Genomic DNA, 57526 nt, shown 5'->3' on the forward strand with positions numbered 1-57526 from the left:
TAACCGATAGACGAAGGGCGCATGCGGTTGCTGGGCGCCCTTATAATCAGGCAGATGAATTGCCGCAAGCGCAAATCAGCGAATTCTTCAAAAAAAAGACACAAGAGAGGCGCCGGTCGCGGCGCCTCAATAAGTATTTGTTTTTTCCGCCTAAAATCCGTGCGCGCACGGTCAGCGGAAAAGCGGGCTTACCAGCTTCCGGTGTTCTGCATCGAAGCCCAGGGTTCCTGCGGCGGCAGCGCATCGCCTTCCTGCAGGATTTCAACCGAAATGCCGTCGGGCGAGCGCACGAACGCCATATGGCCGTCGCGCGGCGGGCGGTTGATGGTGACGCCGCCATCCGCCATCTTCTGGCAGAAATCGTAGATATTCTCGACCCGGTAGGCGAGGTGGCCGAAATTGCGGCCGCCGGAATATTCTTCCGGATCCCAGTTATAGGTCAGCTCCAGCTTCGGCACGTGATCGTTGTCGCCCTTTTCGAGATCGGCGGGCGCGGCGAGGAAAATCAGGGTGAACCGGCCCTTTTCGTTCTCGATCCGGCGCACTTCTTTCAGGCCCATCAACTCGCAGTAGAAGCGCAGCGAGGCGTCGATATCCGTTATGCGGACCATGGTGTGGAGATAATGCATAGGTCACTTTCCTGTGGGCTAGTCTGAAAATTTCTGCGGCGTTGGCCCGCAATTCCCGATTTCATGCGTTTGGGTATTGCAGGAATCAGATGGATGAATGTTATTCTTGCATGAAGAATCAGTTAATTCGCGGCCTGGGTTTTTCAAGGAGCGGGGGCAACATGGCCGAGAGGTCTCAAGCGGGAAGATATTCTGCCGCAGAGGATGCGGGCCTTGAAGCCGGCGAACTGCTCGAGGTGACCGGCTTCGTGAAATGGTTCGATGTCGGCAAGGGTTTTGGTTTCGTGGTGCCGGATAACGGCATGGACGATATTCTCCTCCACGTCACGTGCCTGCGCAAGGACGGCTACCAGACCATTCTGGAAGGCACCCGCGTCGTGGCGCTCGTGCAAAAGCGCGAGCGCGGCTATCAGGCGTTCCGCATCCTGTCCATGGACCAGTCCACTGCCGTCCATCCCTCGCAGATGCCGCCGGTGAAGACCCATGTCCATGTCGAGGCGACCAGCGGGCTGGAGCGGGTGATCGTCAAATGGTTCAACCGCGAAAAGGGCTTCGGCTTCCTGACCCGCGGCGAGGGCACCGAGGACATCTTCATCCACATGGAGACGCTGCGCCGTTACGGCCTCACCGAACTGGTCCAGGGCCAGAGCGTGCTGGTGCGCTTCGGCGACGGGCCCAAGGGCTTGATGGCCGCCGAGGTTCATCCCGACATTCCGAACCCGATGCACCGCACCAACTGAGGCGTCGCGCGCTCTTCAGCGTTGGGTCTGACGTTTCGACGCTTCCACAGCCTCCGGCCTGCCGGCTCCACCTCAGGGCAGCGCATTCACATTGAGTTTTGCAGCGACGCTGCATAAGGTCGGCCACGGCGGCGAAACCGCCAGGCTTCGATGTGAGGACCCCATGAAACGCACATTCGGTAACTGGAAAATGCTGGCGGCCGCTTTCCTGCTGCTGTTCAGCGGGTTCGCGCTCGCCCAGACCGAAATCACCTTCGACACATCGCAACTGACGCTGCACACCGCGACAGGCGACCATGAGATCGTGGTCGAGCTGGCTCTCACCGAACAGCAGCGCCAGCGCGGCCTGATGTATCGCACCGAGCTTGCCCCCGATCACGGCATGATCTTCGATCTCGGCCCGCCGCGTACGGCCTCGATGTGGATGGCGAACACGCTGATCCCGCTCGACATGGTGTTTATTCGCGAGGATGGTTCGGTAGCCGGCTTCTACGAACAGGCCGAGCCCGGCTCCAAACGCGTGATCGCCTCGCGCGAACCGGTGAAATACGTGCTGGAACTCGCCGGCGGTCAGGCGCAGGCCTATGGCCTGAAGCCCGGCGACACCGTCACCGGCCCGGCGCTCAAGCAATAACGCCCGCGCACCGCTTTAAGTATTGCGATCGGCCCGCGAACCGTGTATCCGACCCGCATCGGCGGAGTGTAGCGCAGCCTGGTAGCGCATCTGGTTTGGGACCAGAGGGTCGGGAGTTCGAATCTCTCCACTCCGACCATTTTTCCGCACTGAAATCGCTAGAGATACTGATTTCATTGGGTTTGTGCGCGAATAACTCTTGTTTCCATTTTATCGCTGGTATCGATAGACGATGTCCGCAGGATCAGGCGCCTTGGCATGTTCATCCAACACGCCACCCAGCCGCTTCGCGATGGCGATCGATCGCACATTTTCCGGCGCGAAATAACTGACCAGCGTCTCCAGTTTGCGCACGCCGAAAGCCCATTGGCGCAATGCCATAGCTGCCTCTGTGGCGTAGCCGTGGCCTTCGAACCCGTCGAATAGGAACCAGCCCAGCTCATCCTCGGTAAACAGCGGGCCGCTATTGATGCTGACCATACCGATAGCCTGCCCGGTCCCGGCCAATTCCACCATCAACCCGCCGTGACCGAACATGCCCCAGGATCCGATGCAATGGCAGAACATGCCCCAGGTCTCGCGATCATCGAGAGGTCCGCCCATGTAAACCGCACGCTCGGACTGCATTATGGCGGCGTAATCTTGGTAGTCAGAAAAACGCGGTGGCCGCAGGCACAAACGATGGGTCTCCAGAGTTGGAGCGGTCTCGGTCAATTGGCTCTCCTGTGATATCGATTAAGTCGTTGTCCTGAATAAAGGCATCTCCGGACCCCCATCCTTCAAAACGCGATCGGTTCCTGCACCAGTTCCACGCCGAAACGCGCCCGCACCTTGCCGCGGATATGATCGGCCAGGGCGGCGATGTCGGTGCTTGTGGCGCCGCCGTGGTTGACGAGGACGAGGGCGTGGCGGGCGTAGGTGCCGGCGGGGCCGAGACGGAAGCCCTTGAGGCCGCATTGCTCGATCAGCCAGCCGGCGGAGAGCTTTACCGTGCCGTCGGGCTGCGGATAGCGCGGCGCTCCGGCGATTTCGGCGGCCTTTTGGGCGCTGACGACCGGATTGTGGAAGAATGAGCCGGCATTGCCCAGCGTTCGCCAGTCCGGAAGCTTCGAGGCGCGCAGCGCGACCACGTGGTCCAGCATCTCCTGCGCGGAGGCCTGCTCGGGTAACAGGTCGAGACCGGCGTAATCGCGTTTCGGTTGCCATGCGGCGGGCAGGGCGAGCGTCACCGACAGGATGACATGGCGACCGGGCTCGGCCTTGAAATGGCTCTGGCGATAGGCAAAGCGGCAAGCTGCGGCATCGAAGGTGCGGACAACGTCGCCCTTGAGATCATAGGCCTCGAGCGACAGGAAGAAATCGGAAAGCTGCGCGCCATAGGCGCCGATATTCTGGATCGGCGCGGCGCCGACCGTGCCGGGAATGCCGGCGAGGTTTTCCAGCCCCGGAATGCCTTGCGCGACGGTCCAGGACACGAAATCATGCCAGTTTTCGCCGGCCCCCGCCGTGATAATGGCGTGCGTGTCGGTCCGGCGCACGACCTGCCGACCGCCGATCCGCATGAGCGCCACGATGGCCTCAAGCTGCTCGTCCAGAACCACATTGCTGCCGCCGCCGAGAATGCGCAGCGGCAGGCCGGAGGTGGCGCTTTCGCGGGCAAGGGCTGGCAGCATGGCGGGATCATTGACGATCACGGCGCGGCGCGCGGAAGATTTCAGGCCGAACGTGTTGCTGCCGGTCAGGTCGAAATCGGAAATCATGTCCATCGGAGCGGTTCACCTTCTTGGCGTCCTGCCAAACCCGGCGGGCGCTGATGGTCAGTCAGATAGCGGAAAGCGCCGACACGGCGCAAGGCCGGCCGACGCTCAGGGGGGCAAAGCTTTTTTCTTTCGGAGTCAGGTCCGGCCGTAGATCAGGTCGCGCGCTATATCGGTCGGCTGACCGAGGCGGGCCTTGTAGATCTCGTAGTTTTCCATCACCCGCTGCACGTAATTGCGGGTTTCCGGATAGGGGATCGATTCGATCCAGTCGATCACGAAATCGAGGTTCTTGCCGCGCGGATCGCCGAAGCGCTCGATCCATTGGGGAACGCGCGCCGGCCCGGCATTATAGGCGATGAAGGTCAGGATATAGGAACCGCCGAAACGGTCGATCTGCTCGCCGAGATAATGCGCGCCAAGCGTGGCGTTATAGGCGGGGTCGCTGGTCAGCCGACTTGGCGAATAGGAAAGGCCGTGCCGGCTCGCCACGCGCTGCGCGGTGGTCGGCAGAAGCTGCAGCAGCCCGCGCGCGTTGGCCGGCGAGACCGCGCCGGGATTGAATTCGGTTTCCTGCCGGGCGATCGCATAGGCAAGCGCCATGCCCGAGCCGGAAATATTGGCGTTGGTCGGGATCACGCCGATCGGGAAAGCGAGTGCCGCGACATCCAGCCCGCGGCCATAGGCGATCTTGCCGATCTGGAGCGACAGCATGTGGCTGCGATCCTTTTCCGCCTGATAGGCGAGCAGCGCCAGTTCGCCGGGGCTGGTAAGCTGATAGGCAAGGGCGCGATAGAGCGAATCGGCGCGCCAGCCATGGCCGACCGATTCGAGCCGGTCGATCGCCTGAACGGCGGGATTGCGCTGGTAGTTGGTGCGATCGCTCGCCGTCGGGCTCGGATAGGGCGCATCGAGCCGCGTCTGGCCAAGCTTCTGCAGCGCAAGTTGGCCGTAGAAGGTGGTCTCGTATTGTCCGGCCTTGCGGTAGAAGTCGCGCGCATTGCCTGGGCCGCCCGCTTCGGCGGCGCGACCCTGCCAGTAATAGGAACGGGATGCCGAGATCGGGGTCGTTGAAATCGCGACGATATCGGCGAAATGCTTCGAGGCGGTCCGGCCGTCATTGAGGCCCCGCAGCGCGATCCAGCCGGCGTGGAAGGCCGCGTCGAGACGATCGAGACGATCCTCCGGCATGGCGGCCGCGACCACCTGATAGGCTTCGCGTGGATGGCCGTCCTCATAGAACTGCCGTCCGATGATGCGGCTTTCATCCCACCACTGGTCCGGGTTGACGAGCGCGGCCTGGTTGCGCGGCATCTTCTTCAGAAGGGCTGCCGCGGTGTCATACTGATTGGTCTGACGGGCATTGCGGATCTGGATGTAGAGGAAGGCCGGATCGCTGCGCCAGGACGAGTGCACGGCATTGATCAGGCTGCCGGCATTGTCCTGCCGGCGAATGACGGCGGCCCATGCATTGTAGAAGGACTGGGCATTGCCCATTTCGGAGAACCGCTTGGCCTGGGTCGCGCGGTCGCGATACATCAGGTAGATCATCCGGTTCTTGTGGTCGGTCTGGCTGAGGATCGAACCGAATTCGCTGAGGATCTCGTTTTCCGAGCTGGTGTCGAGCGCCCATCCGGTCCAGGCGCGGTCGATGATGGCATGCGCCTTCTGCTTCTGCCCGGTCGCCATATAGGCGCGCGCAAGCAGGATCGTGCCGTCCGAAGTCTCGGGCAGCGTATTGCCGAAGGCGGCCAGCACATTGTTGGGCGAAGGGTTTTCGCGCGCGAAGGCCCGTTCGGAATTGGCGCGCAGCGAGGAAAGCCCCGGCCAGCCGCGAAGTTCCTGCTGGGCCTTGGCGATTTCGGAGGAGGGAACGCCGGGCTCGCCGGAAACGGCGATCGCCCAGCTCAGGATCTGATGATCGAGGCTGTTGTCGGGCAGCCGGGCCCGAGCCTGCATCGCGCCGGGTACGTTGCTGTCCTTCAGCGCATCGAGACCCTGTTTTAGGATCGTGCTCGAAGCCGGATTGGCGATCGGCTGGCTGATCGCGCCGGTCACCTCAAGGGACGGCGGAAACGCCGAACGGTCCGGGCGGGCATAGGGGATTGGCGCCGCGGAGGGGAAATCCTGCGCAGCAAGTGATGTCATCTCCGCTGCCGTCATCACGGCGGCGAGCGAAAGCATGGAAAGTGTTTTCTTCATTCGATCATCCAGGGGTCGAATTCAGTCGGGCTCCGTCAGTCTCGTTTATCGCGGTTAATATGGCCTTAAGCTATCACAGAATCGAGCGGTTTGCTGCTTCGAATGCTAATGCTTGCAGTACCTGATGTCCGGCATTATGGTGCGCGCGATTTAACAACAAGAATGCGGCTTTATAACGAGGGCCGTCAGGAGAATCTGCATGTTCAAGGGGTCCATACCCGCCCTTGTTACGCCCTTTACAGCCGACGGCGCGGTCGACGAGCAGGCATTCGCCGCGCATGTCGACTGGCAGATCGGCGAGGGCAGCCATGGCGTGTCGCCCGTCGGCACCACCGGCGAAAGCCCGACGCTGAGCCATGACGAGCACAAGCGGGTGGTCGACCTCTGCGTGGAAGTGGTCGCGGGACGGGTTCCGGTGATCGCCGGCGCCGGCTCCAACAATACCCGCGAGGCGATCGAACTGGCGCTCCATGCCGAAAAGGCGGGAGCCGATGCGCTGCTCGTGGTCACGCCCTATTACAACAAGCCGACGCAGAAAGGTCTGTTCGCGCATTTCTCGGCGATCGCCGAGGCAACAAAGCTGCCGATCTTCATCTACAACATCCCCCCGCGCTCGGTCATCGACCTGATGCCGGAGACGATGGGCGCGCTGGTGAAGGCGCATTCCAACATCGTCGGCGTCAAGGATGCGACGGCCAAGCTCGACCGGGTTTCCGAGCAGCGCATGACCTGCGGCAAGGAATTCATCCAGCTCTCGGGCGAGGATGCCACAGCGCTCGGCTTTGCCGCGCAGGGCGGGGTGGGGGCGATTTCGGTTACCGCCAATGTCGCACCGAAGCTTTGCGCCGAATTCCAGAACGCGCTTCTTGCCGGCGATTTCGTCAAGGCGCTGGAATATCAGGACAGGCTGATGCCGCTCCACCGGGCGCTGTTTCTTGAACCGGGCGTTTGCGGCACTAAATACGCGCTGAACCGGATCGGCCGGATGGAGGGCGCGGTCCGTCTGCCGCTGACGCCGGTGGATGACAGAACGGCCGCCGAAATTGACGCGGCGCTGAAACATGCCGGATTGCTGAACTGATCGCGGCCGGCAGATAGCAGACTGGAAGACTTTCATGGCTCCGAAAGGCAGCAAGGGTGGTCGGCTGAATATCGTGGCCGAAAACCGCAAGGCACGGTTCAATTACGAAATCCTCGACACGCTCGAGGCGGGCCTTGTGTTGACCGGAACCGAGGTCAAATCGCTGCGTGAGGGCAAGGCCAATATCGCCGAATCCTACGCCTCCGACGAGGATGGCGAGATGTGGCTTATCAATTCCTATCTGCCGGAATATCTGCAGGGCAACCGCTTCAATCACGAACCGCGCCGCCGCCGCAAGCTGCTTCTGGGAAAGCGCGAAATCCATCGCCTGCGCTCCGCCGTCAACCGCGATGGCATGACGCTGATCCCGTTGAAGCTCTACTTCAACGATCGTGGAAGGGCGAAGCTCGAGCTTGCGCTGGGCAAGGGCAAGAAGCTGCACGACAAGCGCGAAACAGCCAAGAAACGCGACTGGAACCGGGAAAAGAGCCGGCTTCTCAAGAACCTCGGCTGACGGCAACAGCGACTGCTGCCCTGAAGGGCTTCAGTCGTCGAAGTCGGAGCTCACCACTTCGGGCGTGCGCTGGGGTCGTTCCGATGGTTCGCGACCGATTTCCTGCTTCAGCGAAACCAGATCGATAAAGTGATCGGCCTGCCGGCGCAGGTCGTCGGCGATCATCGGCGGCTGGGTCGCCATGGTGGAGACCACCGAAACCTTGCGGCCCTTGCGCTGCAGCGCTTCCACCAGCGTGGTGAAATCGCCATCGCCGGAGAAGATCACGAGATGATCGACCGTCGCCGATTGCTCCATCGCGTCGATCGCCAGCTCGATATCCATATTGCCCTTGATCTTCCGCCGACCCATGGAATCGGTGAATTCCTTGGCGGGCTTGGTCACGACCTTGTAGCCGTTGTAATCCAGCCAGTCGATCAGCGGACGGATCGAGGAATATTCCTGGTCTTCGATCAGCGCCGTGTAGTAATAGGCGCGCAGCAGATAGGCCTTGCCCTGAAACACCTTCAGAAGTCTGCGATAATCAATGTCGAAACCGAGGCCCTTGGAGGCGGCGTAAAGGTTCGCGCCATCGATGAAGAGCGCAATTTTCTCGCGCGGATCAAACATAAAACATGTCCTCAAATAAAATTTGGATTTGCCACCGTCTGCAATTTAGTGCGGCCGCCCTATACGGGTAAACGACGACAGATCAAATTTGTGCCAAAAAATATACAATTCATTCAGGATTTAAGCATCTGACTGAAGAATTCAACATAAAGTTTTGCGGCGCAACGTAACGCGGATCGCATCATGGCGGTTCGCGCGCTTCGGCATTGAATTGCGCCCTTGAATTCCGGGCTCGGCTCCTTTATGAGGTGCCATTCCACAGAAATCTCCTAAAAGGACAGTCAATGGCTCGTGTCACAGTTGAAGACTGTATCGACAAAGTCGACAACCGGTTCGATCTCGTTCTGCTCGCAGGACATCGTGCGCGTCTCATCTCCCAGGGCGCCCAGATCACCGTCGACCGCGACAATGATAAGAACCCGGTCGTGGCCCTTCGCGAGATCGCCGACGAAACCCTTTCGCCCGACGATCTGAAGGAAGACCTGATCCATTCGCTTCAGCGTCACGTCGAGGTCGACGAACCCGAGGCCGACAGTTCGGCCAGCGCTTCGGCCGACGAGGACGCCGCCGAGCCCGCGGAGCGCCCGGACATGCCGGATGCCATCCCCTTCGACCAGATGTCGGAAGAAGAGCTTCGTTCCGGTATCGAAGGCCTGGTTCCGCCGGAAAAAGGCGACGATTACTGATATTGCCGGCTGCGGGTTCACCCCGCGGCCGCTTTCCATTTCAGCGGACTTGAGGTCCGCATTGCGCCCGTAACGGGCCGGTCACTGAGCCATGATGCGGCAATACGAACTCGTTGAGCGGGTACAGAAATATAAGCCTGACGCCGATATCGCGCTGCTCAACAAGGCCTATGTCTACGCCATGCAGAAGCATGGACGTCAAAAGCGCGCCAGCGGCGATCCCTACATCTCGCATCCGCTTGAAGTCGCGGCGATCCTGACCGACCTGCACATGGACGAGTCGACGATCGCGGTTGCGCTCCTGCACGACACGATCGAGGATACCTCGGCGACGCGCGACGAGATCGACCAGTTCTTCGGCGATGAGATCGGCGCGCTGGTCGAGGGGCTCACAAAGATCAAGCGGCTCGACCTCGTCTCCCGCAAGGCGCAGCAGGCCGAAAACCTGCGCAAGCTGTTTCTTGCCGTGGCCGATGATGTGCGCGTGCTTCTGGTCAAGCTCGCCGACCGGCTGCACAACATGCGCACGCTCTATTACATGCGCGCCGACAAGCGCCGGCGGATTTCCGAGGAGACGATGGAAATCTATGCGCCGCTCGCCGGCCGCATGGGCATGCAGGACATGCGCGAGGAACTCGAGGACCTGTCCTTCCAGTACATCAATCCGGAAGCCTATCAGACGATCCGCGACAAGCTGCAGGATCTCGCTGGCCAGAACCAGGCTATGGTCAAGAGCATCGAGGACGAGCTCAAGGCTCTCCTGACCGAGCATGGTCTCGTTGACGTGAAGGTGAAGGGCCGGCTGAAGAAGCCGTTTTCGATCTTCAACAAGATGCAGTCGAAATCACTGTCATTCGAGCAGATGTCCGATCTTTACGGCTTCCGGATCATCGTCGACGAGCTTGAAAGCTGCTACCGGGCTCTTGGCTTCGTGCATACCCGCTGGCGCATGGTGCCGGAACGCTTCAAGGATTACATCTCCAATCCGAAGCAGAACGGCTACCAGTCGCTGCATACGACGATTGTCGGGCCGCTCAGGCAGCGCATCGAGCTGCAGATCCGCACCCGCGCGATGCATGATATCGCGGAATACGGCATCGCCGCCCACTCCCTCTACAAGGAAGGCAAGGTAGCTGGCGCCGCGCACGACGAAACCAACGTGTTCTCCTGGTTCCGCAAGACCATCGAGGCGCTGGCCGAAGGCGACAGCCCCGAGGAGTTTCTCGAGCACACCAAGCTGGAGCTGTTTCAGGACCAGGTGTTTTGCTTCACCCCCAAGGGGCAGTTGATCGCGCTGCCGAAGGACGCGACGCCGATCGACTTCGCCTACGCGGTCCACACCAATATCGGCGATACCTGCGTCGGCGCCAAGGTCAACGGGCGGATGATGCCGCTGGTGACCCGGCTCAACAATGGCGACGAGGTTGAAATCATCCGCTCCGGCGTGCAGGTGCCGCCGCCGGCCTGGGAAGGCATCGTCGTCACCGGCAAGGCGCGCGCGGCAATCCGCAGGGCAACGCGGGCGGCGATCCGCAAGCAGTATAGCGGTCTCGGCTACCGGATTCTGGAGCGCACCTTCGCGCGTTCGGGCAAGACCTTTTCGCGCGAGGTGCTGGCCTCGGTGCTGCACCGTCTCGGCCAGAACGATGTCGAGGACGTGATCGCCGCCGTCGGACGCAACGAGCTCTCCTCCGTCGATGTGCTGAAAGCCGTGTTCCCGGATCACAAGGATGAGCGCGTCACTATCAAGCCAAACGTCGAGGATGGCTGGGTGAGCCTGCCGAAAGGCGAGGGCATGGCGTTTCGTCTGCCGGACGCCGAGAGCGAGGCGGGCGTGCCGCTGCGCGGCCTCAACGGCGCGGCGATCGTGCGGTTTTCGCCGTCGGGCGCAGTGCCCGGCGACCGCATCGTCGGCATCACCGAGGATGACGGAAGCATCACGGTCTACCCCATCCAGTCGCCGGGCCTTCAGCAATACGAGGACCAGCCGGACCGATGGGTCGACATCCGATGGGATATCGATTCCACCAATGACAAGCGGTTCCGCGCGCGCATCGACATCAACGTGCTGAACGAGCCCGGCACGCTTGCCCGCATCACCTCGACCATCGCGACGCTCGACGTCAATATCCGCTCGATTCGGATGGATGTGATTGCCGAGGATTTCGCCGAGGTTGGCATGGATATGGAGGTCTGGGACCTTCGCCAGTTGACGCAGACGATCAATCAGATCAAGGCGCTCGATTGCGTGGCCACGGTGAAACGCGAGTTCGTCTGAAGCGGCGTGCGCGCCATCGGTTGATGACGGACAATGGCCACGGCCGCGATGGAACATTATGGTTCAAGTTTGCGTCTAACAGTCATCAACCGACGAAAGGCAGGAACGCCATGTGGGATGGTTTGCGCGACTTCTTCAAACGCTTCACGCACCCCAAGGTCAGCGAGAGCGAGGCCGAGGGCGTTAAGCACGTCTTCGACAATATCGACCAGAATTTCGACCCCGGCCGTCCGAAGCCCGAGGATCTGCGGGAGAGCGACGATGAAGAGGTGCGCCGCCGCATGAAGTCGGACTAGATATCGGTCAAAACGCGCTTGCATTCATTGTCCCAGCTGTCAAAACTAGACCATGCTTTTCAAGAGACGTTCTCCGGCAAGTTTTTGGCAGCGATTGCGCGGCGCGGTCTGGCCCAGAAAGGGTTTCTGGCGCGTCCCGGTCTATATCTATCACCGCACCGTGCGGCTGCGGGCCACGCCGCACGCGATCGCCATGGGCATCGCGGCAGGGGTGTTCGTGTCGTGGACGCCTTTCATCGGACTGCATTTCGTGTCCGCCTTTGCGATCGCTTTCGTTTTGGGCGGCAATCTTTTCGCCTCGGCCCTTGGCACGGCCTTCGGCAATCCGCTGACCTTTCCCTTCATCTGGCTCTCCACCTGGAAATTCGGCAGCTTCCTGCTGGGTCGCAGCGCCGAAGGGCGCCAGCACATCGACCTTGTCGACCTCGTAAAGAAATTCGAGCTTTCCGATCTCTGGAAGCCGCTGCTGGAACCGATGATCGTCGGCTCGATCATTCCAGCGCTCGTCTGTGGCGGTCTGTTCTATATTGCCACCTATTACGCGGTGCAGTCGTTCCAGACTCGCCGCCAGGCGATGATCGCGGCGCGCCAGGCCGAGCTGCAGAACGGCGCCATCAATGGTTCGAAGAATTGAAACTACCGGGAGAAATGCGATGATCGTCGGCCTCGGCAGCGACCTGATCGATATCAGGCGCGTGGAAAAGACCATTGAACGCTTCGGCGAGCGCTTCACGGCCCGCTGCTTCACCGATATCGAACAGGCGAAGTCCGACCGGCGGCGAAACCGCGCCGCCTCCTACGCCAAGCGCTTCGCAGCAAAGGAGGCCTGTTCCAAGGCGCTCGGCACCGGCATTGCACAGGGCGTGTTCTGGAAGGATATGGGTGTGGTCAACCTGCCGGGCGGCAAGCCGACCATGAACCTCACCGGCGGCGCCGGAACAGCGCTCGCGCGCCTGATTCCCGCCGGCCACGAGGCTCGCATCCACATCACGATCACCGATGACTATCCGCTCGCGCAGGCCTTCGTCATCATCGAGGCGGTGGAGCAGGCCGCAAAACCGGCTTAAAAACATTGCCCGATTTTGCCGAAGGGGCTAAAGCTCATGGCGAAACCGGTGAGCAAAAGGAAGCACTGCGTGTCTGAAAAAGAAGAAAAACAGGAAAGCTCGCTGTGGAGCAATGTGAAGGTCATTGTCCAGGCGCTGCTTCTGGCGGTGGTCATCAAGACTTTCCTGTTTCAGCCTTTCACGATTCCCTCCGGATCGATGATGCCGACGCTTCTGGTCGGCGACTATCTGTTCGTGAACAAGTTCTCCTACGGTTATTCCCGATACTCGCTTCCTTTCTCGCCGAACCTGTTTTCAGGCCGCATCTTCGGCAGCTCGCCCGACCGCGGCGATGTCGTGGTGTTCCGCTATCCGCCGGACCCGAGCATTGATTACATCAAGCGCGTGATCGGCCTGCCGGGCGACCGGGTGCAGGTCAGAAACGGGATTCTCTATCTGAACGACGAGCCGGTGCCGCGCACCGCCGACGGCACTTTCACCTCCGATTATCGTCGTGATCCCGGCCGCGATATCCCGGTCTTCCGTGAGACGCTGCCCGACGGCGTGAGCTACGACACGCTGGACGAACTGCGCAACGGACCGGGCGACAATACCCGCGAGTTCATCGTGCCCGAGGACCATTATTTCATGATGGGCGACAATCGCGACAACTCGCTCGACAGCCGTTTCGATGTCGGTTACGTGCCGGCGGAAAACCTCATCGGCCGCGCCAGCCTGATCTTCTTCTCGCTCGGCAACGACACCTCTTTCGCCCAGATATGGAAGTGGCCGTTCAACATGCGCTGGGACCGCATGTTCAAGGTTATCGGTGGCTGAATGACGGAAAGGCACGGCGCTGATGTCGACGCATTTGCCAAGCTGATCGGCTTCGATTTTACCGATCGCAAGCGCCTCGCGCTGGCGCTGACCCATGCCAGCGCGCGCAGCGGCAAGGACGACAATTACGAACGGCTGGAGTTTCTCGGCGACCGGGTGCTGGGGCTGGTGATTGCCGAGAACCTGTTCCGGCTGTTTCCGGGTGCAAGCGAAGGCGAGCTCTCGGTGCGGCTGAACCAGCTTGTCAGCGCCGAGGCCTGCGCGCGGGTTGCCGACGATCTCGGCTTGCACCGGTTCATCAAGACCGGGCAGGACGTGAAGAAGCTCACCGGTAAGCGCGTTTTGTCGATCCGTGCCGATGTCGTCGAAAGCGTGATCGCGGCGCTCTATCTGGAAGGCGGGCTGAAGCCTGCGCGCGATTTCATCGAAACCTGGTGGAAGCCGCTGTTTGCCGATGGCGTGACGCTGCGACGCGATGCCAAGACGGAACTGCAGGAATGGGCGCATGCCCGCTTTGGCCAGACGCCGGTCTACAAGGTCGAGGACCGTTCCGGTCCCGATCACGAGCCGCGCTTCACGGTGACGGTCACCGTCAGCGGCGTTGCCCCTGAAACCGGCATCGATCGCTCCAAGCGCGCCGCCGAACAGGTGGCGGCCACCCGGCTTCTGGAGCGCGAGGGCGTATGGACGGCCGAAGGCTGAGCCTGACTTTTTTATCTGTTATAGTGCGGGCCGCCATGATGCGGAAAGCCGCAGGAGTTGCCATTCATGACCGAGACTGAAACCATGCCGGAGGGCACCGACACCCGATCGGGCTTTGTCGCCCTCATCGGCCCGACCAATGCCGGCAAATCAACGCTGGTGAACCGGCTGGTGGGCGCCAAGGTGACGATTGTCAGCCACAAGGTGCAGACGACGCGCGCCACGCTGCGCGGCATCGCCATCCACGACAGGACGCAGATCGTGTTCATGGACACGCCCGGCATCTTCAAGCCGCGCCGCAGGCTCGATCGCGCCATGGTGATGGCCGCCTGGAGCGGCGCGCGCGATGCCGACCTCATCGTGCTGCTGATCGACAGCGAGCGCGGCCTGAAGGGCGATGCGGAGGCGATCCTGGAAGGCCTGAAAGAGGTGCGCCACCCGAAGATCCTGGTCCTGAACAAGATCGACCGCGTGCGGCCGGAAGACCTGCTGAAGCTTGCTGCGGCCGCCAATGAGGCGATCGATTTCGAGGAGACCTTCATGATTTCCGCCGCCACCGGTTCGGGCTGCGACGATCTGATGGATTTTCTGGCGAAGCGGCTTCCCGAGGGGCCGTGGTACTATCCGGAAGACCAGATTTCCGATCTGCCGATGCGCCAGCTCGCCGCCGAGATCACGCGTGAAAAGCTGTTCCTGCGGCTGCATCAGGAACTGCCCTATTCCTCCCATGTCGAAACGGAAAAATGGGAGGAGCGCAAGGATGGTTCGGTGCGCATCGAACAGGTGATCTATGTCGAGCGCGACAGCCAGAAGAAGATCGCGCTTGGCAAGAACGGCGAGGCGATCAAGGCGATTTCGATGAGTGCGCGCAAGGAGTTGTCGGAAATTCTTGATCAGCCGGTTCACCTCTTCCTTTTCGTCAAGGTGCGGGAGAACTGGGGCGACGATCCCGCGCGCTATCGCGAAATCGGGCTCGATTATTCGGACTGATCCGCCGGGAGACGCCGCGCTGTGGAATGGAACGACGAAGGCATTGTTCTGGGCAGCCGCCGCCACGGCGAGACCAGCGTGATCGCCGAGGTGATGACGGTGGATCATGGTCGCCATCTCGGCATGGTGCGCGGCGGCCGGTCGCGGACGATGCGGCCGGTGCTGCAGCCCGGCAACCGGGTTTCGCTCCACTGGCGCGCGCGGCTTTCCGAACATCTCGGCGAATTCCGTGTCGAGCCGATCGAACAGCGCGCAGCGTTTCTGATGCTGTCTGCGCCGGCGCTTCACGGCGTCCAGGCGATGGCTTCACTGCTGCGGCTCTTGCCGGAGCGTGACCCACACCGCCATCTCTGCGCGGCGATGGAAGTGATCATTTCCCATCTCGACGATGCCAGCGCCGCCGGCGAACTGTTCGTGCGCTTTGAACTGGCGCTGCTCAACGAACTCGGTTTCGGGCTTGATCTCGCCCAGTGCGCTGCGAGCGGCGTGACGACGGACCTTGCCTATGTGTCGCCGAAGACCGGCCGTGCGGTCTCCGAGGCGGCGGGCACGCCCTATGCCGACCGTATGCTGTTGCTGCCGATGTTCCTGCGACCGGACATGAACGAGGCTGCCGACCGGGCCGATCTGGAAGCCGGCTTCCGGCTGACCGGATTCTTTCTCAACCGCCACGTCTACGAGCCGCGCGGCCTGAAGCCGGACATGGCGCGCGAAAGCTTCATCCAGGCCACGCTGAAGGCCCTCGACGCCGCTTCGTCCTGAGTTGGATGTGAACTACAGGTTCTCGGCGAGCGCGCAGAATTCCGCGATGCTGAGCGTCTCGGCGCGGCGCGTCGGGTCGATGCCGGCCTTGGCGAGCAGTGCTTCACCGCCCAGACTCTTGAGGCTCTGGCGCAGCATCTTGCGGCGCTGGCCGAAGGCGGCCTGGGTCACGCGTTCGAGCGCCGCGGCGGCAACCGGGGTCGGTTCGGCGCGGGGCGTGAGATGCACCACGCTGGAGGTGACCTTGGGCGGCGGGGTGAAGGCCTGCGGCGGCACGTCGAAGGCGATCCGCGCCTCCGTCCGCCATCCGGAAAGCACGCCGAGCCTGCCATAGTGATTGTCGCCGGCTTCCGCGACGATGCGCTGGGCGACTTCCTTCTGGAACATCAGCGTCAGCGATTGCCAGTAGGGCGGCCATTGGCGCGGCAGCAGCCAGTTCACCAGAAGCTGGGTGCCGACATTATAGGGAAGATTGGAGATGATCCTGACAGGACGATCGCCGGCGAGGGCTGCAAAATCCGTCTTCAGCGCATCGCCGCTGATGATCTCCAGCTTGCCCGGATAGTGAGAGGCGATTTCCTCAAGCGCCGGCAGGCAGCGTTCGTCGCGCTCGATCACAGTAAGCTTCTCCGCGCCGAGCGAGAGGATCGCCCGCGTCAGCCCGCCGGGACCGGGGCCGACCTCGATTACATGGGCGCCTTCAAGATCGCCGGCGGTGCGGGCGATCTTCTGGGTGAGGTTCAGATCGAGCAGAAAATTCTGGCCGAGCGCCTTCTTCGCGTCGAGTTCGTGGGCGGCCAGCACTTCACGCAGAGGCGGCAGGTCGTCGATCTGGCTCATGCTGCGTTTTCCGAAAGCCGCGCCGCGAGCTTCAGCGCCTCTTCAAGGCTGGTCGGGTCGGCAACGCCCTTGTCGGCGATGTTGAAGGCCGTGCCGTGGTCCGGCGAGGTGCGCACGAAGGGCAGGCCGAGCGTGACATTGACGCCGTCCTCGAAGCCAAGCGTCTTCACCGGGATTAGCGCCTGATCGTGATACATGCAGATCGCCGCATCGTAGCGGGCGCGCGCGGCGGCGTGAAACATGGTATCGGCGGGCAGGGGGCCCGTGACATCGATGCCTTCGGCGCGCAGGCGCTCGAGCGCCGGGCGCACGATCTCCTCGTCCTCGCGGCCGATCGTGCCCTGTTCGCCGGCATGGGGGTTGAGGCCGGCGACGGCGAGGCGCGGCGCGGCAAGACCGAAGCGGGATTTGAGCTCTTGCGTCGTGATGCGGATCGTATCGACGATCAACGCCTCATCGAGGGCTGCCGGCACGTCCTTCAGCGGAATATGGATCGTGACCGGTACCACCCGCAACGCCGGGCAGGCGAGCATCATCACGGGGAGCACAGCCTTACCGGCCTCACGCTCGGCTAGGGCGGCCAGAAACTCGGTATGGCCCGGATGCTTGAAACCGGCGCTGTAGAGCACAGATTTGGCGATCGGATTTGTGACCACGGCGCTCGTCTTGCCGCGCATGGCGAGCTTCACCGCCGTCTCTATCGCTGCGATGGTGCCTTCTCCGGTTGCTGGATCGGGTTTGCCGGGTGCGGTGGTGAGCGCGGTGTCGATCGCGAACACCGGCAGGGTCTCGTCGAACCGCTCAAGCGCTGCCTCCGGCGCGGTGATCTCGATCGGGATATTCAGTCCGAGCATTTCGGCGCGCGCGGCAAGAATGCGCGGATCGCCGAGATAGATGAAGGGCGGCAGGCCGCTTTCGCCACGTCTCTGCCATGCCTTCAGGGCAATCTCGGGGCCGATGCCGGCAGGATCACCCTGCGTCAGCGCCAGTGGTTTTACGGTGTCCGTAGCCAAGGATTACCACTTGCCCGGGGTGACGATCTGCGCCTTGTCCCGCAATTCCTCGAGATACTTCTCGCTTTCGGCGTCCGTGTCCATCTCGGCGGAATCCTCCTTGTTGCTCAGCACCAGGCGGGCGGCATAGTCGTCGCTGGCGGTCTTGCGCTCGCAGACGGCCAGAAACTCGGCGCCGAACGGCGTGGTGATGACGGAGGTGGTGTCGCCGCTCGACTTGATGACCGGGTCCTTCCACTGGGCCGGCAATTGCGGCTCAAGGAAACGGCCGAGATCGATCACGGTGACGTCGTTCATGGACGCGGCAAAGGGGATCGCCTGATCGCAGCCGGGGAAGCTCTTGCGCGCGGCTTCGGCTTCCCGCTTGCGCTTGGCCAGCAGCGAGCCGCGCTCCTTTTCCGGCACCACGAAGACGATCCGCTTCAGCAGGTATTCGGTGGTTTCGGGCTTCTTGCCCTCTTTTTCCGCCGCTTCGAGCTGGGGGATGAACTCGTCGTCGGAAAGCAGCGTGTTGGCGCCGTAGCGGGCGCGCAGAAGCTGGCCCCAGCTCATGCTGACGGCGATGAAGAACTTGAAGTGATCGACGCCGACGCCAGCCTGGTTGAGAATGCTGCTCATCTGGGCGACCGACATCTTGTTGCCATTGGCGAAGTTCTGAAAGGCATCATCCACCTCCGCCTGCGTGACGGATGCGCCGCGGAACGCGATCTCCGACTGCTTCAGCGCCTGGTCGATCATCGCCTCGCGCGCCTTGGCATCGGTTGCGCCCTTGGTGCCCATCAGCCGCAGCAGGGCCTTGCGCTTGGCGATATCGTCATTGGTGATCGGCACATTGTTGACGATCACCTCGATATCGACGGTCTTGGCGAAAGCCGTCTGGGCAGGCACGCCGACGATCGATGCGGTCGCGATCACGGCAGCGGCAAAGGCATTCACGGTAAATCTGGCGGCGTTCATGTCTTATTCCTTTCCCCGGCCGGGGCGAAAACGCCAACCGGCCGCATATTTACTTTTGTGCGCGGGGCACATCATCCTTCGCTTCAATGCAGTCGAGCGTGCATTCGATCGCTTCATTGCCCATGCGCGTCCGGGAGACATGCAGGGCAGGCCCTGGCGTCGCATATCTATCCCGTTTTTCTAACGGGAATGTTTTGTCCATTTCGGAGGCAAAAGCAAGGCATGGTCGGGATTCTGTGCTTAAGGAAACGCCAGTGCGATCCGAGAGCTGAACCCCGTGCGTTGCGCCATCATAAAACGCTAAACTGAGGCGATCGTAAGAATTTGGACAATCCTCGAAAAGACTGCGGTTAAATTGATAGATCGAACGAATCATCAAGGGGAGGTCGATGAGGATTTCTTTCAAGGGGCTGCTGGCTGTCCTTATCACCTGCGCGGCAACCGCCGCCCAGGCCGAGCCGGTAACGCTGGAACTGGCGACGGGCGCGCTTGACGCGACGGTCTGGGCCAAGCAGACGCAGGCCTATGTCCAAAAGGTTGACGAACTATCCGGCGGGCAGGTCAAGATAGAGATATTCTACGCCGGTCAGTTGGGGTCGATGGGCGACACCCTGACAAGTGCTTTGAGCGGCAGGATCGACATGTGGTCCGGGTCGCTGCCTGTTCTTTCCGGCGTTGTGCCGGAACTTGATGCTCTCATGCTTCCCTTCCTTTTCGACGGCGACGAACAGGTCGTATGTGCAGTGCCGAAATTGACCGATACCGCTCAGAAGGCTGCGGGCAGGAAGTTTCATTTGTTGACCTTTTCGCCTGTCGAGTATCAGGCCATGTTTGCTTCAGAGCCGCTGCTGTCGCCGGATCTGCTGAAGGGGAAGAAGGTGCGCAGCGCGCCCTCCAAGCCATCGATCAATTTCTTCCAGTCGATCGGCGCCACGCCCTTGCCCCTGCCGGCCGAAGACACCCCGTCTGCCGCAAGCACCCACCTGGTCGATTCGGTGAATTTCGGGTTGACCTATGCGATGGCGTCGGGATTGACGCAGACGCTGCCGGTCTTCACCCGGGCGGACGTGCTTTTCAGCCTGGGAGCAGTGATCGTGTCTCCGCGAACTTGGGCAAAGCTCGACGATGAGCAAAAGGCCGCTTTGACCGGCGCTCTTTCGGTGCTGGAATTCGGTGCGAAACTGCAGGAAATCGAGGCATTTGAGAAAATGATGGCGGACAGGCTGCAGCAGGCTGGCGGCACCATCGTTCAACTGACGCCTGATCAGCAGCAACTCTGGAGGGACGCCGCGCGTGCCACCTGGGACAAATCCCTGGGAGAATTGAAAGGCGATGCCTCCGGCTTCTTTGAAGCTATTCAGAACGCGAAATCAGAATGTGGATCATAACGCGTGAAACCGAAAACAGGCGGCGCTCCGCGTTCCCTTTCGTTTCGTAAAAAGAAGAACCCTATGATCCTCATGGCCCGACGTTTTCTGAATGCCGTATCAATATTCGAGAAAGCGATCGTCGTCCTGGCCTTTTCAGCCGTGCTGGCTGCCCTGTCCCTGGATGTCATCGGACGGGAGGTGTTCGCCCACGGTCTGTTCGGTGCCTCCAAGTTTGCTGTTTATGCCCTGATCCTGTGCGCCATGGCGGGCTTCGGTCTGGCGACTGCCAGCGGCGCGCATCTCCGGCCCCGGTTTCTCGATTTCGTCACGCAGGGCCGCGCCGAAGCGCCCGCGCGGCGGGTCGGACGGGTGGCCTCGGCGGCTATCCTTCTGTTTTTGGCGTGGGGCGCCGTCGATATGGTGTCCTTTTCCCGCATGATCGGCGAGCGCGATCTCACACTGGGTTGGCTGGTCTGGCCGGTTCAATTGGTCCTGCCCGTGGCCTTTGTGCTCTCCGCCCTGCGCCATCTGATCTATGCGATGTTTGATGAATTGAGCCCTGTCGAAGAGGAGCGGTTGGAATGATGGCCCTGCTGCTTCTCGGGGTCGCGATCCTGCTTCTGATCCTTCGGGTCGAACTGGTGCTGGTCCTGATGTTCGTTGCGGCTTCCGCCCAGCTTATCTGGGGCGGGGGCGCGCTCGAATACTATCTTCAGGACATGTGGGCCACGATGGACCGCGAACTTCTCCTGTCCGTGCCCCTTTTCATCCTGGTGGGCGCGGTCATGAGCCGCGGCAGCATCGCCGCACGGCTTGTGGCTGTGATGACTGCCCTGACACGTCCTGTCCCCGGCGGTCTGGCGGTGGCCACTATTTTGTCCTGTGCGGTGTTTTCGGCAATTTCAGGCTCTTCCATCGTGACCATGCTGGCAGTGGGATCGGTATTGTATCCGGCGCTGACCGCGAACGGCTATTCGCGGTCTTTTGCGATCGGCGCGTTGTGCGCCGGCGGGACGCTGGGTATCGTCATCCCGCCATCCTTGCCGATGATCCTTTATGGTGTTGTCACCGACAGCAATATTTCTGACCTGTTCCTGGCTGGCATCGGGCCGGGACTGCTGCTGACGGGCGTATTTTCGATCTATGCCGTGGCGGTGAACTGGTCGATACCGCGCGAGCGGTTCAGCATGGCCGATCTGGGACAGGCGTTGTTTCGGGGCATTCCCGCCTTGCTGATGCCGGCCATTCTGCTGGGCGGAATCTACAGCGGCTATTATTCCCCCAACGAGGCCGCCGCAGTTGCGCTTCTTTATGCGCTCCTGGTCGAGGTGCTGTTCTTTCGAGAGCTGAAGTCCCGAGACTATATCCATATCTGCGTGGAATCGGCGAAGCTGGTGGGGGCGCTGTTCCCGTTGATCGCCGTTGCGGTCTCCTTGAACCTGCTCCTCGCCGAACACCGCATCCCCCAGCAGATCATCGCCTTCATGACTGACCATGTGCAAAACCAGGCGGTGTTTCTGCTGCTGACCAATCTAATGCTGCTGATCATCGGCTGCTTCATGGATACGGCGTCATCTATCGCGATCACGGCGCCGCTTTTAAAACCGCTGGCCGAAGCCTACGGCGTCAACAGCACGCATCTGGGCGTTATCATTGTTCTGAACCTGGAAATCGGAATTCTGACACCGCCGCTCGGGCTGAACCTGATCGTGGCGATGACGGCGTTCAAGGAAAATTTCGGCGTGGTCTGCCGCGCGGCCATTCCTTTTGTGCTGCTTATGATCGTGTGCCTGCTGCTGGTGACCTTCCAGCCCTGGATCGCAATGGCGCTCGTCAACGCGCGGTAAGGCTGTTCGCTACGTCGTCCAATGCTTGGCTGAAGGAATATCGGTTGCGGGATTGTATGTATTGTTACATTCTCCCGTGGACCGGCTTGGCCCGGCCCGCCCAGAGGGAGAGCCACCATGGCAGGAAATGTTACACAGCTTTTCAAGGAATTCAGCGACACGCACAACTTTCTGGCCGGCATGACCGCGGCGCAGAAGGAGCGTCTGGCAACCATTGCCTCCGTCAAGAAATTCGCAAATCGTCAGACGATCGCCACGCCCAGCGCCCCTGTGGACGGGATCTATTTCATAATTCGCGGCAGCGTAAGACTGGAGAATATTGGCGAAAACGGAGAGCGGTTTCTTTCGGGCGACCTGATGGCTGGCGATGTCTTTGGGCTGCTGTCGGTGCTCGATGGCAAGAACCCGAACCACTATGCTTCCTGGAATGGCGAAAGCACGGCGATTTTCGTGCCGGCCGGACAGTTCAGGGATTTCATCTTCTCCGATCTGGAACTGACAAAGGCAATGCTTCAATTGATGTGCCAGCGCGTTCGCATGTCACTGATATCGTTCAATCGCTTCGCACCCGGAAACCTTACCGCACGGGTCGTGCGCTGCCTGCTGACCTATATCGATCAGCTTGACCCCGAACACATGGGGCGGGCGCAAGTCGCGATCAATCAATATGATATCGCCGCAATGCTGAGTGTTTCCCGACAAAGCGTCCATAAGGTGCTCAAGGAACTGGAGGCGAGTGGCGTCCTGACCATCGGGTATAATTTTGTCGACATTCGCGATCTGCCGAGACTGAGGCATCTGCAGTAATATTTTATGAATCTCGACCCGCCAGGGCGGCCTTCCAACGTCGGACATTACGCTTGTCCAATGTTTGCTAAAACTTGTACCGCAGGAAGGCGCTACCGAGGCCATAGTCGAAGTCTTTGGCGGCCGCGTCGTCGGTGGAAGCGCCGTATTCGATGCGGGCGCCGAGTTCCAGGCCGGTTGGTATGAATTTGACGCTGGTTTCCAGCCCGCCGAACAAGGCGCCGGTGTCGATATCCTCGCTCTGGTAGCCGAAGCGCGATGAGCTGGTCTCTACCGTGCCGTAAAGCTGTCGATAACCCGCGAACGGGGAGATGGTGACAACGCCGAGATTGGCCTTACCCTGGACATAGCCGCCGATCGAGGAGAACCGGGTTTCGCTGGTGCCGGTGCCGTAGCGCTGCGACAGGCTCGCCGACGTGCTGCCGAGGCTCGAAAACCCGGTGATGCCCGCGCAGATATTGAACGGGCCCTCGCTGCAGATGCCCAGCCGCCCGTCAATGCCCCAATAGGTGTTGGCGATCAGGTCGTCCATCGCGTCGTCATTCATGTGCAGCATCAGCGCCGCCGGTCCGCCCGAAATGTCGATATAGAAGAGGTCGGACAACTCCGCCGCTCGGACTTGCGCGGTCGCGGCGAGGGGGAGGGCGACAGAAACAATGGCGAGGAGTGGAAAACGGCTCAAAATGGGCCTCAACAGGATGCTCGGAACCGTTCTTGTCGTAGAGGCGCGTGGCAGGATCAAGGATGCGCCGCAACTTCCCGTTGCGGTGGTCAATAAAGCCTTAAGCGAGTGTTGATTTCGTAAAGTCAAAAAAAAACAAGGCCGAAGGCCCTGTTTTTCAAGTATCGCGTGATCCGTTCCGTTGCCGGGGCTGCGCTGAGCGCGCCAAGATCGATCCTCCCAAGACTTTACCGCGAAGAAAAGGCAAGAATTTAAGCTCCCTGCCTGTTTTATGGGCTCAACCTAGCCCAATGATTGGGCCTTGTCATCCCTTATTTTGCATTTTTGCGACAGTGGGAGAAGTTTTTACGTTTGACAAACATGTTTCTGCGTTCTGCAACGTTGCAAGTGGTTGACATTTTTTGGTCGCTCCCCATGGCGGTCCTCAAATCATCCTTTTGCGGGCGCGCATCGCCGCTTTGATTCTCGTTCGCAACCCGTTAAAAGGGGCCGGAACAAACCTGATTTGCCCCATGATTCCCGACTGAACGGGATAAGCCAGAAAGCAGATTGTCATGCGTCTTTCCCGTTATTTTCTGCCGATCCTGAAGGAGAATCCCAAGGAGGCGGAAATCGTCTCGCACCGGCTGATGCTGCGCGCCGGCATGGTGCGCCAGCATTCGCAGGGCATCTATTCCTGGCTGCCGCTCGGCAAGCGCGTGCTCGACAAGGTCAACCGGATCATCCGCGAGGAGCAGGACCGCTCCGGCGCGGTGGAGCTTTTGATGCCGACCATGCAATCCGCCGATTTGTGGATCGAAAGCGGCCGCTACGAGGCCTATGGCAAGGAGATGCTGCGGATCACCGACCGCCAGGACCGGGCGATGCTGTTCGGCCCCACCAATGAGGAAATGATCACGGAGATTTTCCGCTCCTACATCAAGTCCTACAAGCATCTGCCGCTCAACCTCTACCACATCCAGTGGAAGTTCCGCGACGAGATTCGCCCCCGTTTCGGCACGATGCGTTCGCGCGAATTCATGATGAAGGATGCCTATTCCTTCGATCTGACGCTGGAAGGCGCAGAGCATTCCTACCGCAAGATGTTTGCCGCCTATCTCAGAACCTTCGACCGGCTCGGCCTGCGCGCGATCCCGATGCGCGCCGATACCGGCCCGATCGGCGGCAATCTCAGCCATGAATTCATCATTCTGGCGGAGACCGGCGAATCGGAAGTGTTCTGCCACCGCGATTTCGTCAATTTCGACATCCCGCCCGCCGATCTCGACTTCGACAACGTCGAGAGGCTGAAGGGCATTTTTGACCAGTGGACTTCGGTCTATGCGGCGACCGACGAGATGCATGACGAGGCGGCCTTCGGCGCGCTGCCGGAGGGCGAACGCCTGTCCGCGCGCGGCATCGAGGTCGGCCACATCTTCTATTTCGGCACCAAATATTCCGAGCCCATGGGCGCGAAAGTGCAGGGGCCGGACGGCAAGGAGCATCCCGTCCATATGGGTTCCTACGGCATCGGCCCGACCCGCCTTGTTCCCGCCATCATCGAAGCCTCCCATGACGAGAACGGCATCATCTGGCCGGATTCGGTGGCGCCGTTCAATGCGGTGATCATCAACATGAAGGCGGGTGACGCGGCCTGCGACGGGGTCTGCGAGAAGCTCTACGAGGCCCTGCAGAATGCCGGCCTGGACGTGCTTTACGACGATACCGACGAGCGCGCCGGGGGCAAGTTTGCGACCGCCGATCTGATCGGCGTTCCGAGCCAGGTCGTTGTCGGTCCGCGCGGCGTCGCCAATGGCGAGGTCGAACTCAAGGACCGCAAGACCGGCGCGCGCGAAGCCATGACGGTGGAAGCCGCAATCGCAAAGCTCACCAACGGGCGCTGAGGAGAACGGATTGATGGCTGCGGCCTCAGAGACGGACGAGAGTTTGAAGGTAGCCAAGCCATTTTCGGTGTTTGAGCGCATGGTTGCCTGGCGCTATCTGCGCTCGCGCCGCAAGGAGGCGTTCATCTCGGTGATCGCAGGCTTCTCCTTCGTCGGCATCATGCTGGGCGTTGCCACGCTGATCATCGTGATGGCGGTGATGAACGGGTTCCGCAGCGAGCTCGTCAGCCGCATTCTCGGCATTAACGGCCATGTCGTGGTGCTGCCGGCGGGCGAGCCCTTCAAGGATTACGCCGCACTGACCGAGAAGCTCGAAGGCGTGGAGGGCGTCCGTCTCGCCTTTCCGCTGGTCGAGGGTCAGGCGCTGGTTTCCGGCGCGCAAGGGGCCGGCAGCGGCGCGCTGGTGCGCGGCGTCAGGCCGGACGACATGCTGAAGCTGAAGACCGTCTCCGACAACATCAAAGAGGGCGACATGGTCGGCTACGCCGCCGGCGAGAGCGTGCTGATCGGCTCGCGCATGGCGACCTCGCTCGGGCTTTTCGTTGGCGACAGGATCACGATGATCTCGCCGGAGGGCGATGTTACCCCCTTCGGCGTCAATCCGCGGGTGAAGGCCTATCCGATCTCCGGCATCTTCGAGATCGGCATGTCGGAATATGACGCCTCGATCATCTTCATGCCGCTTTCCGAGGCGCAGGCCTATTTCAACGCCGGCGGCAAGGTGCAGAGCATCGAGGTATTCCTTGATCATCCCGACGATGTCGACGCGGTGATCCCGAGGATCCGGGAGGCGGCCGGCGAGGATATCGTGATCTCCGACTGGCGCCAGAACAACCGCACCTTCTTTTCCGCGCTGGAGGTGGAGCGCAACGTGATGTTCATGATCCTGACGTTGATTGTGATCGTCGCCGCCCTCAACATCATATCCGGCCTCATTATGCTGGTGAAGGACAAGGGTCAGGACATCGCGATCCTGAGGACCATGGGCGCGACTTCCGGTTCGATCATGCGGATATTCTTCATGACCGGGGCGGCGATCGGCGTCGTCGGCACCTTTGCCGGTGTCTTCCTCGGCGTCGTCGTCTGCCTCAATATCGAATCGATCCGCCAGTTCTTCTCCTGGATCACCGGCACGGTGCTGTTCGATCCGCAGCTCTATTTCCTGAGCACGCTGCCTGCGGAAATGAGCCTCGGCGAGACGTTGACGGTCGTCATCATGGCGCTGACGCTCTCCTTCATCGCCACCATCTTTCCTGCCTGGCGGGCCTCGAAGCTCGATCCGGTGCAGGCGCTGCGTTACGAATAGGAGCCTCGCTTGACCACTCCCGCACTTCAGTTGCGCGATATCGCGCGGGAATACGGGCAGGGCGATTCCGTCCTGCAGGTGCTCAAGGGCGCCTCGCTGTCGCTGATGCCCGGCGAGATGGTGGCCCTGGTCGCGCCGTCGGGCACGGGCAAATCGACGCTGCTGCAGATCGCCGGCCTTCTGGAAAAGCCGACTTCGGGTGAGGTCATGCTCGGCGGGCGGGATGCGACCGCGCTTTCCGACGATGAGCGCACCACGCTGCGCCGCAACGACATCGGCTTCGTCTACCAGTTTCACCATCTGCTGCCCGAGTTTTCGGCGCGCGAAAACATCATGCTGCCGCAGCTGATCGCGGGGCTGCCGCCGCAAGAGGCGGGGGCCCGCGCCGACGAGATGCTGGACTATCTGCGCATCCGCCATCGCGCCGAACATCGCCCGGCCGAGCTTTCCGGCGGCGAGCAGCAGCGCGTGGCGATTGCCCGCGCGGTGGCCAACGCGCCGCGTCTGCTGCTTGCCGACGAGCCCACCGGCAATCTCGATCCGCAGACGGCATCCTATGTTTTCGAAGCGCTGGAGGCGCTTGTGCGGCAATCCGGCCTCTCGGCCCTGATCGCCACCCACAATCTCGACCTTGCCGCCCGCATGGACCGGCAGGTAACGCTCGATGACGGACAGGTCGTGCCCCGCGTGATCTGAGCAAACGCGGCCTCCATATCCCCCCAACTGATTGCAGGAACCTGGGCCATTTCGACGGTCGGGCACAATTGCGCCCGCCGACACCCATAGAGTACTTGCAAGATAGGAATATTATCCTATATAACAAATACAACCTAAGATGGCTCCTGCCGCGGGAGCGCCATCGAAAGCTTGGAAGCGAACATGGTATTCCGAACACTTGCTATGAAGAAATTTCCGCTTGATGACAAGTGAGATATACAAATCATGAATTTAACGCAAATTGTTTAATGTTATATCGATTTATATTTACGAGTGATCTGGATTATTCAATTAACGATTCGTAATATACAAGTAAATAAATCCTAAATTAGAAATCTTTACTTATTAAGATTGGGGTTTATAATTAAAAATCGTCTGAGAGATCGGGAAGGTTGGAAGCATTAGCAGACAGGAGAGGTTGGCTATGGGTCGAAATGAAGTCGAAAATCAGGATCAGAAAAGCACCAGGTCCGATGAAGAGAGGGAAGCGTGGAATCGTTACATGCGCAATTTCCGGCGGGGCTTCCGCAAGCGCGGATTGACCAGCCTTTCAACGGTCATAACGACCGAACATTCTGAATTCATTGAGCGTTATGGTCGCGACAAGGAATGCCAGTCCAAGCGGGAGGCTTTGATGATGATCATCGACGACGTCAAATCCCGCTTTGATCAGGCTCACCATGACCAGGAAAATGACGGCTGACACCGTGAAGGTCGGTTGCGGCCGACACCAGTCACCCGAAATTGGCTTTTCGAGCGAAAAATGCTACCATAGGTAGTTATATCAGGGCGGAAAGGGCGTTTCTGTCTATCGCTGCCATGACAGTTGAACGTCCGTCGCCCTGACCGTCGTCTCACGATATCGGCTTGCATCCCCCGCCTGCATCGCATAATAGGCTTCGCGACATCGTCCCTCCGGTTGCCTGAACCGTGGAGCGGTATTGCGCGTGTGGCGGAATTGGTAGACGCAGCAGGTTTAGGTCCTGCCGCCGCAAGGTGTGGGGGTTCGAGTCCCTCCACGCGCACCATAATGAGTGTAGCGTGTGTAGCGTGACGCGCTTGTAGCGTGACGCGCGGTTTTGCAATTTTGACAGCTGGTTTTGCAGCAATCGGTTCTCCGTTCAGGGCCTTATAGGCAACTTGCTTGTGTCGGTCTCCAATGCTGTACTTGTTATGTAGATGAGCTCATTTGAATGGGGCTGCGGCTGCATCGCAACCAAATTCAAAAACTATGTAGTCGTCATCTTTGTCGACACCGCCAGCCTCGAAGCTCGCGGATTTGATGGTAAAACCCTGCTCAATAAAGCGCTTCATGTTTGGGCCATCATCACGATCGCCGATCAAGTTTCTGAACGTCCTCTCGTCAATTTTTCGCGACAAAAAGTCCTGCAGAGCTCTGCTAGAAATTTTGTAGGTCATCTCGTTGCGCCTCCAAGAAATTTCCGTCCCAAGATTCCAGCTTCTTTTATGGTTAGTGGCTCCTTGCCTGCTCAACGAACGAGCATTTGGCCCACCAAACCGAGGTAGCGGCAATTCGGCGACAAGTTTTTCCATTTTTTCCTTTAGAGCATTTTTTGTTTCCAAATCATTTGCAAAGACGGTGGTGGCCCAACGACGTTGTGGTTTACCTGACGAGCGATACCGTTTGAGCGGGACAATAAGAACAACGGCGTCAACGCTTCCCGCTTTGTCGCGCAGAAATCGATCGATAATTGTTTGGGCTGTTACGTCGCGCTCGGATTTTATCCGTCGCCGATTTTCTGCTGCTTCCTGAAGGAACCTCGACCCGCCATCCAAAAGAAAAATGACACGCAGCGTTCCAGACGCTGCTTCTCTCACCTGTTTGGCTTTTTGCACAAGAGTGGCATAAATCTGGTTGTCAGTTTCTGAATAGGTTCTAGGTGGCCGGGAAGTATGGATGTTATGATATCGAGATTGCTTGTGTGCTTCTTTCGAAATGAAAACCGATAGCCCCCGATCTGAAAGCTGAAGGCGTTCATTGGGCTTTGGGTCCGAAGCGAGCCAATGTTGGATCTTTTTGGCGGCTTCAGTTGAAACCTCGTATCCTTTCGGGGCTGCTACTTCGCGAGTCAGTCTCCCTCGATTCAGAACTCCCGATTCATGAAATGTGAAGTACAGATAGCTGCCTGCTCCCTTCTGATGCTGATTGGCGACCTCTGCGATTTTTTGAGCGCATTGATCCATCAGCCCTTCATGCGAGAGTGAGTTGTCGCCTAGCGCTGTGACTTCAATAATTGCAGGTAACCCATCTATCCACTGATCGATATAAAGGTCCGGCTTTTTTCCCTCAGACCACCAATACGGTTCCAGCTCAACATCCCCTTCGTTTCGGAGCATCCAGAACATTGCCAGTTCCAACTCCGCGGGAAGTGAATTTTCGGCGCGTTTGTCATTAAGGCGACCGGCAAGGTCGGCGCGTTTCTCTTCTAAGAGACCAGAGGTTTCATCAAGCATCGACTGGATTCGTCTTCGAGAAAATACCACCAACGTGTCGGCTCCTTTTCAATGACCGTAGATTGTCAGAGCGGGCAAGTTGGTTCAATTCCACATTAGATTTGTTCTGCCTTCGCAGTTAGAAGAGCTCATTCGGCCGCGACGTGCAAAGTCTTTGCTGGCGTTATGATGACCTCCTTCACGCCCTTCCCATTCCCCTCCGAGATCGAATAGGTGCAATCGACCTCCTCGATGTCGAACCGTGAGAAGGTTTCGAAGACGCCTTGAACGGCATTTAAGGACAGGATGAAGGTGCCCTGAAGGCCACTTAAAACCTCCGCCATCGCCTCGAAGTCCTCCCGGCCGAAGACGCCCGCGCCATAGTCGGCCTCGTTTCCCCAATAGGGCGGATCGAGATAGAACAGCATGCCGGGCCGGTCATAGCGGCGGATGAAGTCCTGCCAGGGCAGGCATTCGATGACGACGCCGGCGAGGCGTTCGTGGATGTCCTCCAGCGTCGAGGCGAGTTTGACGAGGTTGAAGCGCGCGCCGGTGGTCTTGCTGACGCCGAAGTTGCGCCCCGACACCTTGCCGCCGAAGGCGAGGCGCTGGAGATAGAGGAAGCGGGCGGCGCGTTCGAGATCGGTCAACGTCGTCGGGTCGGTCTTCATCAGCCGTTCGAACTCCCGCCTTCCGGAGATCTGGAAGCGGAGCGTATCCATGAACTGCGGAAAGTGCCGCTGCAGGATGCGGAAGAAGTGTAAGCGTCTCTAACTCCCCTAGTTAACGATGTTAATCGTTAAAAAACAAAGACTTGAAAATTTTATCAAAACAAAAAATTAACTATTTTTTCAAGCCAGAAAGTGGGTGACAGAAGCCCACACAACGACCGCAGCGTAGCTTCAATCATCAGGGATAAGGAGGACACAAACGTCGTCGTTGGGCGACATGATCGTTGTGCGAGTTTTCGCGCGCGTCACGCTCACGCGGAAATTCTGGCGAGCTTGCGTAATCGCCCCCGCGCGTACATTGCCGCCCATAATGCGATCCGGGTTGCCGACGATCTCGCCATTATGTCGCTTCGGCCATCCTTCGAAGATGATAACCTCATCGAACTGCTTACCCTTAGCCTTGTGCATGTTCATCACAACGACACCCGACTCCGGCTTGTGAGCGGTTGCGAAATGCTCCTGCACAAACGCTTGGCGAGTGACCGCCAGCGCGTTCTTATATGAGCCGTTATCGCGCCAGTCCTGCGACAGGCTTTGCCGGAGCTGCGTTCCGCGTTCGAGGAGCCGGACGTTGCGCGCCTCCTTCGCAACCTCGGCGAGCCGAGTGCAGCCCCCAGCCTCGAGCACCGCTCGGACGGCGGCCCAGTCGCCGTCGGGCTGGCCAGTCAGCGCAACAGCCGTTGCAGCGGCGTGGACCGCGAACGTGGCTTGCAAGACGCTGTTCGCCGGAACGGCCTTTCCCTTCACTAGGCAGTCATTCCATTTGCCCAGCGCCGCGCGGAAACGCGCCGCTTCCGTCAGATCGCCCTTAGTTGGCGCCTGGCCCCCTCGACCGCTGAAATAGCTGCAAAGCACATCAACGAATTCGTCAAAGCAGCCGGCATGACTTCGCTGCTGGAGGAGAAAGGCAATCACCTCCGCCGCCAGGATCGGGCCTTCCATGTCGACGGCGGCCGTGTGTGCGATGGGAGGCACGTTGCCGAAGGGCTCGCGCAGATAGTCGGAGACCAGCCGGGTCATACGCTTCGTCGGCACCAGAATCGCAAGAGACCAGTCCCGGCGTCCCGTCGCGATTAGCCGGCTACGCGCTTTCAGAACCTGAGCGACAAGCGAGGCGAAAGCCTGATTAGGATTCGAGGCAAAACCCTCGTAATCGATTCCCTGATACGCTTCTTTCCGAAATCGGCCGGTAAGGAGGTGATTGCCGAACAAGGCAATATCTGTTCCCTTGCTGCGATGGTTGTCCCCGGCCAAATCGTGCTCGGAAGGCTTGAAAGCCTCCCTAAAGTGGTCGAGGCGCTCCGGGTCTGCGCCGATGAAATCAAAGATGCGCTGTTCGGGGTCGGCCAGTGCGATCAGCGTGCTGCTCTTTCCGATTGCCTCTACCGCGCGCCACTGTTGGGTGCTGGTATCCTGAAACTCGTCGAGGATGATGAAGGGATACATAGTCGATACGAGATCGCGGACCTTGGCGGAGCCGTGCAGCAGGAAGGCCACGCGCTCCGCGAACAGGTCGAAGCAAATCTTGCCTTCCTCGGTAGCCAGTCGCATCCGCTCGGCAATCTCCAGCGCGGCCTTCTGTGCCTTCTCCTCGTCCGAAAGCTTGGATGGCCTCTTGAAGGCGCCCCGGATCGCTGACAGCGCGATCGCCTCGTTAGAGGGCGTCAGAATTGTCATGCGGCGCGGAAACCCGACCAGATAGCCGTGCGCCTTGAGAATGCGCCAGAAGAACGAGTGATAGGTATCGACCTCGATCCGCTTCTTTTCCTCCTGCGTAACGGACTGCTCTTCGTCGATCGCATCGAAGACGCGCGAAACCGTTGCACGCGCGAAACTCAGGAACAGGATGCGCTGCCCCGGCCTGAGTTTCTCACGTGTGATCTTCGCCGCCTGCAAAACGGAAACGGTGGTCTTGCCGGAGCCAGGCCCACCCACTACGAGCTGGTGCCCGCCTTCCTTCAGAACTTCCTTCTGCGCGGGAGTCAGATCGACCATGCGTTCCTCTATTCGCCGGGCTCAACGGTGGCGTCCGCGCCATTTCCCTGCGCTGGCTCCGGCGGCGGATCGCAGAGTCCTTGAGGGTTACGCAGGTGTCGCGAATCCAGGCCGGGATTTCAGCCTCGGAACATTGGCCGAGGAAATCAGCGATACCCCAGTTACCCTTCGCCCACCCGAAATACTCCGTTAGCGCGGAGATCAGGTTGGCCTTCGGATGAGGGTATTTCAGCGATAGGTGCTGTGGCCAGTCGAGTGCATCGGAAAAGCGCTCAAGTGCGGCCTGGGTCGTATTCTTGAGGATCAGATCCTCGATGCCCTTTTCCTCGTGCATGAACAGACGCTCGACCTGGGCTTCGATAGCGGCCTTCGCAGGGGCGGTCTGCTTGTCGCACAGTGCGAACGTCCGCTTGCCGAGACCCTTATAGAGCCCAGCGAGATCGGCGATCTGCGACTCGGTGCCCGCATCAATGATGCAGATCCCAAGTGCTTCCAACGAGGCATAGACGCCGTTATTTAGTTCGAAGAGCCGGCGTGCCGCGACCGGAAATGCACTTGCTTCGGTGGCGCCCTCGGCGATGAGAACACGGCGGGACAGCAGGCCCTCGCAAAAGCGTGTCCGAAACTCCTGGCGATAGCGCTTGTGCTTCACGCTGTCGGGCAGCGCGATCTGCGCCTGCTTGAGGATGCCATCATTCGCCCGCGACAGGATCACGGTCTCGTCGTGCTTGAATTCCTCAAGGACATAGGGCGAGTGCGAGGTGACGATCGATTGGGCCGCCAGCTTGCGCAGTTCGTGAACAATCCGCTTCTGGGCATAGGGCGGAATCGCGGTCTCGACCTCCTCCATCGCGAAGATGACGTTCTGCTTGTCCTCGGCGATCTGCGACAGCATCGCCAGCACCAGCATGTTGATCGTGCCGGTGCCCTGCCGGAAGAAGGGTGCGGCATGTGCACCATCTCCGGTGGCTATGAAGGCGGTCACGATTTTGCGCAGATGCTCGCGCGTGAGGTTCGAGACCTTGAGATGCGGCTTCACGCCCCATTCCCGCGGCACATATTTCTTCAGCGATTTGTCGATACTCTCGAGTACGCCCGAAATGCCGATCGCGGAGTCACTCGCGACATCGAATTCGGCGAGCGTACTGATCGTACCTTCCCACATTTGCGGCCGGATTTCCTTCAGCCGCAAGATGATGTCGAGCAGGCTGCCATGCTCCAGGCTTAGAGCGCGCGAGCCCGTACGTAGCGAGCGCAGGAAGAGGAAACCGCAGTGCTGCTTGTCCTTCTTGGAGAAGGGTACGGGAGTGTCTTCCTCCGTCAAGCTGCGCGCGTAATAGGTATTGCCAACAAAATCGTCCTCTTCGCCGTCATATGCGCCGATGAACGTGACGCGCAGCGCCGTCTTGATGTTCGCCGCATCCACGCCAGCGGGATTCGCTTCCGTGAAAAATTCTCCGGTCTCTACGTTTAGCCACTCGATATTGCCTCCAAATCGGGCTTCCTGCTCCTCCGACAGCCCGATGATCGTGACCTCTACGGTGATTTGCGGAGCGGGCTGCTGCTCTGCTGGGGCTGCGCCATCTTCGGCCGGAGTCGGAGCCACGGGCAGATACTTGCCCTCATAGAAATCGTGCTCGTCGACAGGAGGTCGGCGGCTCAGTCGATCCGGCCCAATCGCAAGATCTATAGCTTCGAGAACGGAGGACTTGCCGGTGTTGTTATCGCCAATTAGGACGGCATGATCGGGCAGAACCAGCTTGGATGAACTGATGCCCCGGAAATTCTCAATCGACACGGCGTAAATCTTCAAAGCGCCCCCCCCAAAACGTCATGCATTTTTATGTTGTATTTTTTAAATCCTACACCTGATTCGTCGGAACGTCATCCGCCCTATATGCGGCCGCTTTCCGGCAAACGATCCAAGAGACGAGCGGACGGCACGTTTTGGGAGAGTGTCGACCGAGGCCAAATGGCCGCTAAGGGGGCGCCTTCCGGACCGACAGAATCGGGGCCGTATTCGGAATGGCGGGTTTTGCCCCAGCAATTGGCGAAGCAGACATCTGCACTTAGTCGTATTCGGCCTACAGGCGACGTCAAGCAATAGAGGTTGACCCTGACTCGCGACCCGTCAAGTCAGACTTTTGCTCCAATCTCAAATATGCGAGGCATCGGAGCCTACATTGCAACATGCATTTAATTGGAAGCTGTTATTGGATAGCGTAGGTTCATCTCGGATGAATGCTTGCGAGGCGGATGGCCATGATCAATTTGAAACCAACGATTTCACAGATTGAGAAACTTCTCGAAGAAAATACTGAAGCAAGTGTTACCTATGCCGCCCTTGAGTGCCGTTTGGCTATTGAGAGAATTTGCTATGAACGTCTCCGGTTAGCACACGATTACATTTCTAACGATGATCTGAGGAAGTGGCAGCCAAGAGAAATTGTTAAGACGCTCATTCAAGAAGTTGATGCCGAAGCCGCCAAGACCTTTACGCTGCTAATAGCGCGGGAGCCTATGCCAGAAGGTTCTCCTCCGCCTACTCGTGAGGATTACGAGGCGATGGAGTGGCTTCGCGTCGGCACTCAAGTCGGCTTCGCACCCAACAAGCTCGGGCAGCTATGGCACGGACTTGCGAACCTCGCCCTGCATATCGAAATCCCGATCTCGAAAGATGCGACCGTTAGGCAATACGGCGACATTCAAGCAATAGCGTCCAAGGTCAAAGAAGCTCTTGAGGAAATTAAGCTAATTTCCGAAGGCACATTGATGTCTTCTGGCATGGGCGAGGTGGTTTCTTTTAAATGTAGCTGCGACTCAACGAACAAGCGACGGCTTGAGCTGTTGAGCGACGGTCAGACCATTAACTGCATAAACCCAGGTTGTGATGAAAGCTATGACTTCGTGCAGTCTGATACGTCCTTCATACGCAGAACCTTTGCGATTGTCTGTCGCGCCTGCAGAGAAAATCACGACATTCCCAAGCGTCTGGTTGAGAAGCTCAGGATTGATCAACAGATTCACGTCGATTGTAAGGGGTGCGGCGAGACCATTTATGTGTCGTGGCATATAATGCAAGCGCAGCGACCAGAACCGCCCGCTAACGCCTGACGTGACCAATCGTGCATATTATCGGGTGCTCATGTGGCCGGCAGGGTCGGGGGCGGTAGTGGACTGTCGGCTTTTCGGCAGGCAAGATGAGATGGCGGCCGTCACCCTGCCGCTTCGGAGGCGTTGGTTGCTCTCGGGAGCAACCACCCGCTCGGCATCCACAGCTCGACACGAGAGCTTTCGTGTGCGTTGCGGCTTAGCAGATGGCAGAAGCAAACCGATGGCATTGGAATAGCGATGTGTTGATCGATTATCTGGACCAGTTCCCTATCCCGACGGTGATCCTACCTCCGAGGCTCCAGGCATTGCTGGGGCCTGTCGGTGATAACCCGGCACTACGGGTCGAGGTGACGACACGTTTGGATAAGGACCAATACGGACCCAACCGCGAATACCTCCACATGATCATGGCTGTAGTGCCTGAGGGCGCACTCGCATCTTTGGGCGTCGTCAACGAGGCGAGCAATGGTGTTGTTTCCTTCTCGGTGCCCGACATAGAACGTCAAGGCGGCCTGCCGACGTTCGCCCCCTCCATTTCGGGTCATGACTATATCGTCGCTTCTTGGGGGAGTGGCTCCTTCTACAGCTACGCCCTAGCCGAGAAAGTCTGGATGGCATTGGGTCTATCCTCTCGAACTTTGGGAGGAGCTCAGCAACGGATAATTTACGACGATCTGTCCCTGCCTGAGTTCGGCGTTGCCGAGGGAGAAATCACGACGCAGTACTACTTCTCGGCTCAGCGAGATGTTCAGTGGACGATGTCTAATGAGTATCTGAGACGGTACTTATGGATGAGGGGAGCGTACGGTGTCAGGGTCTTCTTCTACGAGGCCCTGCTGCCCGACAGCCAAGAATTGCGTTCACTTATGGCGGGTCAATCTCATGTCGTACTTGCGCCGAGTGGTGGATGGTATCGACTGGACATCCGGGAATTCAACAGCGGTTTGCTCGTTCAGGTTTGGGCCTCCGTGGCTGCGGTTACACCAGAACCTTGTCCGGAACAGACTGCCGATGGATTGATGTGGCCCGGCGCGAATGAGCCTATGACCCACCCGAAGGCGGACGCGTTGGTGAACTTAGAACCCGTGTACTTGGACGACCGATTTCTCGAGCGGTACGAACAGAGCAGCTTCTTCGATACAACGCCCGTCAAAGTCTATGGGCTGTGGCATTGCAGCCCATCTTATCTTGGGCAGTGGAGCTTCACAGACTGCGTTCGTGTTGGTCGCAACTTGATCAGGATACCCACACGCGAACTGTACAAACCGAAGCCTGATCGCGAGATCGTCCACGCACACGCATTCGCGTTGGACCCGCCGCAGGTCGCAGCATTCGATCAGAACGAGGAGCACATTGTCGCCAAGGCGAACAGGTTCGTGGCTCAGCTTCTCGACCTGGGAGATGGTTTGTCCGCCCTTAGCGAGGTTCTGGGCATCCAGTCGACGGCGGAAGCAATCGTTGGGCTTTCCCGTGTGGAGCTTGGGAAGAACGGTTGGCTGCACTATCCTGAACTCTCGCGCCTCGCACAGGTGGCGCCCTTGTCCATGACTGAGCAGGCATTCCTCTCCAGGTGCAAGAGCATCCATGAACTCTGGCAACGAATACCGAATGGAATCTTGCGTGACCTGCTTGTGAAGGCTGGTCATGCTCGCAAGGACGTCAAGGACCTGGGCAGCCTGAAGTTGATGCAGGCTTTATCGAACGTTTTGGAACGGCTGAACTCTGATGGCGAACAGGTCGATGCTTTCGGCTCAAACCCCGAACCCGATGACCTGACGAACCGCAATTCGGCGCTCGCTGCTCTGTTCGTGAACAACGATCTGCGAATCGCAGATGCGCATAATACGGGTGATGTTCTGAGCGGGCTGGAAGCTCTCGGTTTCGACACCGCGGCGGTCAACCACGGCTATGGTCGAGCCTTGGACCACGTGTTCGATGGTGTCATCGAGGGATTTGCCCATCTCAATTCCGAACTGCAAAAACTGCTCTGATCCAGGGTGTCGAAAACCCAGCCGGTACAGATGGCAGCCTCTTCCGCGACTTCGAGCTTGGCGCGTGATCATCAGTGAATCGAAGGATTCAGCCATGCACTGCCTCATGATCAAAACCGTCTTTTGAAAGACTGAGAAACACCGAATGGCGGGAAGTTCGCTTGTCTCAGAGAACCTTGAAGCAGATCGAAATATTGTGCCCAAGCGAATTTGTTCACGATCGTATCGGGTCGTTCGAATGTGAAGATCTCAATCCCATCGAAATTGCCTGTCGCCTGGTACTGAGCTTTAGCCACAGGCGTTATGTAGAGCCGGATCGCATATCTGATGTTGTTCAAGAACTCTGCAATCGTGCTTGCGTGATAGGCCAGCAGGTTGGTGTGAAACCAGTCCCAACAGTCCGGAAGCGCGAGGTATGCGTCACTCTCGTCGATGATGACGCCGTTCTCCGCCAGGATCGTTCGCAGTCGATTAACCTGCCCACCAAGGCGCAGAAAGTTGTGCTTCCCGATGTCGCCGCTGATCCGAATGAAGTCGATCCGCTTGATACGGAGATCAACCTTCACCTCGATATTCCCCAGCCAAACCCCATCAACCGTGGCATAGGCCTCTAGCCAGTCGCTGAACTCGGTCACGATGCGCTGCAGGCGCTCAATGTCTCGACCGATTAGCGGGTTCTCGCAGATCCGGCTCAGATAATAGAGCGTCGTGTGGTCAGTTGCTCGATCACCGTTTTCGGGTTTAGGCAGGCCGAATGGCAGGCGCCCCTTTCCTTTCCCTGTCACCGGAGACAAGAAGTCTCGTAGGAAGGTGCCGAACTGCCTCAGTGACTGGGCGGTTTGCGGCAGCAGCTTAGTGTCTTGGCGGTGTTCGCCAAGCGGGCAGAAGATCGAATGATTGACCATGTCATCAACCATGCTTACCACGGCGCTGAGTATGATCGCTTCCTGCTCGATCTCAGAGAAAGTCCCCGGCGCTTTCATCATAAAATCTCCGAAACTTGCTGGCGAAACCCGATGGTGCAGACTCGTGATCACAAGACCATACTATCCGGAGGAAATCGATTCATGGGACGACGTAAAAGCAAGTTATCATTGGATGAGCGTGCGGCTTTGCCCGTCGCCCAGGATAACCCTCAAATCGAATATCTGCGGCTCAATCGCAGGGAGATCTGCGAGACCGAGATCAACTCGGCGGACCGTCTGTTCCTGCTTGATGAAGCCCCTTTCTCGGCCCACCTCCTCTCCAGTGCGGCGAACGAAATTATGGGTGCATTGTCGAAGGGCCAAGCTGGCGTCGGTCTGAACGATATGCGTGCATTCGTGAAAGAGGCTGGCGTCGCCGCTAACTTGCAGTAGAAACTCTTCAGCAGCTTGCAGCACCCATACAATTTCCTAAAGCATTCATCGTCGGACTTCAGTGTCGAGAACGATTTCCCAGTCGATTATGTCGTGATGGGACTCTACACCGCGATCCACAGCTACAAGACCCTGTTCGGAAATCCATCTCCTGAGATGCGGGTGTTCTATGGGATGGTGGCTGCTTGGCGCCTACGTGAGTGGTGGCCTGAAGATCAGCACTTCCAAGAGAAATTGCAGACCGCGCACCGGATGGGCCTGGTCGATGTATCTCGCGAGAAGTTTTGCGCGGTCGGTCGGCACATGCTTAAGATTGCGTGGGATGCCGAACCTGCACAGTGATTAAACCCCTGATGTCACCTCGGTCCCGATACCACCACTTCTGCTTGATCACTGCCCTTTGTCCGCTTTCAGTGCACGGAGGAACTGATCTAAATGGCCGATATGGGGGCGCTTTGCTGCCGTCCTAACTTTCGCCCGGGTATCGGCAAAAGTGCGGCAGGCCGGCGTTACCAGGCGACCTTTTATGCTGAGGGACAAGAACTGACCGGATGCCCGACCACCCAAAGGCGGTCAGGCGAAAAATCGGTCTGAAATTCCGATCAATAGCGCCCCACAGGGCAATTCCAGGGAAGAAGCTTATCGAAGAATTTTAACAATTCTCGCTCCTGCTTTTTTGACAAGGTATCCTGCTCAAGTAATTTGATGACATCCTCGTTGATGCTGCCAAGCACCCAGCCAAAATAGAGCTCTGGAGATACGCGGTTTAACCGGCAGGTTTCGCAAATCGAGGTCATCGCCAGCCACACCTCTGCGCCTTTGATAGAACCGGCAAACATGAAGTTGTTGCGCCCGATTGCTATTTTTCGGATGGAATTCTCCACCAAGTTGTTGTCAAAGTCGAACCGCCCATCCTCGAGAAATTTTGTCAGGCCTTCGCGAAGGTTCAATGTATAATTGATTTCTTTGCGAAGATTGGACTTCTCCGGGATTTGGTGGACTAAGCTTTCGCATTTTCGAAAAATCCTGTCGACGATAGGTTTGCTTTTTCTCGTTCTTGCCTCGAGCCGAGCAGTAGGTGATTTGCCTTTAAATTTATTCTCGATATTGTTAAGGTTATCGATCATCTCCTTGATCGTTTCTGCTGCTCTCGAACCGTCTTTTTCCATCACTCTTTCAAAACGCCGGCGAACATGAGTCCAGCAATAAATCAGCCCAACGGGACCTTCGGGGCGATCTTCTTCTGTTAAGGGGTTGTATCCCGCATAGCCATCGACATGCAGATGCCCGCTAAATCCCTCAAGGATTTCGACGGCATTATAGCCCGCACGCGATTCCTTAAACACGTAGACAATTGCCGGCGGCTCGTTTCCGCACCATCGCGTATGATCTCGTTTTACAGCCCAGCCGTAGCATCGTTTGACTTCCCCGCGACCGCGCTGGATCACAGGAATAGTCGTTTCATCCATGCACAAAACACTGCTGCCTTTGATGTCTTTTCTGAGTGCCAGATTCAGCCACAGCAACTTGTCACTCAACTCCTCCATGCGTTTATGCATCGTTTGACGCGAAATTCGATGCCCGGCACGCTCCGTGATGTTTTCCAGGCGATAATACGGGAGAAAGTCAGAGAATTTTGCGACAACGATTTGCGCAATCACATCTTCACCGAACGGTGATTGCCCCAGCAAGCGCTTGGGACTTTTTGCCTGAACGAGCTTGTTACAAGCCGGGCAGACATACTTCGGATAGTGACTTTCAACGACGTAGTATTCCGCCGGCTTGTAGTGCAGACGTGACCGAATGTCGGTTTTGAAGGTACGATGCCCGCATCCGCAGGGGCAGAACTGCTTCGGGTCCGGTTCCACGATGCGCATTTCGCGGCGCAGCGAGGATGAGAACGCTCGATTTCGAGTTTCTTCTCCTCCTTTCGTGTTCTTTTTTGACGCGTTTGACTTCTGCTTTGTTTGCGGTTTGGCCGAGAGTCCTCGCTTCTTGACCTTCCTCGTCTTTTCACTGCTCCGGCCGAAAGCCATCTTTTGCATTGTCAGAAGGTGATCGGACTTCTTTTTTAGTTTCCACTTTAGATTTTCAATCTCTTGTGCTTGCTGGGTGATGGTTTCGATTAGCTTTCTCGCTTCAGCGTCTGTGCTTTTCGGCGTGGATTGAGCAGCATTGTTCGCTGACCGGGCGCGCTGGGCGCCGGACTTTTTCGGGTCTTTCATTCTTTTATCTTTTCTCTGCTGCAAACAGGCAGCAGCTATCGTGGCGCAAGCCAGAGCTGCGCACGGGGTTATTGTCTTTTGTTGAGATCTATGAGATAAAAGAGGCAGATCGTGCTGCACGATTTTACGAGGCTCGTTAGGAGTGCAATCCTTCGAGCCTCAACCTATTTCAGAGCTCCAGAGATACGCTTAGGTCATTTTGGAGCTCCTTTGCTGGTGTCGGGGTAGCGCTCCGGAAACAGCTGGGCGGCGTCCATGTTCAAGGCGGACGCCAGATGCTGTTCGATTTTGGTGGACCGGCTTCTGCCTATCGATACGGAACTTACAGCCGAAATGCCGACGCCTGCCTGACGTGCAATCTGTGCCAAGGACAAGCCTCGGCGGGCGAGCTCATACTTGATGCGCTCATGCCTTAGCTGGTCTTTTCTGGGGTGTCGGTTTTTCGCCATTATCCGTAACACTATTCCGGTCAACAGCTTCACTTATCTATGAATGATTGAATGAATGAAAACGCACTGAGAGTGGTGGGTTCTTCTGGTATTTAAACCTGAGATTGATTTTACGGTTAAGAAATACAACCATTTTCATTTTTCGCATATCATCTGATGATTGCCAAAAAGGTGAAGCGCGTCGCAGATGCGGAAGCAGCAGCATAAAGTGCTATACTCAGGTTTATCTTTCGAAGAATCCGCTTCTTTTTCTGGAAATCTCGCGAAACTCGCACGACATTTTCGCATTTTTCGAGAATCGGCGCTTTCGAACTAAGAAAGTGCGGCTCATGCGGACATTTTCCTCTTCCGCTTAACCGAACTGGCGCTCTTTTGCTGCTCTGGGGGCGACGTCAGAGCCGTAAAAGGGGGAGTGATTCGCTTTACTTACACCTGAAGGCAGCGGAACGGATTCGCCATTACCGAAGAGTAGCTGGATGGGTTTGACTCGTCGTCAGTGTGCAGCAATGATGCTCCCAGGACGGGCAATGGGGGGCGCAAAAGTTGGAAGAAAACTCTTTTAATACTTCAACTGAAGAAGTTCGAGATCCTATTGAGGTCGAACTCGACGTCGTATCGCGGGTCAACTTTTCTTCATCCCAAAATGGGGTTTCCATTCTCAAGCGGCTTGTCCTCAGAAATTTGAGCGAGATACCCTTGGAGGATGTTAGGGTTTCACTCGAATGTCATCCCGCGCTCATCCGCCCGAAAACATGGCCCATTGACCGCATTGCTGCGGACGGCGAGCAAGCGCTGTCACAACTAGACACGCCGCTTGACAATGCCATGCTTGCCGGCCTGAACGAGGCCGAAATTGGCGAATTGTGTCTCAAGGTGGAAGCTGGCGGTGCGATCCTTCATGAAGAGACACGCCGGATCGAGATGCTTGCCCGTGACGAATGGGGCGGCATTGGCGAAATGGCCCATCTGCTTGCAGCCTATATTTCTCCGAATGAACCCGTTGTGGCGGCGGTTCTCAAAGATGCGGCAAAGCTTCTTGAAGCGACAGGTCAGAACGGCGCCATCGACGGATATCAGGCCAACAGCCCGGCGCGGACATGGATGCTGGCCGGCGCGATCTGGTCGGCGCTCACCGGCCTTGGCCTGACCTATGCCATGCCGCCGGCGTCCTTCGAAGTGCGAGGACAGAAGATCCGGGGTCCTGCGCGCATACGCGCCGAAGGGCTCGGCACCTGCCTTGATCTTTCCCTGCTTGCCGCCGCCTGCTTCGAGGCTGCGGGGCTCAACCCGGTGGTGCTGTTTTCCGAGGGCCATGCCTGGGTCGGCGTCTGGCTGACCGACCGCGATTTCGGAACGATTTCCGAGCCTGACGTCATGACGGTGCGCAAGGCCACCGACGCGCGCGAGTTTGTCATGCTGGAATCCACCCTCCTTACGAGGAGGCCGACAGTTGGTTTCGAGGAAGCAGCAGCAGCGGGGCGGGAACACGCGGCAGAGCGTAACGAGCACACATTCCAGCTTGCCGTCGACATTAAACGTGCCCGCGCAGCGCGGATCAGGCCGCTTGCAAGCCATCGTGCCGACGATGCCATTCAGAGCGCAGAGATCCCTGCGAGCCCGGCCGCTCTGCCCAAACCGCTCGATTTTGGTCTGCTGCCAGATGATATGGTCGAAGAGGAGCCGAAGACTGCAGCGGACAGGATTTCGCGCTGGCAGCGCAAACTGCTGGACCTTTCGCTCCGCAATCGACTGTTGAACTTCAAGGACACGAAACAGACGCTGCCGTTCCTGTGCCCTGATGTGTCCACACTCGAGGATCAACTGGCTGACGGCAAGAAATTCAAAACTCTGCCACTCAAGGATGAAGATCCTCTCGGGAACAGAGATCTTCTGATTTCCGATGAACAGCAAATGCTGGCCGAGGTCGCACGAGACGCTTTTGCCAAGGGACAGATTGCCGTGCCCCTGACGGGCAAGGAGGCCAACAACAGGCTGCTTGAGCTCTACCGTCGCGCAAACAGCGATCTTCAGGAAGGCGGAACCAATACGCTCTTTCTGGCCGCCGGCTTCCTGCGCTGGAAGAAAACCGAAGGGGATACCCGCAGTTATCGCGCGCCTTTGGTTCTCATTCCCGTCAAACTGAAAAGGCGCTCGGCACAGTCCGATTTCGTCATCGAACATCACGAAGATGATGTTCGTTTCAATTTCACGCTGCTTGAATTTCTGAAGCGGGACTTCGCCCTCTCCATTCCCGAACTTGAGGGTGATCTCCCTCATGATGAGAGCGGTTACGATCTGCCGAGAATTTTCGAGACCATGCGACGCAAGGTCAGAGATGTCGCCGGCTTCGAAGTTGTCGAGGATGTGGCGCTCTCGACCTTTTCCTTCGCCAAGTTCCTGATGTGGAAAGACCTCGTCGACAGGACCGACAGTCTGCGCGAAAGCGCGCTGGTCAAGCACCTTGTCGACAGCCCGGCGGAGCCGTTTTTGCCTGAAGACACCGAGGGCCTTCCTGTCGCTGCCGACGTCGATCGACGCATTCAGCCAAAGGATCTGTTCACGCCGCTTCCCGCCGACTCTTCGCAGCTCGCCGCCGTTCTCGCCGCCCAGGAGGGACATGATTTCGTCCTGATCGGCCCTCCGGGTACGGGTAAAAGCCAGACAATCGCGAACATCATCTCGCAGTGCCTTGCAATCGGCAAGACAGTGCTTTTCGTTGCAGAAAAGTCAGCGGCGCTTGATGTCGTTTACAGGCGACTGGCGGCCAACGGCCTCGGCGATGCTGTTCTCGAACTTCATTCCAACAAGGCGGACCGCAAGTCCGTCCTCGATCAGCTTGGCCGTAGCTGGGAGCGCATCTCCGATACGTCACCCGGCGAATGGATCAAGGTGACGGAAGACCTGGTCCTCACGCGAGAGGGTCTGAATGCGTATGTGAAGGCTTTGCATCTTCAGGGTACGCAAGGGTTCAGCGTGTTTCAGGCGATCGGCCAGGCCGCAGCCGGAGACGCCGGATTCTCGCTCGGTTTCGATAACAAGGACGCCCATGATGCGGAAAGCTATGCCTATCTGAAGCGTCTGTCTGAAACATTGGGCCGACGCCACGAGATTGTGCGTGAAAGGCCGGCGCTCGATCTCGTCCGCGTTGATAACTGGTCGTTCACCTGGCAAGCGGAGCTTCTCGCGAAAGCGGCATCGCTGAAGGCTCTGTCCGTGCAATTGATCGAGGCTGCAGAGCGCCTCGCTGCTGCGGCCGGCTTCTCCCCTGACGAGGCGCTTTCACCAGGGCGGGTTGAGAAACTCGTGGCTTTGACCGATATCCCTGCGCATGGCGAGGATGTTTCTTGGGCGCTTTCGCGTGATCCCGGCAAGCTGGCCTCTGACATTGCGCAGCTGACCAAGCTGTTACGCGGCTACCAGGACGCAACCGCACAGCTTGCCGCCAGTTACCCGATGGAACGGCTGAAATCGATCCCTCTTGAAAAGCTTGATGCCGACTGGCGCCTTGCCCAGACGAAAATCTGGCCATTCTCGGTGTTTGCCAAATCATCGGTTCGCAAGCTTCTGCAGACCTATGCGACGGCGGGGGCAGCCAACCCGGCGAGCGATATCAGGGCGCTGAGCGAGGCGCGCGAAAGCCGAGCCGAGATCGACGCCAGCGCGCTGAAGGATTGCCCGCTCTTTGCGGGAACCGAGACCGATGGCGATCACCTTGCCCGTTGGCTCGCGGAAGCGACAGCGATGCGCAACATGCTGGACCGGTTCACGTCCGAGGTTGCCGATTCTGCCGTTTGGACCAACGCCACACAAGCGCTGGCGGCCCGCAGCCGTGACGATCTGAGAGACAAGATCACGACCTTCCGCCAGTATTACGACCGCTGGAATGAGGAAGCCACCGCCTTTGCAAAGCTGACTGGCTCGGAGCCGAAGGCAATGCCCCTGAGGGAACTCGGCGCGGGCCTGCAGACCATCCTCGACAACAAGGATTTTCTTGCCGACTGGGTGCAGTGGGTTGAAGTCCGCGAACAGGCGCGGACATTCGGGCTCGACAATCTGGTCAGCGCCCTTGAAACCGGTTCGCTGGCCATGCCCGCTGCCGATGCCTTTGAAACGGCTTATGCCGCGTGGTGGCTGCCACTGGCCATGGATGCGGAAATCTGTCTGCGCCGGTTCACGCATTGGTCTCACGAAGACAGGATCAAGCAGTTTCGCGCACTCGACAGCCGCGCTGCGGAGATTGCCGCTAGTCAGGTCCTGCATCGCATCCGGCATGGTCTGCCCGCGCGTGACGGCGTTCCAAAGCGATCGGAACTTGGAACGCTGCGCCATCAGCTCTCGCTGCAGCGCCCGAGTATGCCAATCCGCACGCTGATCTCGGAAATGCCTGGAACCTTCACGAAGCTCGCCCCTTGCGTGCTGATGTCGCCCCTCTCCGTTGCCCAATACCTGCCGGCCGGTCAGGCCGCTTTTGATGTGGTGATCTTTGACGAGGCCTCACAGATTACCACCTGGGACGCGATCGGCGCGATCGCACGTGGAAAGCAGGCGATTATCGTCGGCGATCCGAAGCAATTGCCGCCCACAAACTTCTTTGGCCGCAGCGACGACTCCGAGGAAGATGTGCCCGAGATCGAGCGCGATCTCTCCTCCATCCTGGATGAGGTCGAAGCCGCGGGCATTCCGACACAGCAGCTCGACTGGCACTATCGCAGCCGGGATGAATCGCTCATCGCCTTTTCGAACTGGCACTATTACGGCGGCAGGCTGGTGACCTTTCCCTCGCCGGAAACCCAGTCGATGGCTGTCCAGCTTCATCGTGTTGACGGCGTCTATGCCCGCGGCAAGGGGCGCACTAACGAAACCGAGGCACGCGCCATCGTCAAGATGGCCGTCGCACGGATGAATGAATGGCTGCAGCTTCCCGAAGACGACCGCCAAACGCTCGGCGTCATCACCTTCAATGGCGAGCAGCAAAGTCTGATCCTCGACCTTCTCGATGCGGAGCGTCGCGACAATCCGGATCTCGAATGGTTCTTTGAAGATGCCCGTGAAGAGCCGGTGATCGTGAAGAATCTTGAAAACATTCAGGGTGATGAACGCGATGTTATGCTGTTCTCGATTACCTTCGGCCACGACGCTGCCGGCAAACTCTCCATGGCTTTCGGTGCGCTGAACGGGGATGGCGGTGAAAGACGATTGAATGTGGCCGTGACCCGAGCGAGGCGCGAGCTCCATATATTCGCGTCGATCTCCGCGGATGAAATCGACCTAACACGAACGAAGGCGATTGGGGTCAAGCACCTCAAGGCTTTCCTCGATTTCGCCGCACGCGGGACCGTGGCTTTGCCGGCGCAAGACGAAGGTTCGGTTGGTCCGGTTGAAAGTCCGTTCGAGGCTGCCGTGAAGACTGCTCTTCAACAAAGAGGTTGGGAGGTTCGCTCACAGATCGGGGTTTCCGGTTTCCGCATTGATCTCGGCATTGTCCACCCAGACCATGCCGGCGCCTATCTGGCGGGGCTCGAATGCGATGGCGCCACCTACCACCGGTCAGCAACCGCAAGAGATAGAGACAAGGTCCGGCAGGCTGTCCTTGAGGGACTTGGCTGGACCGTCCTAAGGATATGGTCGACGGATTGGTTCAGAAACAGGCAGGCTGTCGTTGACCGCATTCATCTTGCGCTCGTAGAACGTCTGGAGGCGGACCGGGAAGAGCGAAGCGCAGCAGCGGCCAGGCGGGAAGCCGAAGAGCAGGTCTCCGGAAATGATGGAACGGTACCCGAACCAGAGGAGGCCCTTTCCGCGGCGGAAGCATCCGAGCAAGATACAGACGAACCGGGCGGGCTGGTCGATGAGGCTGAGATCATTCCGCTCCGGCTGCCCGTCGAGGAGCAATCCGACGAGACGGAGTGGCAGGAGCGCCTGGTCGCGCGCGCGGCACCCGGGAATGCGTCCCGTACATTCGGGCAGGAGCAAGATCAGGCTCCCGATGCCGAAGCATTCTATGACAGATCCTACGATCCCATCCTGAAAAGCCTCATTACAAGGATCGTCGAGAAAGAAGGTCCGTTGCCGTTAGCCCTGCTGGGAAGACGGATCTCGGCTGTGCATGGCTGGCAGAGAACAGGCCGCCGCATCGCCGAGCGCGTTCGAGAATGTCTCGGCGATTGCGATATCCATTCCGAAACTGGCGTTGAGTTCGTCTGGAAGAAGGACAGTTATCGCGAACGCGTCGCCTACAGAACAGGCCTGGATCGTAGTATCAGGGAAATATCGCGCACAGAGATCGCAAGTCTTTATGACGCCCACGCGCAAGAGATTGACAATAGCGACGATCCGGTACTCGAGCTGGCCCGCCGTGCCGGCATAGCCCGCCTTTCAGCCGATGCCCGGGATTATTTGGCCGGATGCATCATTTGGCTGAAGCAAGATGGCGTCGCTTCTGGTTGATGGCAGGAATTGTTTCGGACCGGCAGCCTTGTTCGCAACTATCCGCCTTGAATGCCGCTGTCAGCAGCGAACATGCCAGGGAACCGGGGACCGCTCCAGTCAATTCAGCACCGGCTGCTTTTCCAGCACCTCCGCGCGCGCCAGCATGTGGTTGACCGAGCGCAGGTTCAGGGGCTGCCGCCGCGTTTGGTGCCGCTCGATAACCTCGACGATCACATCGACGGACAATTCCGAAAGCCCGCGCTTTCTTCCCTCTCGTCGAGCGAATGCGATCATGTCCGATGGCAGCACGGGTGAAAGGTTCACGATGTTCAGACGGGTCTGCAGCGGTTCCGGAATGCCGGCAAGACTGTTCGATGTCAGGATCCAGCCGATCCACGACATATTGAAACTGAGCTGGTAGAAGGAGCACTCCCACCGCGCCGCCGTTGCCGGTTCCAGCAATGAAAGCAATGCATCAGGCAGGCTGCAGCGAGCCCCGTTTGTCGAGACCGCAACACCGGCCTTCTCGATCTCATCGATAACGATGATCGGATTGGCAATCCTGTGCTGGATCACCGTCTGGATCGGCTTGCCGGGATGCGCCGAACCCCAACCACGCTGGGAACCCGCGACAGCGAAGGAAGCCTGTTCGCCAGCCGCATCGATTGTCCGCAGCGGAACCTGAAGCACTTCACTCACCTTGCGGGCCCAGACTGACTTGCCGATGCCTGGCGGCCCGTTCAGAAGCAGAGGCGGAAGGCGGAAGCCCGCCATGCCCGAGCGAACAGATAGCCGCATGGCCTGCCAGAACAACTCGGTCGCCGGCGCCATCCATGGCATTTCCGCATGAAGTGCTGCAGCAATCTCATCGGCGCGTGCCTCGTTTTCGACCTCGAGCACCTGCACGCCGGCATTCAGTACTTCGATCGCCTTGCGGTCCTCGGGCCGTAGATGCATGATCCCGGAGGCTTTTTCCCGCCCCTTGATGATCCGTACTGCCCAGCGCCTGATCCGTGCCCGGTCGCGACTTGTCACAATGTCTCGTGAGCGATGCCAGTCGTCCTCGTCGGAGACCTCTTCGACAGACTGCTTGTCCTCGCGCAGCTTGCGCAGGTGGTTTTCAAACCGGTATTCGAGATCGGTTTCGCTGTCGCCGACCGGGAACAGCTTTGCCTCGACAAAGGGGATACGCGTCATACTACAATGTCCGGATACAGAAAGGAGAAGGAGAGAGACCGCCTGATCAGGCGATCTTCGGATGGGTGTAATGGGCGGTTGCGACCCGGCCCCAATCGAGGCCCTCAAACAGAGCCTCGAATTGCGCCTTGGTCAGCGTCACCTTGCCACCCTGCATTTTCGGCCAGACGAAACCGCGGCCCTCGATACGCTTGTAGATCAGCACGAGGCCCGTTCCGTCCCACATCAGCACCTTGGTCTTGTCGCTCCCTTTGGAGCGGAAGACGAAGAAGGCGCCGCAAAACGGATCGAGATCGAAACTGCGCATCACATGGGCGGCGAGGCCGTCCATGCCCTTGCGAAAATCGACGGGATCGGTGGCCAGATAGATCTTGAAGGTGCTCGACGGAAAGATCATGAGAACTGCCCCGCGACCCGGATCAGCTTCGCCAGCTCGGCATCAGTGATGTTCAAAGGAAATTCCAGGCAAACGCCGCCGACCAGCAGTCGGCCAGTGGAGCCGCTCTCCCTGCTGGGTTCAACCAGGCGGGAAGTTTCGTGAGCCAGTTTGACTTCGGCAAAAGGCTTGGGCTTTTCACGCCCGTCATGTGTAGCCCGCGCTTCCGCCAGCTTGACCCATTTGCGCACGAGGAAATCTCGCGTGCCGAGTTCATCGGCGATCAATTTGACCGGGCTGCCTTCGTCCCGAACCCGACGTACGGCTTCGCGTTTGATCGACTTCGGCCAGATCTTCCGGCCATCGGTCGAGAGCCCGACCTTGAAGCCCCAGATGTCCACTGACGCCATTCTTCCCTCCTGATTTCAAAGGTGAAGAGAGGCCTATCATTGGGACTTTTGGTTCAGCTAGCCCAAAAAAAAGGGTAGTTTGCTACGCTTACTCTTGATCAGATCCCTGATGCGGGAGAGCGTGTCGCCCCGCCAGTCGCCCAGTTCCTCGATCCTTTCGTCGATCTTCTGCGATGGATTTTGCGCCTGTTGTGCATTGGGCATATTCATGGTCCTTTGCTTCTTGCGGTGCGCATGGCCCGCGCGCCTCAATCGATCTCGGCCAGTACCTGCTCCAGCCTGTCGAAGAAGCGCGGCCAGCCCTGTTTCGCGCCGCCATAATAGTTCGGCTGATCCGTCCGGAAGCCGGTCTGTTCCATGCGCAGGCGCGTTCCCGTGCCGGTTGGCGTGAGGGTCCACCTGACCACAGAGCGCAGATCGCCGGCATCCCAGCTGTATTCCAGAGCCTTGTGTTCCTCGACCGCCCGAACCTCGCAGGCGACCTCGCCCCATTCCGCACTGAATCCGAAGCGATGCCCCACTTCAGGCGTGAAGGCGGTCTTCATAAGCCATTCCCCGATCAGGTGGGATTGGGTGAGGGCGCGCCAGATTTTCTCCGGCGGATGCGGCAGGTCGCGTTCGACGACAACGGTGCGGGTCTCGGTCAATTGTCCATCCTCTTCAGCAGGTCTTCGAGGTCGTCGAAGCGGCGCTCCCAGAAGCGCGCCATACGTTCCGTCCAGTCCGTCAACGGCGCCAGGGCTTCAACTTGCGGGCTGTAATGTGTCTGGCGGCCATCCTGCCGGTCGACGACGAGCCCGGCGCGCTTGAGCACGCCGAGATGTTTGGAGACGGCCGGCTGGGAAATCCCGGCGTGTTCCGTCAGCGCTTTGACCGTCTGATCGCCTTCGCGACACAGGCGCTCGAAGATTGCCCGGCGTGTGGGGTCTGCCAGGGTTTTGAACAGGTCGTCGTGGGGTTGGGTCAACGGCAATTCATGGCTCTCCGGTTATGATTAATCGATAACCAATGAGTTATGAATTTTCAAGCAAAAAAAGTGGGCATCAAATGGAGCCTGATCATCGATCCACGGTGTCAGTCGCGGCGGACGGAATTCCAGGCGCTTTCCACAAGCATTCCAATTGCGGCGGTGTGGTCGGACATATGGCCGCATTTTCTGAGATAGTCGTAGGCCGGCCCCACGATGAGAGCCGAGGCGACGGGCCAGTTCTTCGCACGCACATGCCCCTCGGCTGTCCAATCCCGATACATCGCGGCGGCTGCATCATGCGTTGAGCGATCTGGTCGAGAATGGGTTGCAGTCCTGACCTATCTGTCGCTTAACACGCACCGTGTGGCGATCTCGAACAGTCGCCTCATCTCTTCCGACGAGACCGGCGTCACCTTCCGCTATAAGGACTATCACCACGACGGCGTGGACCGGCGGCAGATCATAACGCTTGCCACGGCTGAGTTCATCCGTCGCTTCCTGATCCATATTCTGCCGAAGGGCTTCCATCGCATTCGCCACTACGGTTTGCTCGCCGGCGGCTCCCGCAAGACCTGTGTCGCACGCGTCCGCGAACTCGTGAACGTTGTTCAGCCGTCTGAGCAGGACGCAACCGACGAGCCCACCGAGATCCGTCCGCCATGTCCCTGAGCCTGACTTATCAGGTTACCCGCGCTCGTGTCGCGAGCGTGAACAGGGGATGAATCCAAGTCCGAAGAACCTGAAATTGCCGGATCAGGCTGTTTAGGCAAACGTGGCAAAGTTCAGCGGCTCTCGGCTAAATCGCCGATCTACTGTGAAAAAACCGGAACAAAAGCCTGGGCTGTGGAATAGGGCGGGCGATGGCAGATGCGACGCCAACTGATCGCACCGTGTCATAATTTTGCAAACTAGCTTGGAGGGAATCCATGAAACGCCTTTTTCTAACCACCGCTGCAGCCGCTCTGATTTCTGCGCCAGTTCTGGCTCAAATGACCGACTATTCCGACCTGATCCGGACCCGCGACATCACTGGCGGCACTATCTACACCATGAATGAGGCTTACGACGAAGGTTCTTGGGCTACTGAAACATACTACACCGAAGCCGGCGCAGGATGGAACGATATCGGTGAAATCGAAGATGTGATCCTCAACCGCGAAGGTAAAATGATCGGAATCGTTGCCGAGGTCGGCGGATTTCTCGATATTGGCGACAAACATGTGATGCTTCCGGTGGAAGACGTGAAGCTCGTCGCCGTTGACGATAAAAGCTACGCCTACGTCACGCGCCTCTCCGAAGAGCAGCTGGAAGAGAGGGAAAGCGTTGACGAAGGATGGTGGGATTGATTTCCAGACTTTCAGTTAGCGCATAGCGCTTGGCCGCCGCTGGTGCTAGCCGGCGGGGCCTTTCTTTTCGTAAGACCTCTCCGCGTTTTACGGGCTGGCCGGCCGAGGGAGGCAACCACGGAATTTCGTTGATAAGGCCGCCACATCAGGGAACCGCAATGACAGAAGCAGAAATCTCATCCGTCTGCTTGCCGCCACCAGTTGCGGTATCGTCATAGGGCTCGATCGGGAGCTTCGAGGAATCTCCGCTGGTATTCGGACCCATGGACTGGTTGGACTGAGCTCCGCCGCCATTACCTTGTCGGCGCTCCTTCTGTACGAAGATTTGCATACCGGAAGCGGCATTGCCGGCCTCGATCCCCTGCGTGTCATTCAAGGCTTGGCGCAGGCAATCGGCTTTATCGCAGCGGGAACAATCTTTTTCTCACGCGGTGAAGTGCATAATCTGACTTCGGCCGCCAATCTCTGGCTCGCTGCAACGCTCGGCATTGCGGCGGGGGCTGGTCAGTACATTTTGTTGTCTACCGCGCTCTTCCTGGGCATCCTATTGGTGACAGCCGTCCGCCTGTTGGAGCGGTTCATCTCACCAAGGGCCGAAACCGGCAGGGACCGAGGCGACGATGATCAAACCCGACAAAATTGAAAGGTGCCAATGATCTGCGGCTGATCGGTGCTCACGCTGGCTATTCCAATAGTTGTCGGGCCGCGCAGTCCCGACATTGGCGGGTGCCTAAATTCGGGAAGATGCTGTTAGGAGCTCGGCTCAGGATAACCGTGATCGACAAGTAACGTCGCCAGATGCACGGAATTGGAGACGGCCATATCGATGGTTGTCTGCACCTTGGCTGGCACCTCTTTCAAGTCGACGAAATTGACGGACTGCATCGCTTCGCCGACCCAATAGGCGACCGCGTTGGCGGGTATCGTGAAACCCACGTCATTCAACGCCTGGTAAACCTCCGCGGAGACATGATGCGCGCCGTCCTCATTGCCGACGACGGCGACAAGGGCGACCTTGCCGAAGGTGCGCATTCGACCGGCGTCGTCTGTTTCGCTCAGGAATGCATCCATGCGCTCCAGAGCTCTTTTGCTCACGCTCGATGGCTGACCCATCCAGATCGGCGTGCCCATCACGAAAATATCGGCGTCGAGGATGCGCTCTCTGATGCCGGGCCACGCGTCGCCGTCGCCCTCGTCGGCGCTCACGCCCGGCTTTATGTCGTGGTCTGCGAGGCGCACCGTTTCCATCTCGACGCCGTGTTTCGAAAATGCTTCTGCGATGACCTCAAGCATGCGATCGGTCGAGGATGGGGCTTTGTTGCTGGACGCTTTCAATGTTGCATTGAGTGCAATTGCTTTGAGCGGCATGTCGATCTCCCGATATCGGTTGTCATTTCCATTGGGCTGGCGGGCCGGCGGCTCGGAGACCGAAGAATCCCGCGCGGCTGGGCGGTTTTCCTCGGTCCTTCGGAAGGCGGAGGCAGCTTCCTGCGCTTCGGATGCCGTCGCGCAGCCCCGCCATCCACTGTTCCTGCGTCTTGGGCTTGTTTTGCATCCAACTGCAGGGGGCTGGGAATGTTCCAGCCGACGCTCTGTCCTGGTGCTTGCTGGTCCTGCGGCGCGGGAACAATTGGGCAGGCGCTGGGTTTGGCAGCATCCGAACCAGGACGAGGAGACGCGGCAATGCTGCGCTTTGTCTGCGTCGGGGCGAGTGATGTTCCTGCAGATGCCGCCATCCTGGCAAGATCACTGAAACAGCTGGAGTGAAACATGAAAATCGCGGTTGCCGGTATCGGCTATGTCGGGCTTTCGAACGCGGTGCTGCTGGCGCAGAACCATGAGGTGGTGGCCATCGATATCGATCCGGGGCGGGTTGATGCGCTGAATGCCGGTAAGAGCCCGATCGGCGATGCCGAGAGCGAGCGCTATCTGGCGGAAAAGCCGCTGCGGCTGAAGGCGACGACCGAAGCGGCGCCTGCTTATCGCGAGGCCGATTTCGTGATTGTCGCGACGCCGACCAATTACGACCCCGAGACCAACCACTTCGACACCTCGTCGGTGACCAAGGTTATAAGTGATGTGCTGGCCTCGGGCAGCGCCGCCACGATCGTCATCAAGTCGACCGTGCCCGTCGGCTTTACCGACCGCACGCGGCTTGCCTTTCAAACCGACCGCATCATCTTCTCGCCGGAATTCCTGCGCGAGGGGCGGGCGCTTCACGACAACCTCAACCCCTCCCGCATCGTCATCGGCGAGCGTTCCGCCCGGGCTGAGATCTTTGTCGGCCTTCTGGTCGAAGGCGCTTTGAAGAAGGATGTTCCGGTGCTCTATACCGGGGCGTCGGAGGCCGAGGCGATCAAGCTGTTCGCCAACACCTATCTCGCCATGCGCGTCGCCTATTTCAACGAGCTCGACAGCTATGCCGTCACCCACGGCATGGATTCGCGGCAGATCATCGAGGGGATCGGCCTCGATCCACGCATCGGCGACCATTACAACAATCCCTCCTTCGGCTATGGCGGCTACTGCCTTCCGAAGGACACGAGGCAGCTTCTGGCCAATTATTCTGAGGTGCCGCAGAACCTTATCCGCGCCATCGTTGACGCCAATACCACCCGCAAGGATTTCATCGCCGAGCGCATCATCGCGCTGAAGCCGAAGTCGGTCGGCATCTACCGGCTGGTGATGAAGGCCGGCTCCGACAATTTCCGCCAATCCTCCGTTCAAGGCATCATGAAGCGGATCAAGGCCAAGGGCATACCGGTTCTCATCTATGAGCCAACGCTGCAGAGCAGCGCCTACTTCAATTCTCCCGTGCTCCGGGATCTGGAAGCGTTCAAAAGCGAAGCCGGCCTGATCCTTGCCAACAGGATGACGGGCGAAATCCGCGATGTGACGGAGAAGGTCTTCACCCGCGATCTTTTCGGCGCTGACTGAGCGGTTCCCGGCCCGCACTTGCTGACGAAAGCCTGGTGCGACCTCCTTTCAAACCAGGCCGCCAAACCTCAAGACCTGGCGTAGATCCTGTCCAGCACGTCAGCGACGGCGAGAGCGTGACGAATGTCCGGATCGAAGCTGCAGCCCTGCGACAAGCGCCGGGCGAAGCAACTGGCCATGCCTCCGGACCAATCGCTGCGCTCTTCACCGACAATCGCACGGTTCGTGCCCTGATGCCGCTCGGTGGCGAAATCGAAGAAGGAGCCATCGATGTTTCGCCACAGAGTCGAGCCCTCGCTGCCATGAAACCGAGCGGAAATCTCGGCATCCTTTCCGGCATGGGCATTCCATGAACAGGACAGCGAGACCCGCGCTTCGCCGGCAAGGTCAATATCGGCGATGGCGAAGTCTTCAACGTCGTCCGAGCCTCTTGCGAGAGCAGCCCCGTTCCGGAACAGCCGGCCCTGAACGGAGCTCACGTCGGGAAAGCCAAGGCACCAGAGCGCGGTGTCGACGAGGTGGACGCCGAGGTCGATGACGCAGCCGCCCCCGGAAAGCGACCTGTCGTAGTACCAGGCTTTGTCCGGGCCGTAAGCATTATGGAAGACAAGGTCGACGGCAAAGACGCGGCCGAGTTCGCCGCCTGCGATCATCCGCCTTATCGCCTCCAGCCCTTCCGTGGCGCGGTAGGAAAAATCCACGCCAAGAAGCCGGTCTTTCCGCTCCGCGGCCGCAATCACCTCGGCGGTCTCGGCCGCTGTCCGTCCGAGCGGCTTCTGAACGAAGGCGGCCTTGCCGGCCTCAAGCACTGCTATAGCCTCGCGCGCATGGCTGGCGCTCGGCGTGGCAATCACCACGGCATCGAGATCGCATGCAAGAAGCTCGTCAAGCGAGCTGCACGCAATGCCCGTCGGCGCAAGCTTATGCGCTTGCTCAAGCGTTTTGTCATTGGCATCGGCCACCGCCGCGATCTCCACCAGCTTCGTGTTCGCGATCGCTTTCAGCCGGTTTTGGCCGATCCAGCCGGTGCCCAGAAAACCGACACGCGGCTTTGTCGCGGCCGGCCTGAAGGCGGTTAAGCTCGTTGTTGACTGGCTGATGTTCATGCCTTCTTCTCCGAGGTTTGCGTTTTTTCTGGTGCCGGGAGCGGCGGCGAAGCGCTCTTCAAACCGCGCGATTTCCCGAATGTTCCAGAAGAAGAACCCAGGCCGTTTCAGCTGTCTGAAATACATCAGGAACAATTACCCGCCTTTGCAGTTGGGAGCCCGATTTCAAACCCAAAAGCATCAAAACATTTCAGCAGGTGAACCATGGCGAAAATTCTTGTTACCGGCGGATCGGGTTTCATCGGCCGGCATCTCTCCCACGAACTCGTCAACCACGGCTATCAGGTCAAGATCTTCGACTCCCTGATCGATCAGGTCCATCAGGGCGGTCCCGTAACTCTTGATGACGCGACCGAACTTGTCCGCGCGGATATCCGCGACCGCGCGGCGCTCGATGAGGCGCTAGAGGATGTTGACGGCGTCATTCACCTCGCTGCCGAAGTGGGGGTCGGCCAATCGATGTATGAGATCGCGCGCTATGTCGGCGCCAATGATCTGGGTACGGCCGTGCTGCTGGAGGCCATGATCGGCCGGAACATCAACAAGCTGGTGGTTGCCTCATCCATGAGCGTCTATGGCGAAGGTCGCTATGAGGATCGCGAGGGCCGACATGTCTCAAGCGCGCGGCGCAAGCCCCGCGACATGGCGGCAGGCGATTGGGAAGTGCGCGCCGAGGACGGCGAAGCGTTGCGGCCGATCGCGACCGACGAGACCAAGCCTGTCGATCTCGCCTCGATCTACGCGCTGACGAAATACGCCCAGGAACGCCAGGCGCTGATCTTCGGCGAGGCCTACGGCGTCGAGACCGTCGCCCTCAGGCTGTTCAACGTGTTCGGCATGGGCCAGGCGCTTTCCAACCCCTATACCGGCGTTCTGGCGAACTTCGCCTCCCGCCTTGCCACCGGAGAAGCGCCGCTGATCTTCGAGGACGGCGAACAGCGGCGCGACTTCGTCCATGTCGGCGATGTGGCCACCGCGTTTCGTCTCGCGCTTGAAACGCCCGGCATTGGCGGCGAAGTGATCAATATCGGCAGCGGCCGCGCCTACCGCGTGGCCGACGTCGCCACACTGCTGGCGGACGCGATGGGGCGGCCCGATATCCGACCGGAAATCCTCGGCAAGGTGCGCAAGGGCGACATCCGCAACTGCTTCGCGGATATTTCCAAGGCGCAATCCCTGCTCGGCTTTTCCCCCGAACGCTTCCTCGAAGACGGGCTTGACGAATTCACGGCCTGGGTCCGCAGCGAGGCGGT

General features: G+C 59.0%; 54 protein-coding genes, 3 tRNA genes and 2 pseudogenes (2 of these 59 running past the window's edge). 33 read left to right on the plus strand and 26 right to left on the minus strand.

All coding sequences use genetic code 11. The annotated features are described in order from the left end of the window. Positions 1–21, minus strand: a tRNA-Glu gene (locus V6765_RS11025) (it extends 154 nt beyond the left edge of the window). Positions 22–188: 167 nt separating this feature from the next. Continuing rightward, complete coding sequence (locus V6765_RS11030; RefSeq protein ID WP_448428644.1) at positions 189–629, minus strand: VOC family protein; 441 nt, start codon at positions 627–629, stop codon at positions 189–191. Between the two features lie 161 nt (positions 630–790). Between V6765_RS11030 and V6765_RS11035 the strand changes: the two genes are divergently transcribed. The 3 genes from V6765_RS11035 to V6765_RS11045 all read left to right on the plus strand — a co-directional run bounded on the left by V6765_RS11035 (position 791) and on the right by V6765_RS11045 (position 2142). Then, the gene (locus V6765_RS11035) at positions 791–1369 is read left to right on the plus strand and encodes a cold-shock protein (RefSeq protein ID WP_018065967.1); all 579 of its coding nucleotides are present in this window, start codon (positions 791–793) and stop codon (positions 1367–1369) included. A 163-nt stretch (positions 1370–1532) separates the two neighbouring features. Next, the gene (locus V6765_RS11040) at positions 1533–2003 is read left to right on the plus strand and encodes a DUF192 domain-containing protein (protein WP_448428646.1); all 471 of its coding nucleotides are present in this window, start codon (positions 1533–1535) and stop codon (positions 2001–2003) included. Between the two features lie 62 nt (positions 2004–2065). Beyond that, positions 2066–2142, plus strand: a tRNA-Pro gene (locus V6765_RS11045). A gap of 71 nt (positions 2143–2213) precedes the next feature. On the opposite strand, the gene V6765_RS11050 is transcribed toward V6765_RS11045, so the two are convergent. The 3 genes from V6765_RS11050 to V6765_RS11060 all read right to left on the minus strand — a co-directional run bounded on the left by V6765_RS11050 (position 2214) and on the right by V6765_RS11060 (position 5962). After that, a complete protein-coding gene (locus V6765_RS11050) occupies positions 2214–2717 on the minus strand; it encodes a GNAT family N-acetyltransferase (protein WP_448428648.1) in 504 nt (167 codons plus the stop codon). 65 nt (positions 2718–2782) lie between these two features. Beyond that, positions 2783–3769, minus strand: a complete 987-nt coding sequence (murB, locus tag V6765_RS11055) for a UDP-N-acetylmuramate dehydrogenase (RefSeq protein WP_448428650.1) — start codon at positions 3767–3769, stop codon at positions 2783–2785. 129 nt (positions 3770–3898) lie between these two features. Then, positions 3899–5962: a transglycosylase SLT domain-containing protein gene (locus V6765_RS11060; protein WP_448428652.1), complete on the minus strand. Its 2064-nt coding sequence runs from the start codon at positions 5960–5962 to the stop codon at positions 3899–3901. A 199-nt stretch (positions 5963–6161) separates the two neighbouring features. Between V6765_RS11060 and dapA the strand changes: the two genes are divergently transcribed. Both dapA and smpB read left to right on the plus strand, forming a co-directional pair. Then, positions 6162–7043 carry a 4-hydroxy-tetrahydrodipicolinate synthase gene (dapA, locus tag V6765_RS11065; protein ID WP_448428654.1) on the plus strand — a complete coding sequence of 294 codons (882 nt, stop codon included), beginning with the start codon at positions 6162–6164 and terminating at the stop codon, positions 7041–7043. Between the two features lie 34 nt (positions 7044–7077). Then, entirely contained in the window at positions 7078–7557 is a 480-nt protein-coding gene (smpB, locus tag V6765_RS11070; RefSeq protein WP_230720559.1) for an SsrA-binding protein SmpB, read from the plus strand. Between the two features lie 30 nt (positions 7558–7587). Here smpB and V6765_RS11075 read toward each other — a convergent pair whose 3' ends face one another. Beyond that, a complete protein-coding gene (locus V6765_RS11075) occupies positions 7588–8166 on the minus strand; it encodes a LabA-like NYN domain-containing protein (protein WP_448428657.1) in 579 nt (192 codons plus the stop codon). 284 nt (positions 8167–8450) lie between these two features. Between V6765_RS11075 and rpoZ the strand changes: the two genes are divergently transcribed. The 9 genes from rpoZ to recO all read left to right on the plus strand — a co-directional run bounded on the left by rpoZ (position 8451) and on the right by recO (position 15763). After that, positions 8451–8852, plus strand: a complete 402-nt coding sequence (gene rpoZ, locus V6765_RS11080) for a DNA-directed RNA polymerase subunit omega (RefSeq protein ID WP_230720557.1) — start codon at positions 8451–8453, stop codon at positions 8850–8852. Between the two features lie 91 nt (positions 8853–8943). Then, the gene (locus V6765_RS11085) at positions 8944–11130 is read left to right on the plus strand and encodes a RelA/SpoT family protein (protein WP_448428659.1); all 2187 of its coding nucleotides are present in this window, start codon (positions 8944–8946) and stop codon (positions 11128–11130) included. Between the two features lie 110 nt (positions 11131–11240). Continuing rightward, the gene (locus tag V6765_RS11090) at positions 11241–11426 is read left to right on the plus strand and encodes a hypothetical protein (RefSeq protein WP_448428661.1); all 186 of its coding nucleotides are present in this window, start codon (positions 11241–11243) and stop codon (positions 11424–11426) included. A 52-nt stretch (positions 11427–11478) separates the two neighbouring features. Then, on the plus strand, positions 11479–12060 hold the full coding sequence (locus V6765_RS11095) for a DUF2062 domain-containing protein (protein WP_448428663.1): 582 nt from the start codon (positions 11479–11481) through the stop codon (positions 12058–12060). Positions 12061–12079: 19 nt separating this feature from the next. Further along, the gene (gene acpS / locus V6765_RS11100) at positions 12080–12493 is read left to right on the plus strand and encodes a holo-ACP synthase (RefSeq protein ID WP_448428665.1); all 414 of its coding nucleotides are present in this window, start codon (positions 12080–12082) and stop codon (positions 12491–12493) included. 69 nt (positions 12494–12562) lie between these two features. Beyond that, positions 12563–13309 carry a signal peptidase I gene (gene lepB, locus V6765_RS11105; RefSeq protein WP_448428667.1) on the plus strand — a complete coding sequence of 249 codons (747 nt, stop codon included), beginning with the start codon at positions 12563–12565 and terminating at the stop codon, positions 13307–13309. Beyond that, the gene (gene rnc, locus V6765_RS11110; RefSeq protein ID WP_448428669.1) at positions 13310–14011 is read left to right on the plus strand and encodes a ribonuclease III; all 702 of its coding nucleotides are present in this window, start codon (positions 13310–13312) and stop codon (positions 14009–14011) included. A gap of 66 nt (positions 14012–14077) precedes the next feature. Continuing rightward, entirely contained in the window at positions 14078–15001 is a 924-nt protein-coding gene (era, locus tag V6765_RS11115; RefSeq protein ID WP_448428670.1) for a GTPase Era, read from the plus strand. A gap of 21 nt (positions 15002–15022) precedes the next feature. Beyond that, positions 15023–15763 (plus strand): DNA repair protein RecO, encoded by a 741-nt coding sequence (gene recO / locus V6765_RS11120; protein ID WP_448428672.1) that lies wholly within the window; start codon positions 15023–15025, stop codon positions 15761–15763. Positions 15764–15775: 12 nt separating this feature from the next. On the opposite strand, the gene rsmA is transcribed toward recO, so the two are convergent. The 4 genes from rsmA to V6765_RS11140 are packed head-to-tail and all read right to left on the minus strand — an operon-like array spanning position 15776 to position 18979. Further along, positions 15776–16603, minus strand: coding sequence for a 16S rRNA (adenine(1518)-N(6)/adenine(1519)-N(6))-dimethyltransferase RsmA (gene rsmA / locus V6765_RS11125; protein ID WP_448428674.1), 828 nt, complete (start codon positions 16601–16603; stop codon positions 15776–15778). Continuing rightward, complete coding sequence (pdxA, locus tag V6765_RS11130; protein WP_448428676.1) at positions 16600–17616, minus strand: 4-hydroxythreonine-4-phosphate dehydrogenase PdxA; 1017 nt, start codon at positions 17614–17616, stop codon at positions 16600–16602. Before pdxA ends, rsmA begins: the two co-directional genes overlap by 4 nt. 3 nt (positions 17617–17619) lie before the next feature. Further along, positions 17620–18573 carry a peptidylprolyl isomerase gene (locus V6765_RS11135; RefSeq protein ID WP_448428678.1) on the minus strand — a complete coding sequence of 318 codons (954 nt, stop codon included), beginning with the start codon at positions 18571–18573 and terminating at the stop codon, positions 17620–17622. Between the two features lie 49 nt (positions 18574–18622). Then, on the minus strand, positions 18623–18979 hold the full coding sequence (locus tag V6765_RS11140; protein WP_448428680.1) for a hypothetical protein: 357 nt from the start codon (positions 18977–18979) through the stop codon (positions 18623–18625). Between V6765_RS11140 and V6765_RS11145 the strand changes: the two genes are divergently transcribed. The 4 genes from V6765_RS11145 to V6765_RS11160 all read left to right on the plus strand — a co-directional run bounded on the left by V6765_RS11145 (position 18963) and on the right by V6765_RS11160 (position 22597). Continuing rightward, positions 18963–19961, plus strand: coding sequence for a TRAP transporter substrate-binding protein (locus V6765_RS11145; protein WP_448428682.1), 999 nt, complete (start codon positions 18963–18965; stop codon positions 19959–19961). The two genes, V6765_RS11140 and V6765_RS11145, sit on opposite strands and share 17 nt — an antisense overlap. 63 nt (positions 19962–20024) lie before the next feature. Then, entirely contained in the window at positions 20025–20528 is a 504-nt protein-coding gene (locus V6765_RS11150) for a TRAP transporter small permease (protein ID WP_448428684.1), read from the plus strand. Then, complete coding sequence (locus tag V6765_RS11155; protein WP_448428686.1) at positions 20525–21790, plus strand: TRAP transporter large permease; 1266 nt, start codon at positions 20525–20527, stop codon at positions 21788–21790. Before V6765_RS11150 ends, V6765_RS11155 begins: the two co-directional genes overlap by 4 nt. A 117-nt stretch (positions 21791–21907) precedes the next feature. Continuing rightward, positions 21908–22597, plus strand: a complete 690-nt coding sequence (locus V6765_RS11160; protein WP_448428688.1) for a Crp/Fnr family transcriptional regulator — start codon at positions 21908–21910, stop codon at positions 22595–22597. Between the two features lie 67 nt (positions 22598–22664). Here V6765_RS11160 and V6765_RS11165 read toward each other — a convergent pair whose 3' ends face one another. Beyond that, positions 22665–23201, minus strand: coding sequence for a hypothetical protein (locus V6765_RS11165; RefSeq protein WP_448428690.1), 537 nt, complete (start codon positions 23199–23201; stop codon positions 22665–22667). Positions 23202–23833: 632 nt separating this feature from the next. Between V6765_RS11165 and proS the strand changes: the two genes are divergently transcribed. From proS to V6765_RS11190, 5 genes are all read left to right on the plus strand, one after another. Further along, complete coding sequence (gene proS / locus V6765_RS11170; RefSeq protein WP_448428693.1) at positions 23834–25162, plus strand: proline--tRNA ligase; 1329 nt, start codon at positions 23834–23836, stop codon at positions 25160–25162. 13 nt (positions 25163–25175) lie between these two features. Then, the gene (locus V6765_RS11175) at positions 25176–26468 is read left to right on the plus strand and encodes a lipoprotein-releasing ABC transporter permease subunit (RefSeq protein ID WP_448428695.1); all 1293 of its coding nucleotides are present in this window, start codon (positions 25176–25178) and stop codon (positions 26466–26468) included. A gap of 9 nt (positions 26469–26477) precedes the next feature. Continuing rightward, positions 26478–27164: an ABC transporter ATP-binding protein gene (locus V6765_RS11180; RefSeq protein ID WP_448428697.1), complete on the plus strand. Its 687-nt coding sequence runs from the start codon at positions 26478–26480 to the stop codon at positions 27162–27164. 445 nt (positions 27165–27609) lie between these two features. Then, positions 27610–27888 carry a hypothetical protein gene (locus tag V6765_RS11185; RefSeq protein WP_448428699.1) on the plus strand — a complete coding sequence of 93 codons (279 nt, stop codon included), beginning with the start codon at positions 27610–27612 and terminating at the stop codon, positions 27886–27888. 240 nt (positions 27889–28128) lie between these two features. Then, a tRNA-Leu gene (locus V6765_RS11190) sits at positions 28129–28213 on the plus strand. 157 nt (positions 28214–28370) lie between these two features. Here V6765_RS11190 and V6765_RS11195 read toward each other — a convergent pair. From V6765_RS11195 to V6765_RS11210, 4 genes and pseudogenes are all read right to left on the minus strand, one after another. Next, positions 28371–29660: a hypothetical protein gene (locus V6765_RS11195; protein WP_448428701.1), complete on the minus strand. Its 1290-nt coding sequence runs from the start codon at positions 29658–29660 to the stop codon at positions 28371–28373. Positions 29661–29788: 128 nt separating this feature from the next. Further along, positions 29789–30400, minus strand: a pseudogene (locus tag V6765_RS11200) (DNA adenine methylase); the annotation flags it as partial. Positions 30401–30541: 141 nt separating this feature from the next. After that, positions 30542–32356 carry a UvrD-helicase domain-containing protein gene (locus tag V6765_RS11205; RefSeq protein ID WP_448428808.1) on the minus strand — a complete coding sequence of 605 codons (1815 nt, stop codon included), beginning with the start codon at positions 32354–32356 and terminating at the stop codon, positions 30542–30544. Beyond that, positions 32241–34178: an ATP-dependent nuclease gene (locus V6765_RS11210; protein WP_448428703.1), complete on the minus strand. Its 1938-nt coding sequence runs from the start codon at positions 34176–34178 to the stop codon at positions 32241–32243. Before V6765_RS11210 ends, V6765_RS11205 begins: the two co-directional genes overlap by 116 nt. Positions 34179–34627: 449 nt before the next feature. On the opposite strand from V6765_RS11210, the gene V6765_RS11215 reads away from it, so the two are divergent. Together V6765_RS11215 and V6765_RS11220 are read left to right on the plus strand one after the other, a co-directional pair. Continuing rightward, complete coding sequence (locus V6765_RS11215; RefSeq protein WP_448428705.1) at positions 34628–35479, plus strand: hypothetical protein; 852 nt, start codon at positions 34628–34630, stop codon at positions 35477–35479. A 203-nt stretch (positions 35480–35682) separates the two neighbouring features. Continuing rightward, complete coding sequence (locus tag V6765_RS11220; protein ID WP_448428707.1) at positions 35683–37470, plus strand: hypothetical protein; 1788 nt, start codon at positions 35683–35685, stop codon at positions 37468–37470. A gap of 110 nt (positions 37471–37580) precedes the next feature. Here the strand turns inward: V6765_RS11220 and V6765_RS11225 are convergent, their stop codons facing one another. Then, positions 37581–38456, minus strand: a complete 876-nt coding sequence (locus V6765_RS11225) for a hypothetical protein (RefSeq protein WP_448428709.1) — start codon at positions 38454–38456, stop codon at positions 37581–37583. 81 nt (positions 38457–38537) lie between these two features. On the opposite strand from V6765_RS11225, the gene V6765_RS11230 reads away from it, so the two are divergent. Further along, positions 38538–38828: a hypothetical protein gene (locus V6765_RS11230; protein ID WP_448428711.1), complete on the plus strand. Its 291-nt coding sequence runs from the start codon at positions 38538–38540 to the stop codon at positions 38826–38828. A gap of 96 nt (positions 38829–38924) precedes the next feature. After that, on the plus strand, positions 38925–39170 hold the full coding sequence (locus V6765_RS11235) for a hypothetical protein (RefSeq protein WP_448428712.1): 246 nt from the start codon (positions 38925–38927) through the stop codon (positions 39168–39170). A gap of 260 nt (positions 39171–39430) precedes the next feature. Here V6765_RS11235 and tnpC read toward each other — a convergent pair whose 3' ends face one another. After that, entirely contained in the window at positions 39431–41053 is a 1623-nt protein-coding gene (gene tnpC, locus V6765_RS11240; RefSeq protein ID WP_448428714.1) for an IS66 family transposase, read from the minus strand. A 194-nt stretch (positions 41054–41247) separates the two neighbouring features. Continuing rightward, positions 41248–41502 (minus strand): helix-turn-helix domain-containing protein, encoded by a 255-nt coding sequence (locus V6765_RS11245; RefSeq protein ID WP_448428716.1) that lies wholly within the window; start codon positions 41500–41502, stop codon positions 41248–41250. Between the two features lie 543 nt (positions 41503–42045). Here V6765_RS11245 and V6765_RS11250 point away from each other — a divergent pair. Beyond that, positions 42046–47949 carry a DUF3320 domain-containing protein gene (locus V6765_RS11250; protein WP_448428718.1) on the plus strand — a complete coding sequence of 1968 codons (5904 nt, stop codon included), beginning with the start codon at positions 42046–42048 and terminating at the stop codon, positions 47947–47949. 99 nt (positions 47950–48048) lie between these two features. On the opposite strand, the gene V6765_RS11255 is transcribed toward V6765_RS11250, so the two are convergent. From V6765_RS11255 to V6765_RS11280, 6 genes are read right to left on the minus strand one after another with little or no spacing between them, the layout of a single operon-like run. Continuing rightward, positions 48049–49128, minus strand: a complete 1080-nt coding sequence (locus V6765_RS11255) for an AAA family ATPase (protein WP_448428720.1) — start codon at positions 49126–49128, stop codon at positions 48049–48051. A gap of 46 nt (positions 49129–49174) precedes the next feature. Then, a complete protein-coding gene (tnpB, locus tag V6765_RS11260) occupies positions 49175–49525 on the minus strand; it encodes an IS66 family insertion sequence element accessory protein TnpB (RefSeq protein WP_448428722.1) in 351 nt (116 codons plus the stop codon). Further along, the gene (locus V6765_RS11265; RefSeq protein WP_448428724.1) at positions 49522–49914 is read right to left on the minus strand and encodes a transposase; all 393 of its coding nucleotides are present in this window, start codon (positions 49912–49914) and stop codon (positions 49522–49524) included. Before V6765_RS11265 ends, tnpB begins: the two co-directional genes overlap by 4 nt. Before the next feature lie 57 nt (positions 49915–49971). Next, positions 49972–50124 (minus strand): hypothetical protein, encoded by a 153-nt coding sequence (locus V6765_RS11270; protein ID WP_448428726.1) that lies wholly within the window; start codon positions 50122–50124, stop codon positions 49972–49974. A 38-nt stretch (positions 50125–50162) separates the two neighbouring features. Further along, entirely contained in the window at positions 50163–50561 is a 399-nt protein-coding gene (locus V6765_RS11275) for an SRPBCC family protein (RefSeq protein WP_448428728.1), read from the minus strand. Next, the gene (locus V6765_RS11280) at positions 50558–50881 is read right to left on the minus strand and encodes an ArsR/SmtB family transcription factor (RefSeq protein WP_448428730.1); all 324 of its coding nucleotides are present in this window, start codon (positions 50879–50881) and stop codon (positions 50558–50560) included. Before V6765_RS11280 ends, V6765_RS11275 begins: the two co-directional genes overlap by 4 nt. A 330-nt stretch (positions 50882–51211) precedes the next feature. On the opposite strand from V6765_RS11280, the pseudogene V6765_RS11285 reads away from it, so the two are divergent. The 3 genes and pseudogenes from V6765_RS11285 to V6765_RS11295 form a co-directional block, all read left to right on the plus strand. Next, positions 51212–51550, plus strand: a pseudogene (locus tag V6765_RS11285) (transposase); the annotation flags it as partial. 260 nt (positions 51551–51810) lie between these two features. Then, entirely contained in the window at positions 51811–52230 is a 420-nt protein-coding gene (locus V6765_RS11290; RefSeq protein WP_448428732.1) for a PRC-barrel domain-containing protein, read from the plus strand. Positions 52231–52414: 184 nt separating this feature from the next. Next, the gene (locus V6765_RS11295; RefSeq protein WP_448428810.1) at positions 52415–52873 is read left to right on the plus strand and encodes an MgtC/SapB family protein; all 459 of its coding nucleotides are present in this window, start codon (positions 52415–52417) and stop codon (positions 52871–52873) included. Positions 52874–52980: 107 nt separating this feature from the next. On the opposite strand, the gene V6765_RS11300 is transcribed toward V6765_RS11295, so the two are convergent. Continuing rightward, positions 52981–53598, minus strand: a complete 618-nt coding sequence (locus V6765_RS11300) for a flavodoxin family protein (RefSeq protein WP_448428734.1) — start codon at positions 53596–53598, stop codon at positions 52981–52983. A 402-nt stretch (positions 53599–54000) separates the two neighbouring features. Here V6765_RS11300 and V6765_RS11305 point away from each other — a divergent pair, with 402 nt between their 5' ends. Further along, positions 54001–55167: a nucleotide sugar dehydrogenase gene (locus tag V6765_RS11305; protein ID WP_448428736.1), complete on the plus strand. Its 1167-nt coding sequence runs from the start codon at positions 54001–54003 to the stop codon at positions 55165–55167. A 68-nt stretch (positions 55168–55235) separates the two neighbouring features. On the opposite strand, the gene V6765_RS11310 is transcribed toward V6765_RS11305, so the two are convergent. Next, entirely contained in the window at positions 55236–56273 is a 1038-nt protein-coding gene (locus V6765_RS11310; RefSeq protein ID WP_448428738.1) for a Gfo/Idh/MocA family protein, read from the minus strand. A gap of 204 nt (positions 56274–56477) precedes the next feature. Between V6765_RS11310 and V6765_RS11315 the strand changes: the two genes are divergently transcribed. After that, a protein-coding gene (locus V6765_RS11315) for an NAD-dependent epimerase/dehydratase family protein (protein WP_448428740.1) crosses the window boundary here: on the plus strand, positions 56478–57526 show its 5' portion. The gene runs 58 nt beyond the window's last position; only the first 1049 of its 1107 coding nucleotides appear in the window; its start codon is at positions 56478–56480; its stop codon lies beyond the right edge, outside the window.

This window comes from Martelella sp. FOR1707, assembly GCF_053484265.1.

Bases quoted from the DNA above. Each gene is read 5' to 3' on its own strand.
- V6765_RS11225 (WP_448428709.1), bottom strand. From the start codon at position 38,456: ATGATGAAAGCGCCGGGGACTTTCTCTGAGATCGAGCAGGAAGCGATC.
- rnc (WP_448428669.1), top strand. From the start codon at position 13,310: ATGACGGAAAGGCACGGCGCTGATGTCGACGCATTTGCCAAGCTGATC.
- dapA (WP_448428654.1), top strand. From the start codon at position 6,162: ATGTTCAAGGGGTCCATACCCGCCCTTGTTACGCCCTTTACAGCCGAC.
- acpS (WP_448428665.1), top strand. From the start codon at position 12,080: ATGATCGTCGGCCTCGGCAGCGACCTGATCGATATCAGGCGCGTGGAA.
- proS (WP_448428693.1), top strand. From the start codon at position 23,834: ATGCGTCTTTCCCGTTATTTTCTGCCGATCCTGAAGGAGAATCCCAAG.
- V6765_RS11290 (WP_448428732.1), top strand. From the start codon at position 51,811: ATGAAACGCCTTTTTCTAACCACCGCTGCAGCCGCTCTGATTTCTGCG.
- V6765_RS11195 (WP_448428701.1), bottom strand. From the start codon at position 29,660: ATGCTTGATGAAACCTCTGGTCTCTTAGAAGAGAAACGCGCCGACCTT.
- V6765_RS11265 (WP_448428724.1), bottom strand. From the start codon at position 49,914: ATGGCGTCAGTGGACATCTGGGGCTTCAAGGTCGGGCTCTCGACCGAT.
- V6765_RS11060 (WP_448428652.1), bottom strand. From the start codon at position 5,962: ATGAAGAAAACACTTTCCATGCTTTCGCTCGCCGCCGTGATGACGGCA.
- V6765_RS11150 (WP_448428684.1), top strand. From the start codon at position 20,025: ATGATCCTCATGGCCCGACGTTTTCTGAATGCCGTATCAATATTCGAG.
- V6765_RS11040 (WP_448428646.1), top strand. From the start codon at position 1,533: ATGAAACGCACATTCGGTAACTGGAAAATGCTGGCGGCCGCTTTCCTG.
- tnpB (WP_448428722.1), bottom strand. From the start codon at position 49,525: ATGATCTTTCCGTCGAGCACCTTCAAGATCTATCTGGCCACCGATCCC.
- murB (WP_448428650.1), bottom strand. From the start codon at position 3,769: ATGGACATGATTTCCGATTTCGACCTGACCGGCAGCAACACGTTCGGC.
- V6765_RS11030 (WP_448428644.1), bottom strand. From the start codon at position 629: ATGCATTATCTCCACACCATGGTCCGCATAACGGATATCGACGCCTCG.
- V6765_RS11235 (WP_448428712.1), top strand. From the start codon at position 38,925: ATGGGACTCTACACCGCGATCCACAGCTACAAGACCCTGTTCGGAAAT.
- V6765_RS11135 (WP_448428678.1), bottom strand. From the start codon at position 18,573: ATGAACGCCGCCAGATTTACCGTGAATGCCTTTGCCGCTGCCGTGATC.
- V6765_RS11145 (WP_448428682.1), top strand. From the start codon at position 18,963: ATGAGGATTTCTTTCAAGGGGCTGCTGGCTGTCCTTATCACCTGCGCG.
- V6765_RS11090 (WP_448428661.1), top strand. From the start codon at position 11,241: ATGTGGGATGGTTTGCGCGACTTCTTCAAACGCTTCACGCACCCCAAG.
- tnpC (WP_448428714.1), bottom strand. From the start codon at position 41,053: ATGAAAGACCCGAAAAAGTCCGGCGCCCAGCGCGCCCGGTCAGCGAAC.
- V6765_RS11305 (WP_448428736.1), top strand. From the start codon at position 54,001: ATGAAAATCGCGGTTGCCGGTATCGGCTATGTCGGGCTTTCGAACGCG.
- V6765_RS11215 (WP_448428705.1), top strand. From the start codon at position 34,628: ATGATCAATTTGAAACCAACGATTTCACAGATTGAGAAACTTCTCGAA.
- rsmA (WP_448428674.1), bottom strand. From the start codon at position 16,603: ATGAGCCAGATCGACGACCTGCCGCCTCTGCGTGAAGTGCTGGCCGCC.
- V6765_RS11085 (WP_448428659.1), top strand. From the start codon at position 8,944: ATGATGCGGCAATACGAACTCGTTGAGCGGGTACAGAAATATAAGCCT.
- V6765_RS11160 (WP_448428688.1), top strand. From the start codon at position 21,908: ATGGCAGGAAATGTTACACAGCTTTTCAAGGAATTCAGCGACACGCAC.
- V6765_RS11095 (WP_448428663.1), top strand. From the start codon at position 11,479: ATGCTTTTCAAGAGACGTTCTCCGGCAAGTTTTTGGCAGCGATTGCGC.
- V6765_RS11245 (WP_448428716.1), bottom strand. From the start codon at position 41,502: ATGGCGAAAAACCGACACCCCAGAAAAGACCAGCTAAGGCATGAGCGC.
- rpoZ (WP_230720557.1), top strand. From the start codon at position 8,451: ATGGCTCGTGTCACAGTTGAAGACTGTATCGACAAAGTCGACAACCGG.
- era (WP_448428670.1), top strand. From the start codon at position 14,078: ATGACCGAGACTGAAACCATGCCGGAGGGCACCGACACCCGATCGGGC.
- V6765_RS11185 (WP_448428699.1), top strand. From the start codon at position 27,610: ATGGGTCGAAATGAAGTCGAAAATCAGGATCAGAAAAGCACCAGGTCC.
- V6765_RS11270 (WP_448428726.1), bottom strand. From the start codon at position 50,124: ATGAATATGCCCAATGCACAACAGGCGCAAAATCCATCGCAGAAGATC.
- V6765_RS11220 (WP_448428707.1), top strand. From the start codon at position 35,683: ATGGCAGAAGCAAACCGATGGCATTGGAATAGCGATGTGTTGATCGAT.
- V6765_RS11035 (WP_018065967.1), top strand. From the start codon at position 791: ATGGCCGAGAGGTCTCAAGCGGGAAGATATTCTGCCGCAGAGGATGCG.
- V6765_RS11310 (WP_448428738.1), bottom strand. From the start codon at position 56,273: ATGAACATCAGCCAGTCAACAACGAGCTTAACCGCCTTCAGGCCGGCC.
- V6765_RS11155 (WP_448428686.1), top strand. From the start codon at position 20,525: ATGATGGCCCTGCTGCTTCTCGGGGTCGCGATCCTGCTTCTGATCCTT.
- V6765_RS11300 (WP_448428734.1), bottom strand. From the start codon at position 53,598: ATGCCGCTCAAAGCAATTGCACTCAATGCAACATTGAAAGCGTCCAGC.
- V6765_RS11255 (WP_448428720.1), bottom strand. From the start codon at position 49,128: ATGACGCGTATCCCCTTTGTCGAGGCAAAGCTGTTCCCGGTCGGCGAC.
- smpB (WP_230720559.1), top strand. From the start codon at position 7,078: ATGGCTCCGAAAGGCAGCAAGGGTGGTCGGCTGAATATCGTGGCCGAA.
- V6765_RS11175 (WP_448428695.1), top strand. From the start codon at position 25,176: ATGGCTGCGGCCTCAGAGACGGACGAGAGTTTGAAGGTAGCCAAGCCA.
- V6765_RS11230 (WP_448428711.1), top strand. From the start codon at position 38,538: ATGGGACGACGTAAAAGCAAGTTATCATTGGATGAGCGTGCGGCTTTG.
- V6765_RS11075 (WP_448428657.1), bottom strand. From the start codon at position 8,166: ATGTTTGATCCGCGCGAGAAAATTGCGCTCTTCATCGATGGCGCGAAC.